This window comes from Paraburkholderia silviterrae (assembly GCF_004353915.1).
Classification (GTDB): Bacteria; Pseudomonadota; Gammaproteobacteria; order Burkholderiales; family Burkholderiaceae; genus Paraburkholderia; species Paraburkholderia silviterrae.
On record NZ_SMRP01000001.1, the window covers coordinates 592,781 to 636,645 of the forward strand.

A 43,865-nucleotide genomic window follows, 5' to 3' on the forward strand; every position below is an offset into this window, starting at 1 on the left:
CGTCGCGAAGTCGCCCTTGGCCGGCGAATTGCGAAAGTTCTCGACGATCTGCCAGCGCGCAAGACGCGGTCCTGCTTCGAGCAGAATCACCGATGCGCCGGCCTGGGCCATCTGGTACGCCACCAGACTGCCCGCCACGCCGGAGCCGACTACCACTACGTCGGCAGATTGCTTGATCGCCATTGTCGTCCCTCGTTGTTCTGGCTTGCTTGCGTATTGTGAGGACCTGGCGCGGCCTGCCAGAATCCGCTGCCGCCGCGCGCCGGGGTTTCGGCGGCACACGACGGCGGCGGTGCGAGAGGCGGCACGCGCAGGTCTTGCGGAAGCGTTCGCACGACGCCGTCGGCTGGCCGGTGGATGCGTGCACGAGGTTCGCACGCGAGCCCGGTCAGCCCGCGCCGCGCGCGAGCCGCCCCGCCAATTGCTTCACGGCCTGTTCACACCAATGACAGGCCCTGATTCCTGGCCGCGGACATCGCAGCCACCGTCGAGGCCGGCATGTCCGCAGGCTTCGTTGTCCAATAGAACGGCACGTCGCGGCAATACGACGGAATCGTCAGCACGTCGCTGACCGGATCGAACATCAGCGCTTTCTCGTAGGCCAGCACCTGCACGTTCGGCATCTCTCCTACGAGCCCGAGATACCACGCGCGCATGATGTCGCCGACGCTCGAGGCAAGCTCCGGCTGATCGGTCTTGAGCGCGGCCGTGACGGTGTCCGAAGGCACGCCGCCGTGCGCCGCTAGCCATGCGTTGAGCGCGCCCACGTTCTGCTCGAACTGGCTGCTCGCGCGCGCGAGCGCGGCGTAGATGCGCTGGCCGAGCACGGCGTCCAAACGCGTGCGGCCGGTCAGGTGCTGGGAGAGTGCGAGAAAGGCGGCGTAGCCGCTTTGCGCGGGCGCGGCGCTGGCGGCGGGGTCCGCGGCTGGGGTGGCGGCGAGCACATCGGCAATGCCCAAAGCGGACTGTGTGCCACGCCTGCCGGCCATCGCGAAGGCGAGCGTCGCGGCAGTGGCGCAAGCGAGCGTCACGAAACGGCGACGGCCCGGACGGTCGACCGGGCCATCGGGCGAATGAGCGGTCCCGTCCTGCTGCGTCACATCGGTCATGAATACTCCTGACGAAGGGGCTACCCCGCGCGAGCGGGGCTACACACTTGCCGCCGTGACCGGCGACGATGCATACGGGAAAAGTTTGCAATCTTGCTCAAACATGCGCGTGTCAAATCCCTTTCCGTATGAAAGGTGCGGATGACACGTCGCGCATGCAATATAGCGTCTCTGGACCCGATTCGACAAACCGTAAGCCGCGATGCCCGAAATAACGCCACATCGACGAGCCCGTTAAAATCGCTGCAACATTACGCCCCCAAACTCTCGATCGATAAGATGAACGTCCTCCCGCAAGTCCTGCGCAACCGCCCGCACATGACCATCGCCATTGTGGTGGGCGCGCTGTGCGGCGCCCTCGCGCCGGGCGCACTGCGCTCCGTGGCACGCGTGCTGGCCGGATGGGACGCCGCGATCTGGACCTACCTCGTGCTGATGTGGATACACATGGCGCGCACGAGCGAGGAGCGCGTGCGCCACAACGCGCAGCGCGAAGACCAGAGCGCAGGCACGGTGCTCTTTCTGATCTGCACGGCGACGGTTTTGAGCATCGTCGCCATCGTGCTGGAGCTCGGCACAACCAAAGATCTGAGCACGGCGTCGAAAGTGCTGCATGCGGTGCTCACCGGCCTCACGCTGATCGGCGCGTGGTTCCTCATTCCCACCATCTTCACGCTGCACTATGCACGCGTGTACTACGGCTCCGATCCCGCCGAGCCCGCGCTCGCCTTCCCCGACCGCAAGCTCGAGCCGAACTACTGGGACTTCCTGTACTTTTCCTTCACGATCGCGTGCGCGTCGCAAACCGCCGACGTCGGCCTGCGCGGGCGCAGCGCGCGGCGCGGCGTGCTGGCGCAATCGATTCTCTCGTTCTATTTCAACGTTGCCGTGCTCGGCCTGTGCGTGAACATCGCCGCGAGCATGGTGGGCAACTGAGCGCCTGCGCGCGCCGATCCACGCGAACCCGCGTCAACACGCGCGAACAGCCGCTACCAGGCGCCATCGTGCGCCACGCCGGGCAACCCGGCACGCCCGGACGCAACCGGACGCAACCGGACGCAACCAGGCGCCCTCGTGCGCCGGCCTCGGGCACATGCCTTGCTGACCCTCTCCATGCCTGGACGCCACGTGTCGCCTGCGCGGCTTCCGGTTTGGTTCCGGCCGGCTATTGCACTACTCTGAACAGGGCGCGCCGCTCGTATTGCTTGCGCGGCCCGCTTGGGCAGCCCACGGGCAACGTGATCGCATCCGGTGTTACATCGGCCCTGCATCCACGTCGCCCGACGAATCTGGAATACGACCGATGCAAGCTCCCAACGCCTATGCGCCGCGGATCTATTTCGTTCATTCCGTACTCGTCGGATCGCTCGACGCGTGGCCCGCGCATTTCGCGCATGCGGCGTCGCTCGGCTTCGACCATGTCCTGATCGGCGGCTTGTTCGCGCCAGGCGCCACGACGCCCGGCGCTTCGGGCGACGACCGCATCGTCGCCGATCACACCCGCTTGCATCCCGCCTTCGGCACGCAGGAAAGCGTGGACGAGGCGTTGCGCCTGCTCGTGGCCGCCGCGCGCACGCGCGGCGTCACGCTGCTCGCGGACCTCACGCTCGACCGCACCGCCGCGCACGGCTTGCTCCACGCCGGGCATCCCGAATGGTTCCATCCGTTCGAGCCCGAGGATGCGCGGCTCGATCCGCGTCACGGCCATCGCGACGCGAACGTCGCCTATGCCGACTTCGCGCGCGCGGGCGCGCCACTCGCGGTGTGGTGGACACAGCTCGCAAGCCGTCTTGCCGATGCGGGCATCGGCGGCTTTCGCATCGACTCGCCGCATCGCGTGCCGGCGAACGTGCTGCGCGCGATCTTCGACGCGGTGCGTGCGAGCCATCCGCAAACGCGCTGGCTCGCGGCCACGCCAGGCCTCGCGCGCGAGGACCTCGCACAACTCGAGGACGCAGGCTTCGACGCCGCCTTCACGTCCTTGCGCTGGTGGGACTTTTCGTCGAGCTGGCTCATCGACGAGCACGCCGTCATGCGCCGCGTGGGCTCGCCCATTGCGTTTCCCGAGGCGCCCTATGGTCCGCGCCTCGCCCACGACCTGGAGAGCGCCGGCACGATGGTTGACATGCGCGCCGTCGAGCGCGCCTATCGGCGCATGCTGCGCGCGGCGACGGCGCTCGGCACCGGCTGGCTCGTGCCGATGGGTTTCGAATACGGCATGGACGAAGCGATCCACCATGCCGCGCCGGGCTGCGGCCAGTATGGCGAGCGCCATGGCGGACAAACGCCTGGCGCGCATACGTGGGAAGCCGCGAAAGCCCGCGCGCCGTTCGACCTCTCCTCCGATATCGCGCACGCCAACGCCTTGCAGCGCGAGACGTGGACGCTGCAGACCAACGGCGAGCTGCGCGCGCTCAACGGCCCCGGCGCGCCCATAGCCGCGCTGCTGCGCGGCGATAGCGCCGACCTGCGCGAGTCCGGCGAAGCGCTGCTCACGCTCGTCAACCCCTCGCTCGCCGCGCCTGTGCGCGTGAACATGGCGCGTCTGCTCGATGGCGTGCCGGGCGGCTTCACGCGCTTCGCGCCGCTCGACGCGCAGACGCTGCGCGGCGCGCGCGACCCAGCCGCCCCCGCGCCTCACGACGCGAGCGCCGTGCCCGAGACCTTCACGCTGCCTGCGGGCGCGTGCTGGATCTTCAGCGCGCTCGCGAGTCCGATGGTCACGCTCGCGCCGCCCGAGGACCTCGCGAAGTCGCCCACGAGCGGCCACAAGAGCGTGCTCGAAGCCATCGCCGCGCCGCGCATCGCCATCGAAAGCGTGTCGCCCTCGGTCGATCATGGGCGCTTCGTCGTGAAGCGCGTGGTGGGCGAGCGCTGCGAAGTGCGCGCCGCGATCTTCGCCGATGGTCACGACCGCATCGACGCCGCCTTCCTCTGGCGCGCCAGCGACGAGACCGCATGGCACGAAGCGCCGATGACGCCGATGCAGCCCGCCGGCACCGACCTGTGGAGCGGCCACTTTCCGCTCGAGCGCGTGGGCCGCCACGAGTTCATCGTGATCGCCTGGCGCGACGACTTCGCCTCGCTCGTCGATCACCTGCAGAAGAAGCGCGCGGCGCATCAGCCGGTCGATCTCGAGCTCGAAGAAGCGAGCCGCCTGCTCGCGCTCGTGCTCGCCACGGCCGAAACGTCGGACGCGGACGAATACGAGAACCCATCCGGTGGGCATGCGCGCACGCGCGGCGCGCACGAGGGGCTCGATGCGCTCGTGAAGCGCTTCGTGACGGCCGACACCGAAACGCGTTGCGCGCTGCTCGCCGCCCCCGCCACGGCCGCCGCCGTGCGCGCCGCGCGTCATCGCCCGTTTCTCGCGCGCGACAACCGGGTGCAGCGCGTGGACGCCGAGCGCAGCGCCGCGCGCTTCGCGAGCTGGTACGAGATCTTCCCGCGCTCGATGGGCGATGACGAATCGCGCCACGGCACCTTCGACGACGTGATCGCCAAGATGCCGCGCATCCGCGACATGGGCTTCGACGTGCTGTACTTCCCGCCCATTCATCCGATCGGGCTTGCCAACCGCAAGGGTCGCAACAATGCGCTCAACGCGCAGCCCGGCGATGTGGGCAGCCCCTACGCGATCGGCGGGGCCGAAGGCGGCCATACCGCCGTGCATCCGCAGCTCGGCACGCTCGACGACTTTCGCCGCATGGTGGTGGCCGCGCACGAAAACGGCCTCGAAATTGCGCTCGATTTCGCGATCCAATGCTCGCCCGATCATCCGTGGCTCAAGGCGCATCCGGGCTGGTTCGCGTGGCGGCCCGACGGCACGCTGCGCTACGCGGAGAATCCGCCCAAGAAGTACCAGGACATCGTCAACCCCGAGTTCTACGCGCACGATTCGAAGCCCGGCCTGTGGCTCGCGCTGCGCGACGCGATCCTGTTCTGGGTGGGCCACGGCGTGCGCATCTTCCGCGTCGACAATCCGCACACGAAGCCGCTGCCGTTCTGGGAGTGGATGATCGGCGACGTGCGTGCGCGGCACCCCGACGTGATCTTCCTCTCCGAGGCCTTCACGCGCCCGCGCCTGATGTACCGGCTCGCCAAGCTCGGCTTCTCGCAGTCGTATACGTATTTCACCTGGCGCGAGTCCAAGCGCGACTTCATCGACTACCTCACCGAGCTCACGCAGACTGCGGTGCGCGACTTCTATCGGCCCAACTTCTTCGTCAATACGCCCGATATCAATCCGCGCTATCTGCAAGGCGGCGCGCGTTCGAGCCACCTGATCCGCGCGGCGCTCGCGGCGCTGCTCTCCGGTCTGTGGGGCGTCTACAGCGGCTTCGAACTGTGTGAAGCGCGCGCCCTGCCCAACAGCGAAGAATATCTGGACTCCGAAAAGTATCAACTGCGCGCCTGGGACTGGGAACGACCCGGCAACATCGTGCCGGAAATCGCGGCGCTCAACCGCATCCGCCGCGCGAATCCCGCGCTGCAGACGCATCTGGGCATCACCTTCCTGCCCGCGCACAGCGAAGCCATCCTGTGCTTCGAGAAGGCCACGCCCGCGCGTGACAACGTCGTGGTCGTGGCGATCAATCTCGACCCGTTCGCCGAGCAAGGCGCCGACTTCGAGCTTTCGTGGGCGACCTTCCAGCACTGGCAGATCGATGACCACGCGCGCCTTGCCGTAGTCGACGAAATGACCGGCGAGCGCTTCGAATGGCAAGGCCGCTGGCAGCACGTGCGGCTCGATCCGCACGCGCGGCCGTTCGCAATCTGGCGCATCGCGCCCATCGACGGCCTGCCGCGCGAGGCCCCACCACCCGAAACGGCCGACGAGCTGCATGTCGAAGGCCACCCCGAACTGGACGAGGACTTCCCGCCCGGAGGAGCGACATGAAACGCGATCCCGCCTCCCATGAGACGCCGCCGCAGGCCGAAGCACCCGTCACGCACGACCCGACCGCGGAGGACACCGACGCCCTTGCGGAGCACGAACGGCATGGCACGCAAAGGCGCGGCAAACCCTCGCTGCTTTCCGACGATCCGCTCTGGTACAAGGACGCGGTCATCTATCAGGTGCACGTGAAGTCGTTCTACGACTCGAACAACGACGGCGTGGGCGACTTCCCGGGCCTGCTCGCGAAACTCGACTACATCGCCGCACTCGGCGTGACAGCGGTCTGGCTGCTGCCGTTCTATCCCTCGCCGCGCCGCGACGACGGCTACGACATCGCCGATTACCGCAACGTGCACCCCGACTACGGTCAGCTCGCCGACGTGCGCCGCTTCATCCAGGAAGCGCACGCCCGCGGCATCCGCGTGATTACCGAGCTCGTCATCAATCACACGTCGGACCAGCACCCCTGGTTCCAGCGCGCGCGGCGTGCGAAGCCCGGCTCCAACCACCGCAACTACTACGTGTGGTCGGAAACCGATCAGAAGTACCAGGGAACGCGCATCATCTTCATCGACACCGAGCCGTCGAACTGGACGCACGACCCCGTCGCGGGCGCCTACTACTGGCACCGCTTCTATTCGCACCAGCCCGACCTCAATTTCGACAACCCCGCCGTGCTGCGCGAAGTGCTGCACGTGATGCGCTTCTGGCTCGACATGGGCATCGACGGGCTGCGCCTGGACGCGGTGCCCTACCTCGTCGAGCGAGAAGGCACCAATAACGAGAACCTGCCCGAGACGCATGCGATCCTCAAGCAGATCCGCGCGACCATCGACGAGCATTATCCGAACCGCATGCTGCTGGCCGAAGCGAACCAGTGGCCCGAGGACGTGCAGGAGTACTTCGGTCAGGAAGACGAGTGTCACATGGCGTTCCACTTTCCGCTGATGCCGCGCCTCTACATGGCGATCGCGAGCGAGGACCGTTTCCCGATCATCGACATCATGAAGCAGACGCCGGATCTGCTGCCAAGCTGCCAATGGGCGGTCTTCCTGCGCAATCATGACGAGCTCACGCTCGAAATGGTTACGGACTCCGAACGGGATTATCTCTGGAACACCTATGCGAGCGACCGGCGCGCGCGCCTGAATCTCGGCATCCGCAGGCGCCTCGCGCCCCTCATGGAACGCGACCGCCGCCGCATCGAGCTCATCAATTCGCTGCTGCTCTCGATGCCGGGCACGCCCGTGATCTATTACGGCGACGAGCTCGGCATGGGCGACAACATCCACCTGGGCGACCGCGACGGCGTGCGCACGCCGATGCAATGGTCGTCCGACCGCAACGGCGGCTTCTCGCGCGCCGACCCCGAGCAGCTGGTGCTGCCGCCGCTGATGGGCTCGCTCTACGGCTACGACGCCATCAACGTGGAAGCACAGACGCGCGACCCGCATTCGCTGCTCAACTGGACGCGCCGCATGCTCGCCACGCGCCGCGCAAAGCAGGCCTTCGGGCGCGGCTCGATCCGCTTTTTGCGGCCCGCCAATCGCAAGATCCTTGCGTATCTGCGCGAGATGCCGGGCGAGCCCGCGATCCTGTGCGTGGCGAATCTCTCGCGCGCGCCGCAGGCCGTCGAGCTCGATCTCTCCGAATTCGTGGGCACGGCGCCCGTGGAGATGACCGCCGACTCGGTGTTCCCGCCCATTGGCCAGTTGCCTTATCTGCTCACCTTCCCGCCGTACGGCTTTCTGTGGTTCCTGCTGTGCCCGGGCAACGAGCGCCCCTCGTGGAGCCAGCCGACCTCCGAGCAACTGCCCGAATTCGTGACCGTCGTGATCCGCGAAGGCCAGACCGGCGCCACGCCCGAGAACGTGCGCCTGCTCGAATCCGAAGTGCTGCCCTCGTGGCTCTCGCGGCGGCGCTGGTTCGCCTCGAAGGACAAGGCATTGCGCAGCGTGAAGCTCGCCGCGCTCACGACCATTCACGGCGCGGGCTTCGCGTTCACCGAGCTCGAGGCCGAGCTCGCCGACGGCACCAGCGAGCGCTATGTGCTGCCCATCGCCATCACCTGGGGCGCGGACACCACCACGCCGCTGCACATCCAGCTCGCGCTCTCGCGCGTGCGGCGCGGGCGCACGATCGGCTACCTCACCGACGCGTTCTCGCTGCCGTGGTTCGCCTACGGCATGCTGCGCAAGCTGCGCGAGCGTGCGGCCGTGCCCACGGTGCAAGGCAGCACGATCCGCTTCGAGCCCACCGAGCGCCTCGCCGGGATCGAACTGGGCGATGAGCCCGAGGTCCGCTGGCTCGCCGCGGAGCAGAGCAACAGCTCGCTCATCGTGGCGGAGACGATCGTGCTCAAGCTGGTGCGCCGCCTGATTGCGGGCGTGCATCCCGAGGCGGAAATGAGCCGCTACCTGACGAAGCTCGGCTACGCGAACACCGCGCCGCTCTATGGCGAAGTGGTGCGCGTGGATCCGCAGGGCGTGCCGCATACGCTCGCGATCCTGCAAGGCTATATCGACAATCAGGGCAACGCGTGGGACTGGGCGCTCGACTATCTGCGCCGCACGGTCGACGAACTGGCGCTCGCCGCCGACGACGGCGACACCGGCGACCAGGCGCACGAAGAAGAAGTCATGCAGAACTACGCGTCGGTGATCGGCGCGATCGGCAAACGTCTGGGCGAGCTGCATGCCGCACTCTCCACACCGACCGACGACCCGGCCTTCGCGCCCGAACCCGCGACGCGTGACGATGTCGGCCAATGGATCGTCGATACGAAGACGATGCTGGCCGAAGCACTCGACATCGTGGCGCAGCACGCGGGCGAGAACGCTCACACGCTCGACGACGACGCACGCGAGCTCGCACGCAGCCTGGTCGAGCGTCGCGACTTGCTGATGGCGAAGGTCGACGAACTCGTGCCGCTCGACGCATCGACGTTGCGCATCCGCATTCACGGCGATTTTCATCTGGGCCAGGTGCTCGTTGCCAACGGCGACGCCTGGCTGATCGACTTCGAAGGCGAGCCCGCACGATCGCTCGAATATCGGCGTGCGAAGCAATGCTCGCTGCGCGACGTTGCGGGCCTGCTGCGCTCGCTCTCCTATGCGGGCGCAGCGGCGCAATCGAGCACGGAAAGCGCGCCGCAGCAGATCACCGAGCGCAAGCATGCGCTGTTCGAACGTTTTCGCGGCCATGCCGCCGAGACCTTCCTGAGCCAGTATCGTGCGGCCGTCTCCCAAGCTCCGCTCTCGCTCGTGAGCGCCACCCACGAGCAGGCGCTGCTCGACCTGTTCCTGGTCGAGAAGGCGGCCTACGAAATCCGTTATGAGGCCGCCAACCGGCCCAGCTGGCTCCACCTGCCGATCCGCGGACTGGCCGCGCTTGCGAGCCGCATGCTCGGTCTCACCCCCACGCAAACGCACGCGCATCCGCATACGGGAGGAAGCGGACATGGCTGAACGCTCCCCCGACGCCGCCCTGCATCAAGACGATATCGATGCGCTCCTCCATGGGCGGCACGCCGATCCGTTCGCGGTGCTCGGGCTGCACTGGGTCGACGGCGCACCGTACGTGCGCGCGTGGCTGCCGAACGCCACGCAGGTCCGCGTGCTCGCGCGCGACCGCGCACATACGCTCGCCGAGCTCACGCTCGTGCATCCCGCGGGGCTCTTCGCCGGGCCGCTCGCGGAAGGTGTGCCGTACCGGCTCGACATCGACTGGCACGGCGTCACGCAGGAAATAGAGGATCCCTACGCATTCGGCCCGCAGCTTTCCCCGGACGCGCTGCACCGGCTCGCCGACGGCGACCCCTACGCCGTGCTCGAATGCCTCGGCGCGCGGCCGCTTACCTGCGAAGGCGTGCCCGGCGTGCTGTTTGCGCTGTGGGCGCCGAATGCACGGCGCGTCTCGGTGGTGGGCGACTTCAATTCATGGGACGGCCGCCGCCATCCCATGCGGCTGCGCCACGAGGCGGGTGTTTGGGAGCTCTTCATTCCGCGCGTGGCCGCAGGCGCGCGCTACAAGTACGAGATTCTCGGCGCACGAGGCGAAGTGCTGCCCCTGAAGGCCGATCCGTGCGCGTTCCAGACCGAAGCGCCGCCCGCCACCGCTTCGGTGGTCGCGCCTGTGGAGGCGCTCGATGACTTCGCCTGGCACGACGGCGAATGGCTGCAGTCGCGCGCGCAAAAGCAGAATGCGCGCGCGGCCATGTCGATCTATGAAGTGCACGCGCCTTCGTGGCTCCCCACGCACGGCGCGGACGCCCCCGCGCCCGACTGGCAGGCGCTTGCCGAGCGCCTGATCCCCTACGCGCAGGGCATGGGCTTCACGCACCTCGAGCTGTTGCCCATATCCGAGCACCCGTTCGGCGGCTCGTGGGGCTATCAGCCGCTTTCGCAATTCGCGCCCACGGCGCGTCTGGGCTCCCCGCTCGATTTCGCGGCCTTCGTGGACCGCGCGCACGAGGCTGGACTCGGCGTGATCCTCGACTGGGTGCCTGCACATTTCCCGAACGACGCGCACGGCCTCATCGACTTCGACGGCACCGCGCTCTACGAGCACACGGACCCGCGCGAGGGCTATCACCCCGACTGGAACACGATGATCTACAACCTCGGGCGCCGCGAGGTGAGCGCGTTCCTGATCGCCTCGGGGCTCGCATGGCTGATGCGCTATCACGTCGACGGCCTGCGCGTGGACGCCGTGGCCTCGATGCTCTATCGCGACTACTCGCGCGCGCAAGGCGAATGGGTGCCGAACATCTACGGCGGACGCGAGAATCTCGAATCGATCGCGTTCCTCAAGCGCCTCAATCACGAAGCGCAATACGTGCCGCAGCGCCCCGGCGTGATCACCATCGCCGAGGAATCGACGGCCTGGCCCGGCGTCACCGCGCGCCCCGAGGACGGCGGCCTCGGCTTCCAGTTCAAGTGGAACATGGGCTGGATGCACGACACGCTGCGCTTCATGCAAGAAGACCCCATCCACCGCCGCTATCACCATCACGAGATGACCTTCGCGATGGTCTACGCGTGGTCCGAGCGCTTCGTGCTGCCGCTCTCGCACGACGAAGTCGTGCACGGCAAGGGGTCGCTGCTCGGCAAGATGCCGGGCGACCGCTGGCAGCGCTTTGCGAACCTGCGCGCGTACTTCGGCTTCATGTGGGCGCATCCGGGCAAGAAGCTGCTCTTCATGGGCGGCGAGTTCGGGCAGATGGCGGAGTTCGACCACGACGGCACGCCGCACTGGGACCTGCTCGACGACCCGCTGCATCGCGGCGTGCAAACGCTGGTGCGCGACCTGAACCGGCTCTACGCGGGCGAGAGCGCGCTCTACACGCTCGACACGGAGCCGGGCGGCTTCGAATGGCTCATCTCCGACGACGCCGAAAACAGCGTGCTCGCGTGGCGGCGCGTGGACGGCTCGGGCCGCGAGATCGTGGTGGTGTGCAATTTCACGCCGGTGCCGCGCCAAGGCTACCGGATCGGCATGCCGCAACCGGGCCAGTGGGAGGAAGCGCTGAACACCGACGCCGAGATCTACGGCGGCTCGAACATGGGCAACGGGGGCCTCGTGTGCACGGAACCCGTGCAAAGCCATGGCAAGCCGCAATCGGCGGCGTTCGTGCTGCCGCCGCTCGGCACGCTGATACTGCGCCTGCGCCGCTGATGAAATGATTGCGCCAGCAAACCATCAGGAATCCGATGCAATACAAGAATCACGAAAAGGAGCATCGACATGGCTAACGGCCAGCACGAGCGGCTGCTGCCCGGCACGCCCTACCCGCTTGGCGCGACGTGGGACGGGCTCGGCACGAACTTCGCGGTGTTCTCGGCGCACGCCTGGCGCATCGAGCTTTGCCTGTTCGACCCGACCGGGCGCAAGGAACGCACACGCTACACGCTGCCCGAATGCACCGACGAAGTCTGGCACGGCTATTTGCCGGGCGCGCACCCCGGCACGGTCTACGGGCTGCGCGCCCACGGCCCCTACCAGCCGCATCACGGCCATCGCTTCAACCCGCACAAGCTGCTGCTCGACCCCTACGCGAAGCGGCTCATCGGGCAGTTCCGCTGGTCCGAGACGCTCTACGGCTACCGCGTGCATTCGAGCCGCGGCGACCTCTCGCTGGACCGCCGCGACTCGGCGCCCGCCATGCCCAAGGCCGTGGTCAGCCACGACGCCTTCGACTGGTCGCGCGACGTGCGTCCCAACACGCCGTGGGGCAAGACCGTCATCTACGAAACGCATCTGCGTGGCATCTCGATGATGCGCCACGACCTGCGCTCGCACACGCGCGGCACCTTCGCGGCGCTCGCCGCGCCGCGCTTCATCGACCATCTGCACAAGCTGGGCGTGAGCGCCGTGGAGCTGCTGCCCATGCAGGCCCTGCTCACGGAACGCTTTCTCTTCGAGCGCGGCCTGCGCAACTACTGGGGCTACAACCCGGCAGCCTACTTCGCGCCCGAGCCGTCGTATCTCTCGGGCCACGACCCCGACGAAATGCGCATCGCCGTGCGCCAGCTTCACGCGGCCGGCATCGAGGTGTTCCTCGACGTGGTCTACAACCACACCTGCGAAGGCGGCGAAGTCGGGCCAACAGTCTCGTGGCGCGGGCTCGACAACGCGAGCTACTACCGCTGCGTGCCCGGCGACGAGCGCTACCTGATCAACGACACCGGCTGCGGCAACACGCTCAATCTCGCGCATCCGCGCGTGCTGCAGATGGTGGCCGACTCGCTGCGCTACTGGGTCACCTCGTACGGCATCGACGGCTTTCGCTTCGATCTCGGCGTCACGCTCGGCCGCGAGGCGCATGGCTTCGATTCGGCGAGCGGCTTTTTCGACGTGCTGCGCCAGGACCCCGTGCTCTCGCAGGTCAAGCTGATCTCCGAGCCGTGGGACGTGGGGCCGGGCGGCTATCAGCTCGGCAATCATCCGCCGGGCTTCGCCGAATGGAACGACCGCTTTCGCGACAGCGTGCGGCGCTACTGGCGCGGCGACCCGGGCCAGCGCGCCGATCTCGCCGCGCGCCTCACGGGCTCCGCCGATCTCTTCGACAAGCGCACGCGCCGCCCCTGGGCCTCGCTGAATTTCGTGACCTCGCACGACGGTTTCACGCTCGCCGATCTGGTTTCGTACGACCATAAGCATAACGAAGCGAATGGCGAAGACAACCACGACGGCCATAACGAGAACTGGAGCGCGAACTGGGGCGTGGAAGGTCAGACCGACGATCCGTCGATTCTCGACACACGCGCGCGCGTCGCGCGCTCGATGCTCGCCACGCTGTTCGTCGCGCTCGGCACGCCCATGCTGCTCGCCGGCGACGAAGCCGGCCGCACGCAGCTCGGCAACAACAACGCCTACTGCCAGGACAACGAGATTTCGTGGCTCGACTGGACGCTTGCCGCAACGCCGCAAGGCGAGGCGATGACCGCATTCGTCGCGCGCGCGATCGCGCTGCGCCGGGACCACCCCGTGCTGCGGCAGACGCATTTTCTGTTCGGCGACCGCGACGTGCTGCCGGGCGTACACGACATCGACTGGTTCGACGAGCAAGGCGAGCCGCTATCGCCCGAAGCGTGGCAGGACCCCGAGGCGCGCGCGTTCGCGGTGCGGCGCGCGGGGCCGGGACTCGACGGCGAAATCGAAGTATTGTTGATGATGCTGAACGCTTCCGCGCACGCGGTGGCGTTCACCGCTGCCGCGCCGCACCTCGCGTGGTCCGTGCTGCTCGACAGCGCGCATCCCGAGGAACCGCCGCACGCATTGCCCGACGTGAAGCTGGAAGTCGCCGCGCACGCGCTCGTGGTATTGGGCGCGAAGCCCGCGCGCCACGGCGAGCCTGCCGCCGCGCACGTACCGCCTCCCGGCGCGGCAAGCAATGAGGCGAATGACGCGCCGCAAGGCGGCGAGACGCCGCCGCCCGACCCTCGCCAGCCGGGCGCAGCGCAAGCAAACGCCGACAAAGGCGCAGAAAACGACCGCTGAACAGGACTCCAGGAACCGGCCATGGCCACGCTTACGCATGATCCGCACGTCCGCCACTACATGCATTGCCTTCCTTTCGGCGCGCAGTTGACGGGCGCCGCGCACGCGCAGCCGCACACGCGCTTTCGATTCTGGGCGCCCTCGTGCGACGCCGTGCAAGTGGTGTTCGAAAACGACGCCTGCGCGCCGCTGGACATGACGCCCACGGGCAACGGCTGGTATGAGGCCCAGGCGCCATGCAGCTCGGGCACGCTGTACCGCTATCGCATCGACAACGGGCAACTCGTTCCCGACCCCGCTTCGCGTTTTCAACCCCAGGGCGTGCACGGGCCGAGCGAGGTGCTCGACGCGCGCGGCTACGCCTGGCAGCATGCGCACTGGCAGGGGCGCCCGTGGGAAAACACGGTGCTCTACGAGTTGCACGTGGGCGCGCTGGGCGGCTATCGCGGCGTCATGAAGCGCCTGCCCGCGCTCGCCGACATCGGCATCACTGCCATCGAGCTGATGCCCCTGAACGACTACCCGGGCGAGCGCGGCTGGGGTTACGACGTGGTGCTGCCCTATGCGCCGCACGCGGCCTACGGCACGCCCGACGAGCTCAAGGCGCTCGTCGATGCGGCGCATGGCCTGGGCCTGCAGATGTTTCTCGACGTGGTCTACAACCACTTCGGCCCGGACGGCAACTGGCTCGGCCACTACGCGAAGCCGTTCTTCAAGGCGGGCAAGCGCACGCCCTGGGGCGACGCGCTCGATTTCGCGCGCCCCGAGGTGCGCGACTTCTACAGCGACAATGCGCTCTACTGGCTCACCGAATACCGCTTCGACGGCCTGCGCATCGACGCCGCGCATGCAATCGACAATCCCGAGTGGCTGCGCGAACTTGCCGATCATGTGCATGCGCGCGTGGAGCCGGACCGCCACGTGCATCTCGTGCTGGAAAACGAGCACAACGAAGCGAATCTGCTGGAGACGCACTTCGACGCGCAATGGAACGACGACGCGCATCATGCGCTGCACGTCATGCTGACCGGCGAATCGGAGGGTTATTACCGCGCCTTCGCCGAAGCGCCCATCCACCAGCTCGCGCGCGTGCTCGGCGAAGGCTTCGCGTACCAGGGCGACCCCTCGCCCGTGCATGCGGGCGAGCCGCGCGGCGAGCCGAGCGCGCATCTGCCGCCCACCTCGTTCGTGATGTTTCTGCAGAACCACGACCAGATCGGCAACCGCGCGCTAGGCGAGCGCCTGCGCGCCTTGAGCGACGACGGCGCCTTGCGCGCGGCCACGGCGCTGCTGTTGCTCTCGCCGCAGATTCCGCTGCTGTTCATGGAGGAGGAATACGGCTCGACGCAGCCATTCCAGTTCTTCACCGCCTTCGAAAGCGAGTTGGCCGAAGCGGTGCGTGAAGGCCGCCGCAAAGAATTCGCGGCCTTCAGCGCGTTTCACGAACCCGCCAAGCGCGCGCAGATTCCCGATCCGAACGACTTGCAGACGTTCGTGAATTCGTCGCCGCCGGCGGACGCACCGCTCGACGAAGAACGGCGCGCATGGATGCACTTCTACAAGTCCGCGCTCACGGTGCGCGCGCGTCTGCTGATGCCGCGCTTGCGCGATGCGCGGCCGCTCGGCGCGACCGTGCTCGCCGACGACGCCGGCAACAGCGTGAATGCGCTCGTCGCGCGCTGGCGCCTCGCCGACGGCGAGACCTGGACGATCGCGCTGAACCTGGGCCCCGATGGCGTGCGGCTCGATGCGCAACCCAAAGGCATGGTTGTCTTCGAAACGCCCGAGCGCGCACGCGATTACACCGACAACGGCGTGCTGCCCGAAAGCGCCTGCGTGGCGTGGCTCACCGGCGCGGTGCCCGAGTACGCGCTGCATCACGACGCACGCGTGATGCAGCGCGAGGAGCCGCTCGCATGAGCACCGCGCGCCGCAGCGAGACGCTCGCGGGCCTCGCGCAACGCGCCGGCTTCGAAGTCGAGTGGACCGATGCGCGCGGCGCCGTGCAGCGCGTGCCCGACCACACGCTCGCCGCGTTGCTCGAATGCGCGGGCCTGCCCTGCGCGAACGCGACCCAGTTGCGGCACAGCGCCTCGACACTGAACGCGGAGCAGTCCTCGCGCCGGCTGCCGCCGCTCATCACCGCCGAATACGAGAGCGCGATCGAGCTGCCGTCTTCGGCGGTGCGCACGGGCAGCCACTATCGCATCGATCTCGAGAACGGCGAGCACATCGAGGGCCGCTTCACCGCGCCGCGCGACGCTCCCGCGCTGCTCGCGCCGCTCTCCGAGCCCGGCTATCACACGCTCACCGTCCACGATCACCGCCTGACGATCGCCGTCGCGCCACCGCGCTGCCACACCCTCGAGGACGCATGGCGCGCCCGGCACGGCAACGCATCCGGCCCGGGCGGCTCAGGTTCCCGCGTGCCGCCGCTCTGGGGCAGCGCCGCCCAATTGTATGGACTCCGACGCAATGGAGACGGCGGCATTGGCGACTACAGCGCGCTGGCCACGCTTGCCACTCAGAGCGCGCGGCACGGCGCACAAGCGCTCGCGGTCAGCCCCACGCATGCGATGTTCAGCGCCGAGCCGGGCCACTTCAGTCCGTACTCGCCCTCTTCGCGGCTCTGGCTCAACGTCGCGCACATCGATCCGGCCGCCGTGTTCGGCGCGCAGGCCGCGCACGAGGCCTGCGTCGCGGCGCAGGCCGTCGACACGTCGCGCGAGCTCGAAGCGTTGCCGCTCATCGACTGGCCGCGCGCGGTGCGGCTCAAGCTCGCGGTGCTGCGCGTGCTCTTCGATCGCTTCGACAGCACCGAGCGCACGAGCCACTCGCCGCGCGCCGCGGCGTTCGACGCGTTCTGCGCGCGCGGCGGCGAGGCGCTCGAAGACCACGCGCGCTTCGAGGCGCTCCAGGCGGCCATGCTCCAGGCGCCCGGCGGCGCGCGCCACTGGCAGGACTGGCCCGCGCCCTTGCGCGACCCGCGCAGCGCGGACGTCGCGAGCTTCGCCAGCGCGCACCGGCGCGAAGTGGACTTCCACCGCTTCCTGCAATGGCTCGCGGCCGAGGGCCTCTCGCGCGCGCAACGCGAGGCGCGCGAGGCCGGCATGACAGTCGGCCTCGTCGCGGATCTCGCCGTGGGCTGTGACGGCGCGGGCTCGCAGGCATGGGCGCAGCCCGACGACATGCTGCAACGCGTCTCGGTGGGCGCGCCGCCCGACCTCTTCAACCAGGCCGGACAAAGCTGGGGCCTCACCACCTTTTCGCCGCGCGCGATGCACAACACCGGGTTTCGCGCGTTCATCGACATGCTGCGCGCCGCGTTCGCGCATGCGGGCGGCGTGCGCATCGACCACATCCTCGGCCTGCGGCGCCTGTGGCTCGTGCCCGAAGGCGAAAGCGCGAAACACGGCGCGTATCTGCGCTACCCGTTCGACGATCTCGTGCGCCTCATCGCGCTCGAATCGTGGCGGCACCGCGCCATCGTGATCGGCGAGGACCTCGGCACCGTGCCGCCGGGCTTGCGCGAGCGGCTTGCCGCACACGGCCTCTACGGCATCCGCGTGCTGTGGTTCGAGCGCAAGGAAGGCGCGTTCCTCGCGCCTGCGCACTACGACCGGAACTGTGTGGCCACCACCACGACGCACGATCTGCCGACCGTCGCGGGCTGGTGGCGCGGCTCCGACATCGACTGGCGCAACCGCATCGGGCAGACGCTGGCGCGCGCGGACGGGCGCGACCCCGTCGCGCTCGAGCACACCCAGCGCGCCGCCGACCGCGCAGCGCTCTGGCTCGCGCTGCAGGACACCGGCTTCGCGCCGCGCGATGCCGCCGAGCCGCCGCCCGAAAACGCGCCGGTGGAAGGCGCGCTCGGCTACGTGGCCGCGAGTGCGAGCCCGCTCGTGACCTGCCCGCTCGAAGACCTGCTCGGCCTCGCCGATCAACCGAACCTGCCGGGCTCGATCGACGAGCACCCGAACTGGCGCCAGCGCCTGCCGCTGCCCGTCGACGCCCTGTTCGCCGATCCCGCCTTCGCCGCGCGCATCGGGACCGTCGTGCGGGCGCGCGCGATGGCCGGTGAAGCGGGCGATCAAACAGGAGCTCAAGCAGGGGGGCAAGCAGGCAGTGAAGCAGGCGGTGTTGCCGCCAGCCGCTCCGGTCACCCGGGTGGCGCCGGCGGCCCCGCGAGCCCTGGCGGCGCGCTGGCCGCGCCCGCCGCGTCCCCGCTTCGGTCCATGCCATGACCCTCCCGCGCGCCACGCTGCGTTTGCAGCTTCATCAGGGCTTCACGTTCGACGACGCGCTGGCGCAGCTCGACTATTTCGCCGCGCTCGGCGTGAGCCATCTCTACCTCTCGCCCATCACGACCGCGCAACCCGGCTCGATGCACGGCTACGACACGGTCGACTACGGCACGGTAAGCGAAGAGCGCGGCGGCGAAGCCGCGCTGCGGCGCCTCGCCGACGCGCTGCATGCGCGCGGCATGGGCCTCGTCGTGGATCTCGTGCCCAACCACATGGGCGTGGGCGGCGCACACAACGCGTGGTGGCTCGATATTCTCGAATGGGGGCGCCACAGCGCTTTCGCGCGCCACTTCGACGTGGACTGGCACTCGCCGGACCCGGTGCTGCGCGGCAAGGTGCTGATGCCGTTCCTCGGCGCGCAATACGGCGAGGAGCTCGCGGCGGGCCGCCTCGCGCTGAAGTTCGACGCGGCGCTCGCGCGCTTCTTCGTGCAGTACGGTCCGCACGTCTGCCCGATCTGCCCGACCGATTATGCGACGCTGCTGCAGTCGGCCAGCCATGCGGATCTCGACGCGCTCGCCGCGCCGTTCCAGGGCCTCACCACGCAGCCCGACGACCAGGCGCGCGCCGCCAGCGCACGCGATGCGCTGCGCGCCTTTGTGGAGCGCGAGGGCACCGGTGCGATCGAATCCGCCCTGCAGTCCTGGTCCGGCGCCAATCCCGACGCGCGCGAGCGCCTGCATCGTCTTCTTGATCGCCAGCACTTCCGCCTTGCGTGGTGGCGCACCGCCACGGACGAAGTGAACTGGCGGCGCTTCTTCGACGTGAGCGCGCTCGCGGGCGTGCGCGTGGAACGCCACGACGTATTCGAGGCGGTGCACAAGCTCGTGTTCCGCCTCTACGCCGAGGGCGTGATCGACGGTCTGCGCATCGATCACATCGACGGACTCGCCGACCCGCGCGAGTATTGCGAGCGACTGCGCCAGCGGCTCGTTTCGTTGCGCGCGCAACTACCATACATCGTCGTCGAGAAGATTCTCGCGCACGGCGAGCCGTTGCGCGAAGACTGGCCCGTGCAAGGCACGACCGGCTACGACTTCATGAACGACGTGGGCGCGCTGCTGCACGACCCCGCTGGCGCCGCGCCGCTCGCCGAGAGCTGGGCCGCGATCTCGGGGCAGGACCTGCCCTTCGCGCGCATGGCGCTCGACGCGCGCCGCGAGGTGCTGGCCGCGTATCTCGCGGCGGAGCTCGATCACGCGGCGCGCGCGCTGCACCGCATTGCCCGCGAGCAGCCCGTCACGCGCGATTTCACCTACGCGAGCGTGCACCGCGTGGTGGCGCAGTTGGCGATGCACTTTCCCGTGTATCGCATCTATCCGGTCAATGGTCTGCGTGGCCCAGAGGACAACCCCTGGTTCGATCGTGCGCTGCAAGCGGCTCGCCAGGCGCTGCCGCGCGCGAGCCTTGCCGCGCTCGATCAGGTCGATGCGTGGCTCGGCGCGCGTGCACCGGATGCCGACAACGGCAACGACGCGAAGCCCGCGCGCGCGCCACAGGCAAGCGCGAACGCCGGCGCACAACCCGGCACCGGGAATGGCACGAGCACGTCATCAAAGCCCGCCGTGCAAAATCCACCCGCCGTCGCCCTGAGCCACGCGCTCATCGCGCAGCGCACGGCACTCACGCTCTTCTCGCAGCTCACTGCGCCGCTCGCGGCGAAGGCGACCGAGGACACGGCGCTCTACCGTTACGGCCGGCTGCTTTCGCGCAACGAAGTGGGCGCGGACCCGGACGACTTCTCGCGCGGCGTCGACGAATTCCATGCGGGCAACGTGCTGCGCCAGCGCCGTTTCCCGTATGCCATGCTCGCCACGGCCACGCACGACCACAAACGCGGCGAAGACGTGCGGGCGCGGCTCGCGGTGCTCAGCGAAATCGCCCCCGAGTGGAGCGCAACGCTGCGCGCGTGGTCGACGCTGAACCAGCCGCACCGGCGCAACGACGCTACGCCGTCGTCGACATCGTCGGGGACCGTGGCAGGGGAATGGGCGCCCGGCCCGGCCGCCGAGGCGATGCTCTATCAAACGCTCGTGGGCTGCTGGCCGCCCGAGCTCGACGCCGGCGACCAGGCGCGCGTGCGCGAGCTTGCCGAGCGGATCGCGCAATGGCAATTGAAGGCGCTGCGCGAGGCAAAGCTGCGCACGAACTGGCTCGTGCCGAATGAAGCCTACGAATCGGACTGCCAGGCATTTGTCTTCGACATTCTCGCGCCGCAGAGACGCGACGGGTTTCTGCATGCACTCGCCACCTTTGTGGCGCGCATCGCGCCGGCCGGCGCCGTCAATACGCTGCTGCAGACCGTGCTGCGCCTCACCTCGCCCGGCGTGCCCGATCTCTATCAGGGCACGGAGCTCTGGGACTTCAGCCTCGTCGATCCCGACAACCGCAGGCCCGTGGATTTCGCCTTGCGCGCGGCGGCGCTCGATCAAGGCACGCCCGCCGCCAAGCTTGCACACTGGCGCGACGCGCACGTGAAGCAGGCCACCGTTGCGCGCCTGCTCGCGCTGCGCGCTCGCGCGCCGGAACTGCTGCGCGAGGGCGAGTACTGGCCGCTGGAAGTGCGCGGCGCGCAGGCCGTCCACGCGCTTGCTTTCGCGCGCCGCCACGGCGATACATGGGCTGTCGTGATTGGCACGCGGCATGCGATGGCGCTGCTGGAAGGCGATTTGCCGCTCGTCGAGCCCACGCGCTGGGACGATACGGCGGTCGTGTTGCCGAAGGGGTACCCGGCCGCGGATCTGCACGACTGGCTGAGCGATGCAAAGCGCGCCGCAACGCGGCACGATCAGGACAACGTGCTGTCTTTGCGTGACGTGCTGGGCGCGCTGCCTGTTGCAGTGCTGTCGAATCTCACGCCAGCCTGAAATGCGCCCACCGGAGCGCACCTGGGTCCGGTATCAAGCAAGATCAACCGATATCGTCTGATTTCAAGCGATTTCAGCGATCTCAAGCGATTTCAAGCGGCCTCAACCGTGGTCGTCATCCAGATCCTTCGGATACACGCGCACGAGCACGATGCGCGGTCCCTTCATCTTCTTCACGACGATGTCGAAACGGTCGAACTCGACGCGCTGCCCTTCCGCAGGCAGGTCGTTGAGCGCATGAATCACGAGGCCGCCCACCGACTCCGCGCGCCCTTCGTCGATATCGATGCCGAGCGCCTGCTCCAGCGACACCACCGGCAGGCTGCCACGCCCCATGAGCGTGCCGTCGTCCATGCGGGTCCAGTCGGTATCGGCCTGATGAAATTCGTCGTGGATCTGGCCCACCAGCGCACCGAGCAGATTGTCGAGCGTGAGGAAGCCGCCCGGCCGCAAGCCCTTGCGCCCGACCAGCGCGAAGTGCGGCGCCCCCTTGCGAAAGCGCCGGAACAGCGCGAGCGCGGGCGCCTCGGGCTTCACGTACTGCACGGGGCGCACGAACTTGCCGAGGTCGTCGAGCGCGTGGCCCGCCTCGCGCGCGAGCAGCAGATCCTTCAGGTGAATGAGACCCGCCACGCGCTCGCCCGAGGCGTCCTCGAACAGCGGATAGCGGCTGAAGCGATGCCGCGCGACGATCTGCATATTCTCGGCGAGCGACAGGTCGCGGCGCAGGCCCACCATCTCGTGCGCCGGGCGCATGAGGTCCGAGACGGTCAAGCGTGAGAAGTCCAGCGAATGCGCGAGTGCGTTCCATTCGTCGGGGCTATACGTGCTGCCAGGGCTTCCAGTGCCTGCGCTGCTTGCGGTACTCGCCGTGCGCCTGGCGCGCTTCGCCTTTGCCGCGGAGCTGGCCGAGCCGTTGGCGCGCGTCACGCCGCCCGCCGCCGCGTGGCCGTACGCGAGCGCGCGCGCGTCGGCTTGCGCGCGTGCCTCGGCCTGCGCCTGGGCTTCGGCCGCGGCGCGGCGGCTGCGCAGGATCAGCTTGAGCTCGTCGGTCGAGTAATGCGCCTCGGTGCCGTGATCCGCCGAGAGGCCGGCCAGCCGCAGCACGGCATTCGCGCTCGAGTTGAGCGCCCAAATGAAGGGGTACATCGTCCAGTAGAAGCCGTACAGCGGCGCGGCGGCCCAGAGCGAGATCTTCTCGGCTTCGCGAATCGCGAGCGACTTGGGCGCGAGCTCCCCCACCACGATATGGAGGAACGAAATCGCGGTGAAGGCGAACACGAGCGAGATGCCGTGGATCAGCTCCGGCGAGCGCACGCCCGCGAGATCGAAGACCGGCTCGAGCAACTGTGCGAAGGCCGGCTCGCCGATCCAGCCGAGGCCGAGCGAAGCGAGCGTGATGCCGAGTTGGCACGCGGAAAGATAGGCGTCGAGCTGGCCATGGACCTTGCCGAGCAGACGCCCGCGCAAGCCGTGCTGCGTCGCCAGGCTTTGCACGCGCGTCGCGCGCAGCTTGACGAGACCGAACTCCGCGGCGACGAAGAAACCGTTGAGGGCAACGAGCAACAGCGCGCCGGCGAGAGCGATAACCTGAATCAAGAGAGGGGGCTCCGGAGAAAACGAAGCGCTCAGTATAAGGGTGAAAGAATCTCGTAAGACGTGGATGGGCCGGAGCGGTTGCCGCCACGCAGGGGCTGCGCGCGTTGCGCGCGCGGCCCGCTTGCGTTACGAGGCCGATGCTGGGGCCGATGCTCACACACGGCCCCCAACGCGCGCACGCCGCCGATGCTGCTCGGGCGCCGCGCAGACGCCATCCAAGTGCCGCTGAGGTGCCGCTCAGGTGCCGCGCCCAAGTACCGCTCAGGTGCCGCTCGGATGCCGCTCAGATCCCGCCAATCGGCACGCTAAGCATGAGCGAAGCGGCCTCGCCCTCCACGAGCGGCCGCGCCTCGAAGCGCCCGCCGTGCGCCTCGGCCACGCGTTGGCACAACGCGAGCACCCACGCGCAGCGGCCCGCCTCCTGCGGCTCGCACGCCTGTGCACGGGCGAACGGTTCGAGCAGGTGCGCCAGCGCCTCGTCGGCGAGCGCTTCGCGGCTCGCCTGCCAATGCACTTCGAATTGAGCGGCCGTGGCCGTGGTGCTCACGTCGAGCGAGACCATCGTGCCCGCAGCGCTAGCCTCCGTCGCGAATGCCAGCATGAGCCAGAGCGCCTGCCCGATACGCTCGCGTGCAGCATCGAGCGTCGCGCCGGTGGGGGTGCCCTGCACGCCGACGCTCACACCGCGCGCGTCGGCGAGCGCGCGGCGCGCTTCGTCCACGGTCTCGTCGATGAGCGCATCGAGCGCGAACGGCGCGCGCTCGATGTGCAGCTTGCGCGTCTCGGCGCGCGTCGTATCGACGAGCGTTTCGAGCAGATGCACCTGCTGCTCGACGCCCGTGCGGATGCCCGCGAGCGCGCGCTGCGCGGCGGCGTCGGCGCTATCGATCTTGCGCTCGAGCACGTAGGCCCAGCTATGAATTGCGTTCAGTGGACTGCGCAAGTCGTGCGACACGCGCGAGAGCACATGGTCGCGCATGAACAGCGCGGTTTCGGCACACAGGCGTGCCGTGCGCTCGGTCGGGGTGGGTGATGTGGACGCCATCGAATTCCTCTTCTTTCGCCCGCCTGGGGCGGGCCGGCCCCATTATAGGCAGCGGCGCGAATAGCGGCGAAGTTGCAGCGACGTTGCGGCGGCCGCAATGCGCGCCGCGCGCCAGTTCGCCCCGGCTCGCGCCGCCGGACGCCGATGCGCGCGCATGCGCCGTGCCCGCGCGGTACCGGTGCATGTGAGCACACGGCGGGCACGAGGCAGGCCCACTTCGGGACGCCGTACCGGCAGAAACGCACACCGCCTGCGCGCCTCGCGCGGCCTGCAAAGCGCCTACAATAGCGCTTTTCCCTTTTCCGATTCAGGAGTGTTCCATGTCTATCGTGACCACCGCATCCGGCCTCAAGTACGAGGACCTGACCGAAGGCACCGGCGCCGAGGCGAAGGCCGGCCAGACCGTCAGCGTGCACTACACCGGCTGGCTGACGGACGGCCAGAAGTTCGATTCGAGCAAGGACCGCAACGATCCGTTCGCCTTCGTGCTAGGCGGCGGCATGGTCATCAAGGGCTGGGACGAAGGCGTGCAGGGCATGAAGGTCGGCGGCGTGCGCAAGCTCACGATCCCGCCGCAACTCGGCTATGGCGTGCGCGGCGCGGGCGGCGTGATTCCGCCGAACGCCACGCTCGTGTTCGAAGTGGAACTGCTCGACGTCTAAGCATCGCTGCGCTCGCGCGCTGCATCGCGCCGCTTCGTCTCGCAGGCATCGTTCGCCATGAATTCCCCGCACTCCTCTCCCGTCAACGCGCCCGGCGTCGCATTGCGCTGCTATGGCGCAATCGAGGAAACCGATCTGCACGATTTTCACCAGATCGTGCTCGGGCTCGACGGCGAGATGGTGATGACGGTGGACGGTGTCGGCGAGCGCATCGACCAGCGTTCCGCCTGGCTGATTCCGGCCGGCGCGCGGCACGACTATGCGGGCATCGGCGAGAACCGCCAGCTCGTGCTGGACTTGCCCGCCGCCGCGCTCGCGGTGCCCGAGCGGCTCTTCGACACGGCGCGCGCCGTGCGCATCGACCCTGCGCTCACGCAACTTGTGCGCGAGATCGCACAGCGCGCCGCACAGTCCGCCAGCGCGAACGAAAGCACCGGCTCGATGCGCGCGCGGCGCTTTCATTGGGACGCCTCGACACAACTGTGCGCGGCCGTGCTCGCGCAAGCGGGCCTCGCCGGCGATAGCGCATTCGAGGCCGCGGCGGGCCTCGACTTCGCCCGCATCGACCGCTGGCTGCGCGCGCATCTGGCAGAGCCGCTGCGCATCGCCGATCTGGCCGCGCATTGCGGCTTCGGCATGCGGCGCTTTCATCAGCTCTTTATCGAAGCGTTCGGCGAGACGCCGCATCGCTATCTGCAGCGCCTGCGCCTCGACACCTCGCTCACGCTGCTCGCGGACCCGCGTCTCTCGCTCACGCAGATCGCCCTCGATGTGGGCTTCGGCGACCAGAGCGCTTTCACGCACGCTTTCACGCGGCGTTTCGGGCTCGCGCCTGGGCAGTGGCGCGCGCTGCCAGCGCACTAGGGGCCCGCCCAGGCCAATAACAGGCCCTGGGAAGCCCCCTCTATCGCGCGGGCAAGCGCCGCGCCCTCACTCCTCGAAGCGGTATTCCCACTGGGCCTGTGCGCCCACCGCGAGACGCTCGCCCGCGCCCGCCACGACCATCGCGTTCTGGCCGAACGTGAGCCCCCCGTCCACGCGTGGATCGGCACGGAACACCGCGAGCGTGTCGAGCGGCTCGTCGGGCCACTCACCATCGCGCTCGCCCGTGAGCTGATCGATCGTCGTGATCGGGCAGCGCGCGCAAGGCTTGGCGAATCGCAGCACCACCTCGTGCGAGCCGGCTTCGCCGGCAATCGAAAGCGTGTCGATGAAGTCTTCGTCGAACGCATCCGCGCCGTCCACGACGATGTTGGGGCGAAAGCGGCTCATCGGCACGGGCGGCGCGCCCTTCGCCGCCAGGCGCGCGTTCAGGTCTGCCAGCGACGACTCGCTCGTGACGAGCAGCGGAAAGCCATCGGCGAATTGCGTGGGCACGTCCTCGTCGTTCGTCCACGTCTTGCTCGCGAGACGCGTGACGTCCTGCGCGAAACGCACGAGCCGCACGGGCACGCCGAGCGCCCGGGAAAACCACTGCGCGGCTTCATCGCCTTCGTCGAGTGCTTCGAACGTGTCCTTCCAGACCGTGGCCTGCACGCGGGCTTCATTGCCACGCGGCGTGAACGGCAAGAACAGCGGCGAATCGACCGGCGCGTCGGGACCCGTCATCGTGAGGCGCACGCCGCCCTCGACGAACGCGGGCACGATGCGCGCCATCGCCGCGATTTCGCGCTGCGAGACAAAGCGGCCCGATGCGTCGACCACCATCCAGTGGCGGTCCCATGGCAGCCCCGTCGTCTCGATCTGCGCGCGCTCGAGCGCGATGGCGCCGCAGGACTTCACCGGATAAACAAACAATGCGCGAATGACGGCCATGGCGACCTCACTGCGCCGCATCGAGACCGCGCGCCAGATCGGCGCGCACGTCGCGCGGGTCTTCGAGACCCACCGCAAGGCGGATCAGCCCTTCGGTGATGCCGGCCGCCGCGCGCGCCTCGGGCGTGATGCGGCCATGCGTCGTCGTGGCCGGATGCGTGATGGTCGTGCGCGTGTCGCCGAGATTGCCGGTGATCGAGCACACCTTCGTGCCGTCGATCACGCGCCAGGCGTTCGCGCGCTGCGCTTCCGGTGTGTCGCCCTCGAGCTCGAACGAGACGATCGCGCCGCCCGACTTCTGCTGTCGCTTCGCGAGCGCGTGCTGCGGATGCGATTCGAGCCCCGGGTAAAACACGCGCTTCACCGCAGGATGCGCTTCGAGCCAGCGCGCGATTTCGAGCGCATTGGCCGACTGCTTCTCCACGCGCAGCGAAAGCGTTTCCATGCCCTTGAGCAGCACCCATGCGTTGAACGCGGAGAGCGTCGGGCCCGCGCTGCGCACGAACGGAAACACCTTCTCCATGATGAACTGCTTCGAGCCCACGAGCGCGCCGCCGAGCACGCGGCCCTGGCCGTCGAGGAACTTGGTGGCCGAGTGCATCACCACGTCGGCGCCGAACTTGAGCGGCTGCTGCAGCGCGGGGCTGCAGAAGCAGTTGTCGACGACGAACAGCGCGCCCGCCGCCTTCGCGATCTTGCCCACCGCCTCGATGTCGGCCACTTCGGTGAGCGGGTTCGACGGCGTCTCGAGGAAGAACATCTTCGTCTCGGGGCGCACGGCGTTCTTCCACGCGTCGAGGTCGGACGGATCGACGAAGGTGGTCGTGATGCCGAACCTGGGGAAGATCTGCGAGAACATGCCGAGCGTCGAGCCGAAGAGGCTCTGCGAGCTGACGATGTGGTCGCCCGCCTGCAGCGCGGCCATCACCACCGACATGATCGCGGCCATGCCCGAGGCCGTGGCCATGCACGCCTCGCCGCCTTCGAGCGCCGCGAGCCGGTCCTGGAACATGGTGACGGTCGGGTTCGTGAAACGCGCGTACGTGTAGCCCGTTTCCGAATTCTTGAAACGCTCGGCCGCTTCGGCGGCGCTGCCGAAACAAAAGCTCGATGTGAGGTAGAGCGCTTCCGAGTGTTCGTTGAACTCACTGCGCAGCGTGCCCGAGCGGACCGCCAGCGTGTCGAAGTTGAGGTTCTCGTCCATGTTCGTGTTTTCCGTTTCCTGAGCCGTCATACCCGGCCCGCACGACGTACCAGCGCGTACGCACGGCGCACAGGCGCAAAAAAGCCCGCTTTGCGTCGGCAGAAGCGGGCTCTCTGAAAATGCGTGGAATCCGGGGGCGTTGCAGCCAATGAGCGGCGGCGCGGCCAGCGCCGTTCGCTTTAGCTGTTTTGGGTTGCCCCGCGTCCGCAAGCTGAGATCAAATCGACGCAAGCCCTCATGCTAGCACGGAGAGCACGCAACGCACGCGCTCCCCGCCCGCCGCTCACTCCACCGAGAGCTGCAGGTGCAGCTGCGAGCGCGTGCCGCCGTCCATCGCGTCGCTCGCGGCGTCGCGGTCCGACTGCGCCTGGGGCGCGAGGCGTGCCAGCTCGATGCTGTCGAGATACGTGCTCGTGATGTCGCCGGTGATGTAGTCGCCGTCGAAGCACGATGCCTCGAACTCCTTCAACTCCGGATTGATGTCGCGCACTGCCTGCTTGAGCGCATCCACGTCCTGATACACGAGGTGGTCCGCGCCGATGATGCGCGCCACTTCCTCATCCGTGCGGCCGTGCGCCACGAGCTCGCCGCGCGTGGGCATGTCGATGCCGTAGACGTTCGGATATTTCACCGGCGGCGCCGCCGAAGCGAAGATCACCTTGGTCGCGCCTGCGTCGCGCGCCATCTGCACGATCTCCTGCGAGGTGGTGCCGCGCACGATCGAGTCGTCGATGATCAGCACGTTCTTGCCCTTGAACTCGATGCCCATGGCGTTGAGCTTCTGGCGCACCGACTTCTTGCGCATGGCCTGGCCCGGCATGATGAAGGTGCGGCCCACGTAGCGGTTCTTGAAGAAGCCCTCGCGGTATTCCACGCCGAGCTTCTTCGCGACCTGCATCGCCGCGGGGCGCGACGAGTCGGGAATCGGCATCACGACGTCGATCTTCACGTCGGGCAGCTCGCGCCGGATCTTCTCGGCGAGGTAGTCGCCCATGCGCAGACGCACGTTGTACACGGGCACGCCGTCGAGCACTGAGTCCGGACGCGCGAGATAGACGAGCTCGAAAATGCAGGGGTTGAGCGTCGGCGCCGCGGCGCATTGCTGCGCGTAGAAGTTGCCCTCGGCGTCGATGAACACCGCCTCGCCCGGCTCCACGTCGCGCACGAACTCGAAGCCGATGCCTTCGAGCGCCACCGATTCCGAGGCCACCATCCACTCGGTGCCTTCCGGCGTTTCCATTTTGCCGATGCACAGCGGGCGGATGCCGAACGGGTCGCGGAACGCGAGCAGCCCGTAGCCGGAGATCAGCGAGACGATGGCGTACGAGCCGCGCAGGCGGCGGTGCACGCCCGAAACCGCCTTGAAGAGCGCTGCCGGATCGAGCTCTAGGCCCGAGCTCGCGAGCTGCACTTCGTGCGCGAGCACGTTGAGCAGCACTTCGGTGTCGGAATGGGTGTTGATGTGGCGGCGGTCCACACGGAACATCTCTTCCTTGAGCTGTTGCCAGTTCGTGAGATTGCCGTTGTGCGCGAGGACGATGCCGAACGGCGCGTTCACGTAGAACGGCTGGGCCTCTTCTTCGCTCGACGCCGAGCCGGCCGTCGGGTAGCGCACCTGGCCGATGCCGCTGGTGCCGGGCAGGCTGCGCATGTTGCGCGTGCGGAACACGTCGCGCACCATGCCGTTGGCCTTGTGCATGTGGAAGGTGCTGCCGTTCGCGGTGGCGATGCCGGCCGCGTCCTGACCACGGTGCTGCAGGAGCAGCAGCGCGTCATAGAGGAGCTGATTGACGGGAGAGCGGGAAACTACGCCTACGATGCCGCACATGGCAGGTCCTTCAAAAAAGCGAAATCAGCAGTGACGGCACGCTCGCGTCGGCCAGCCGGGCCGGCGGAATGCGCCGCATGATCGGGGAGTACCCAGGGCCTGTTCAGGCTAATGACAGGCCCCATGCAGTACTGCCGGTCGGCTGCGCCTGCCCTCACGCGATCAGCTTCTGATCAGACGTGAACGTAGGCCGCGAGCGTCTCGGGCAAAAACGGTTTCAGTTCGAGCACGCCCTGCACGGCATACGGCCGCAGCAGCGCCTTGCGCCAGAAGTCCTGCTGGGGCAGCTCGGTCAGTCCCGCGAGGACGACGAGAATCAGCACCAGCACGACGCCTCGCACGAGGCCGAACATCATGCCGAGCGAGCGGTCCACACCGGACAAGCCGCTCACCTGCACCAGCCGGCCGATCAGCGCGTTCGCCACCCCGGCCACGAGCACCACGCCAATCACGATCAGCGCGAAGGCGATCAGCCATTGGGTCAGCGCCCCGCCCGGCCAGTTCGCCGGGATGAAGGGCACCACGCGGTCCACATAGCGGCACGCCACGATGAGCGCCGCGATCCAGCCGATCAGCCCGAAAATTTCGCCGATGAGTCCGCGCCACGCGCCGCGCAGCGCGGACAAACCGATCACCGCCATTACAGCGTAGTCGAATGCCGTGAACATCGGCGGCTTATTGGGCGTTTGCGTTCGAGCCGGCCGTCAGGCCCGCGCCGCGCACCTTCGCGATCGCCTCCGTGGCCGACGCGCGGTCCGGGAACGGGCCTGCGCGCAGCAGCGTGTGCGTCGTGCCGTCGGCATCCTTGCCTTGCTCGGTATATGCGGGTACGCCCGCGGCTTTCAACTTCGCGACCCATTTGTTCGCGGCGGCGTCGCTGTTGAACGCGCCTAGCTGCACCGCGAAGCGCGCGCCCGGCGGCGCGGCGGGTGCGCTGGAGTCGTCATTGGCATTGGCACTGGCCGTCGCCGCGTCGGCGGCCTTGCCGCGCGACGCGAGTGCCGTCTCCGCGGACGGCGCGGCCGGCGCGGTCGGCTTCGAGGCCGTGCTACGCGGCGCCTGCGCGACCTGGGTCGATTGATTCGCTTGAGCTTGAGCTTGTGTTTGAGCGGCCGGCGCGGCGTTGGCCGGCGCCGCCTGTTTGGCTTGAGCCGATTGCGTCGATTGCGCGGTCCGCGCCGGCGCGGCGCCCGAGGTTGCCGCCGCGAGACTGGAGACGCCCGTTGCAGCATCCGTCGCAGCAGGATTATCCGGGGCGACGCCCGCCTGAGTGTCCTCGTCGCTGCGCGCGGCGGTCTTCGGCGCCGGGCGGCTCGGAATATCGATGGAGATGTCGTCGGTGACGGGTTTAGGGTGCGAGTCGAGCACCATCGGCAGGATCACGATGGCGGCCAGCACCAGCGCAATCGCGCCAACGAGGCGCCGGCGCGCGCGCTGCTTTTCCGGCAGGGTGGGATCGAGCAGCATCGCCTCGGCGTCGCCGGAGCGGGACGGCCGGCGGCTGCGACGCTCCACGCGCGTGTTCTGACTGCTCCGGCGGCGGGAGCCGGCTTCGGCGTCGCGTCGGCTGGGCGCGTCGTCTTTCTTGCCGAACGAGAAAATTCCCATGTATGGCTGCTTTTGGCCTGTGCGTAGTGGCTGTAGAGGGCCGCGCGATCAGTGCTGCTGCGACTTTCGCCAGGCCATGACGCCGGCAACCGTCAAAAAACTTCCGAAAACGATAATTCTATCATTTTCAGTCGCCCGTTTTAGCGCATCTTGAAACGCCGCGGCGGGCGTTGCATGGCGCGTAATGCTGCTGTCGGGGCCGTCTTCCACACCGGCCTCGCGCAGCACGTCTTCAAGCTGTTGCGCCGAAGCCGCACGCGGCAACGGCAGGTCGGTCACGCACCAATGGTCGATTTCGCCCTTCAGGTGTGCGACCACGCCCGCGATGTCCTTGTCGCGCATGGCGCCAAACACCGCGTACGTGTACGGAAAATACCCCATGCTGGAGAGATTTTGCCCGAGCACGGCTGCGGCGTGCGGATTGTGGCCAACGTCGAGGATGATCGACGGCTTGCCCGGCAAGACCTGGAAGCGGCCCGGCAGCTCGACATTGGCGAGGCCGAGGCGAATGTCCTGCGCCGATACCGGCACGCGATCGCGCATCGATTCGAGCGCGGCGAGCGCAGCCGAGGTATTGATCAGCTGATTCGCGCCGCGCAACGCCGGATACGCGAGCGACGAACGGCGCTGCGAGCGGCCCACGTAGTTCCACTGCTGACGCTCGCTGCCGGCCTGGCCTTCATAGCGGAAATCGCGGCCGAAGAGCCACAGATCGGCGCCGATGGCCTGCGCATGGTCGATGAGCGACTGCGGCGGCAGCGGGTCCGCGCAAATCGCTGGCCGGCCGGCACGGAAGATCCCGGCCTTTTCGAAGCCGATCTTCTCGCGCGTGTCGCCGAGATACTCGGTGTGGTCGAGGTCGATGCTCGTGATGACCGCGCAGTCGGTGTCGAGCACGTTCACGGCGTCCAGGCGACCGCCGAGACCGACTTCGAAGATCACGGCGTCGAGCCCGCGCGAGGCGAACAGATGCATGATCGCGAGCGTGGTGAACTCGAAGTAGGTGAGCGAGACGGGCGTGGCGAGCGCGTTGCGCGCGGCTTCCACGGCTTCGAAGTGCGGCAGCAGCTCAGTGTCGCTGGCCTCTTTGCCATCGATACGCGCGCGCTCGTTGAACGACAGCAGGTGCGGCGAGGTATGGCAGCCGACGTGATAGCCCGCCTTCAGCAGGATGGTTTCGAGAATCGCGCAGGTGGAGCCCTTCCCGTTCGTGCCGCCGACGGTGAACATCGGGCATTCGAACTTCAGGTTCAGCGCCTCCTTGACCAGGCGGATGCGCTCGAGGCCCATGTCGATGCCGACCGGATGCGCAGTTTCGAGATGCGTGAGCCACGCGTCGAGGGTAGGAAAAGTACTCATCGGGACGATTCAGGAAATCCGTGCACTGCGTGCGTTCGTGCAATGGCGCGCGGGTTCGGCGCGCCGTTCACGCTCGCGAGCCGCTGCGAAAGAACGGCATTATCGCGGAAATGACAACGCGCCGCTTGCTTTCGCTTGCGGCGCGTCTGACAAGGCGCGGAAGCTGCGAGTTCCGCGCCCTTGCAATTATCTTTGCTGCTTCGCCTTTACGACGACCCCAACGGGGGCTTGCGAGTACTCAGGCCACCGCATCGGCGGGCTGGCGCTGCAGCAACGCCATCAATTGGGCGATTTCTTCGCGCAGCTTGCGGCGGTCGACGATCATGTCGATCGCGCCCTTTTGCAGCAGGAATTCCGAGCGCTGGAAGCCTTCGGGCAGCTTCTCGCGCACCGTTTGCTCGATCACGCGCGGGCCGGCGAAGCCGATCAGCGCCTTCGGTTCCGCGATCACGACGTCGCCGAGGAACGCGAAGCTGGCCGAGACGCCGCCCATGGTCGGGTCGGTCAGCACGGAGATGAACGGCAGCTTGGCGTCCGAGAGCTTCGTGAGCATGGCCGTGGTCTTGGCCATCTGCATGAGCGAGAGCAGGCTTTCCTGCATGCGCGCGCCGCCCGAGGCCGTGAAGCAGATGAACGGCACTTGCTGCTCGAGCGCGTTCTGCGCGCCGCGTGCGAAGCGCTCGCCCACCACCGAGCCCATCGAGCCGCCCATGAACGAGAACTCGAAGCAGGCGACCACGCACGGCAGCGTGTGGATCGCGCCGCCCATGACGACCATGGCGTCGGTTTCGCCGGTGTCGTCCATCGCTTCCTTGATGCGGTCGGGGTACTTGCGGCTGTCCTTGAACTTCAGTGCGTCGACCGGCACGATTTCCTGGCCGATTTCATAGCGGCCTTCCGGATCGAGCAGACCGTCGAGGCGCTCGCGCGCGTTGATCCGCATGTGGTGGTCGCACTTCGGGCAGACGTGCAGGTTGGCCTCCACGTCGTTGCGGTACAGGACCGCTTCGCACGACGGGCACTTGATCCACAGACCTTCCGGAATGCTCTTGCGACTTTTCGGATCGGTTTGCTTGATCTTGGGCGGCAGCAGTTTATCGAGCCAGCTCATGAATGTTGATTCCTTGTTCGTGATGCGCGGGCGCGGACGGCCTGCCTGGTCGACCGGCACACCCGGCCGGTCCCACTGAGGCAGCATTTCGACCGGGTTCCGACCCCGACCGCGCATGGCGAAAAAGCGATTTTACAGCAGTCTCATTTCGCGTTGTCCGATACCGCATCGAGCGCGGTCCGAATGCCGCTCACAAACTGCGTGAGCGCCTCGGCGGCGGTCTCGGGCGGCGCCTGTTCGAGCAACTGCACGATACGGCTGCCGATCACGACCGCATCGGATACCTGGGCCACGGCGGCGGCGGTTTGCGCGTCGCGAATGCCGAAGCCGACGCCGACCGGCAACGGCACGCGCGCCTTGATCGCCGGGATTTTACTCGCGATGCTCGGGACGTCGAGGTTCGCGGCGCCGGTCACGCCCTTGAGCGAGACGTAATAGACATAGCCGCTCGCGGCGCGGCCCACTTCGGCGATGCGCTCGTCGGTGGAGGTGGGCGCGAGCAGGAAGATCGGGTCGATGTCGGCGGCTTTCATCTTCGCGGCGAATTCCACCGACTCCTCGGGCGGATAGTCGACCACCAGCACGCCGTCCACGCCCGCGGCCTTCGCGGCGGTGGCGAACGCGTCGGCACCCATGCGCTCGATCGGGTTGGCGTAGCCCATCAGCACGACGGGCGTCTGGTCATCGGTTTCGCGGAAACGCTTGACGTCGGCGAGCACGCTCTTGAGCGTCACGCCCTTCTCGAGCGCGCGCTCGGACGACTGCTGGATCACCGGGCCGTCGGCCATCGGGTCCGAGAACGGCACGCCGAGCTCGATCACGTCGGCGCCGCCAGCGGCGAGCGCATGCATGAATTCGACCGTACGCGCCGGATCGGGGTCGCCGGCGGTCATGAACGGGATCAGGCCTTTCTTGCTGGAGGCGGCGAGCGCCTCGAACGTGGTTTTGATGCGGGACATAACAAGGGTCCTCAGATTCGGTCGTTACCGCGCGGCGCGAGCCGGCGGCGGGGGCGCGTCATGCGCCCGCAGCATCGATAGCGGCAGCGTGCGCGGAGGCGGCCATGGCGGCCGCGCTCACGCGTTCGCGCGCGATCGCGCAGTAACTTTCGTTGATTTCATAGCCGACGAATTCGCGCTTGTGACGCGCGCAAGCGACTGCCGTGGTGCCGCTGCCCATGAACGGGTCCAGCACGCGGCCGCCCGGCGGGCAGCTCGCGAGCACCATGCGCTCGACGATCTCAAGAGGCTTCTGGGTGGGATGATCCACGCGCTCGGCGTGCTGCCGGTGCAGCCGCGAGACGGACCAGATGTCCTTGGGGTTGTAGCCGAGCTCCAGCCACTTGCTGCCTTCGAACAATTTGCGCGAACGCGCCTTCTTCGTGACGGCATCGTACGGGATGCGGACGGGATCGAGATCGAAGTAATAATCCTTCGAGACCGCGAAGAAACCGATGTTGTCATGCACCGAGGTGAAGCGGCGGGTCGTGCCGCCCATGCTGGGCACGCGACGATCCCAGACGATCTCGTTAATCATCGTCATCTTCGACTTCAGATAAACGAAGATCTCGGGCGCGTATTGCCAGGTGCAGAACACATAGAGCGAGCCGCTCGCCTTGAGCTTTGGAATCGCCAGGTCGAGCCACTCGTACGTCCAGGCGAGGAAGTCCTCGCCCGAGCGCATGTCGGAGTCGTTGCCGTAGTCCTTGCCGAGCCCGTAAGGCGGGTCGGCGACGATCAAATCGATCGAGGCGTCGGGCAGGTTCGCCGCATCGGTCAGGAAATCGCGGTTCAGGAGCCGGATGCCATCGGGTACGGCAGGCACAGCCGGCACCGGGGGCACCACGGCTGGCGCTTCGGCGGCCGCTACGGGAGCAGTCGCCTCGGCACCGGCCTCGCCCATGGGCGCCGGCATCTGCGGCTCGTCGAACTCGTCACGCATCGCTTGTGTCGCTCCGGGCGCTCAGAACTGGATGCCCGATCGCTCGGCGACCGTGTGCATGTCCTTGTCGCCGCGGCCCGACAGGTTCACCAGCAGAACCTTGTCCTTGGGCAGCGTGGGCGCGAGCTTCGCCGCGTACGCGAGCGCGTGGCTCGATTCGAGCGCCGGAATGATGCCTTCGATGCGGCAGCAGTCGTGGAACGCCTTGAGCGCTTCCTCGTCGTCGATGGTCACGTACTGCGCGCGGCCGCTGTCCTTGAGCCACGCGTGCTCGGGACCGACGCCGGGATAGTCGAGGCCCGCCGAGACCGAGTGCGTCTCGATGATCTGGCCGTTCTCGTCCTGCAGCAGATAGGTGCGGTTGCCGTGCAGCACGCCTGGCGTGCCGGCCGCGAGCGAGGCCGCGTGACGGCCCGTCTCCATGCCATCACCGGCAGGCTCGACGCCGATCAACTGCACCGAACTATCCTCGATATACGGGTAAAAGATACCCATCGCGTTCGATCCGCCGCCCACGCACGCGATCACGGCGTCGGGCTGGCGACCCGTCATTTCCGGCATCTGCACGCGGCATTCGTCGCCGATCACGCGCTGGAAGTCGCGCACCATCATCGGATACGGGTGCGGGCCCGCCACGGTGCCGATGATGTAGAAGGTGTTTTCGACGTTGGTGACCCAGTCGCGCATGGCTTCGTTGAGCGCGTCCTTGAGCGTGCGCGAGCCCGATTCCACGGGCACCACGGTCGCGCCGAGCAGCTTCATGCGGTAGACGTTGGCGGCCTGGCGGCGCACGTCTTCAGCGCCCATGTAGACCACGCACTCCATGCCGAAGCGCGCCGCGATGGTCGCGGTGGCCACGCCGTGCTGGCCCGCGCCGGTTTCCGCGATCACGCGCGGCTTGCCCATGCGCTTGGCGAGCAGCGCCTGGCCGATCACGTTGTTCACCTTGTGCGCGCCGGTGTGATTCAGGTCTTCGCGCTTGAGATAGACCTGCGCACCGCCCAGCAGCTCGCTCCAGCGCTGCGCGTGATAAATCGGCGACGGACGGCCGACAAAATGCTTCAACTCGCGCTGATATTCGGCGACGAAGTCGGGATCGTCCTTGAATTTCGCGTAGGCATCGCGCAGCTCGTCGATCGCCTGCATGAGGGTTTCGGCAGCGAACACGCCGCCATAGGGGCCGAAATGGCCACGTTCATCTGGCAAATTGTACATAAGTCACTCGCTCGGCCGGCCGGGGCACTCTGCGTTGCGCAAAGGCTGGCTGGCCCAAGAAATTATCCCGCGTCCGCTTCGCGCACTGCGCGCACGAACGCCGCCATACGGGCGTGATCCTTCACGCCCTTGGCGCCCGGCACCTCGATGCCACTGGAGACATCGACGGCGAACGGACGCACCTGGCGAATCGCATCACTGACGTTTTGCGCGTTCAAGCCACCACTTAAAACGGCCCGACGCGCGAGCCCTGCGGGGATAAGTGACCAATCGAAGACCTTCCCGCCGCCGCCGTAGCCTTCGACATGGGTGTCGAAAAGCAGGCCGCTGGCTGATGAATAACGATTTGCCGATTCTATCAAATCGGCCTCGCGAGTATCGGCCGCCACACGCAACGCGCGCAACCAGGGCAAACCGGCAACCGATGCCAGCGACTCGCACTGCTCGGGCGTTTCATCGCCGTGGAACTGCAACAGCGTGAGCGAAACGTTGCTCGCCACCTCGCCGACCCATTGCGGCGTGGCATTCACGAAGAGACCCACGACCGAGACGAACGGCGGAATGTCGTGAGTGAGCTCGACGGCCTGGGCCACGCTCACCGAGCGCGCGCTCGGCGGATAGAACACGAGCCCGATGGCATCGGCACCAAGATCAATGGCGTGCGCGACCGCCTCGGGCGTCGAAAGCCCGCACAGCTTGATGCGCGTGCGGTGCGTGGCGGCGGTGGCGGATTGCTCGGCTGGCGTCATGGGTTGAGGCTCGATGGCTTGTTTTGCTGTTTCAGGTTTTGCGCGGCGCGCTTTTGCAGACGCTTTTTGCACGGCGCTTTTTGCACGATCTTCGCGCCGCTTTATGGCGCAATTGCGCATTTTCAGAACCGGATGCGGGCGAACCTAAGGTGCGTCGGTCCAGACCGTGCTCCACGGCACACTCGCCGTATGCGCAGCGGGTACCGCGAACTCATCAGGATAGCCTACTTGCGCGAGATACAGGCCATCCGGCATGAAGGTCGGCGCGGCCTTCGTGCGGTCGAGCCCGGCCAGCACCTCGGCCATCCACGCGGCAGGATAGCGGCCCCGCCCCACCGCCACGAGGCCGCCCATCAGGTTGCGCACCATGTGGTGGAGAAAGGCATTCGCACGGAAGCGAAAGTGGATGAAGTCGCCGAGCGGCCGGATGTCGATCTGATACAGGTGCTTCACAGGCGTCTTCGACTGGCACTCGGACGAGCGGAACGCCGAAAAATCGTGCTCGCCGATCAGGCAGGCGGCCGCTTCGCGCATCGCGTCGACGTCGAGCGGCGTGTGGATCCATCCCGCGCGGCCCGCCAGCATCGGCGAGCGCACGGCGTTCACGTAGAGCGCGTAGTAGTACGTGCGCTCGAACGCCGAAAAGCGTGCGTGGAACGCCTCGGGCATCGGCTGCGCCCACTGCACAGCTACCGTCGATGGCAGGAACGCGTTGGTGCCACGCACCCACGAAAATGGCGTGCGGTCGAGATCGGTGTCGAAGTGCACGACCTGGCCGAGGCCGTGCACACCCGTGTCGGTGCGGCCCGCAACGACCGTGGGTAGCGGCACGGTCGCGAACTCGCGCAGCGCGCGCTCGAGCGTGTCCTGCACCGTCTTGCCGTGCGGCTGCGATTGCCAGCCGCAGAACGCGGCGCCGTCGTACTGGATTCCTAGCGCGATACGCATATGACGGGCGTCGGCGTCAGGATAGCGGCGAGAGCGTCGACAGCAGCGCCTGCGCGTCGGCGCGCGTGGCGTGGTCGTTCGACTCGATCACTTCGTTGATCAGCGCGCGGGCGCCCGACAGGTCGCCGAGCGCGATGTATTCGTGCGCGAGGTCGAGCTTGTTGCGGGCGATGCGCGAAAGTTGCTCGTGCGTGAAGACCGGCAGCGGCTCGGCGGAATCGGCCGGCAGATTCAGGTCGAAATCGAGCGTGAGCGCACCGAAGCGCGGCGCGCCCAGGCCCGCGATCGCGCCGGCGCCCGCGGTGCCTGCTTCGATGGCCTCGCCAACCGGCGGCTCGGGCGGCTGGACAAACGGCAGCGATTGACGCGCGATCGTCTCGGGCGTCGCGACCGGCTCCGTCGAGATCGGGACGCCCGGCATGGGCGCGGGCGTTTCGATGCGCGGCGGCAACGGCATGTCGAGGCCGCCGAGGGCATCGGCGGCGGACTTCGGAAACTCCTGCGGGACTTCCAGCTTCGGTACTTCCTGATGGGGCATTTCTACTTTTTGTTCTAGTGGGACAGCGGATGCTGCAAACGCTTCTGGCGGCGCTTCGGACGCGGCCTCGTCGCCCGGCATCGCGGGCGTGTGCAGATGCGGCGCTGCTGCCTCAGCAGGCGCCTCAGGTTCAGTCGACGCCTCGGGCGCCGACGCTTCGTTGGCGGCGGGTGCGTGCTGGTCGGCCGAAGCGCCCGGGATCGTCAGCTCGATCGGGCGCGGCTCGGCACTGCGCGCCTCGTGCGCGGCATCGGCCTCGGCCTCGGGCTGATCCTGGGCTTCGGCCTGGCGTGCCAGTTCCTCCATTTCGCCCACCGTGCGCAGCCCCACCAGCCCTTCGGGCGGCAATGCGGACGCGCCCAGTTCCGCTGCGGCGGCAAGGCTTGCGGCATCGGTTGCGCGATCGAGCGCGGCGTCATGCTGCGGCGCCTCGGCTTGTACCTTGGCCGCTTCAGCGGCCTTGGCGGCCTCCATTGCGGCTGCGGTGGCTGCAACCGCACCGGCCGACAACGGCGCAGCCGGCTGTGCAAGCGATTCGGGCGGAACCGGTGCATCCTCGCGCGCCGGCTGGGGCGCGGAAGTTGGCGTGGCGCTCGAGACGGCGGACGACGGCGGCACGTCCAGCGCATTGGCCGCATTGGCCGCATTGGCCGCAGGCGCCGGCTTGCGGCGCTTGCGCATGAGCAAGCGCACGATCAGCGCGACGAAAGCCAGCACGAGCGCGGCCACAACGCCCAGCGTCACGGGCGAGACCTCGGGCTGCGCGCCATGTGCGCCCAGCACCGCGCCGCCTCCGGCGGCACCGCCCTGCGCACCCGCCGTCCCGGCCGGAGCGCCGGCTACTTGCGCCTGCTTGCCGATGCCGTGCTGCTGCAACGCCATCAGCACGCGATTCTTGAGTGCAAGCAACTGCTGCAGGCTCGACACCGTGACGGGCGCCGATGCCGCCGCGCCCGGCGTGGCGGACGCACCCGATGCCGCGCCTGCGGCCGGTGCGGCCTGGATCGCGCCGCTCCACGAATGGGCATCGCTGGCCGATGCGGGCTCCGCGCTCGCGTTCGCTGCGGCCGAAGCGCCGGACGCCGCCGCATTCGCTGCGCTCGCACCGGCCTCCATTGATGCCGACGCGCCAGCCGCACCGCTCGCCGCGGCCGTGCCGGCATTCGCGACCGTGCCGGCGCTTGCGCCTGTTGCGGCGCTGGCGGAAGCGGCCACAGTGGTCGCCGCATGGGTTGCGGCACTGGCGCCCGTGGCACCAGAAGCCAGGGCAGCGCCAGGCGCCGCAGCCGGCGCGCTCGCCGCAGCGGCAGGCGCCACTGCCGAAGCCCCCGCCGCAGGCGCCGAAGCAGCGGCTGCGGCGCTGGCCATATCGGGCGTGCCCGGCACGTTCAGCACGGCGCCCACTCTGAGGCGGCTCGGATCGTGCTTCATGAACGCTGCGGGATTCGCGTCGAACAGCGCCTGGCTCGCGCGCGCGAGCACCGTCTTGTCGTGCGACTGCGTGACATCGACTGCCACATCGTGCAGCGACTGCCCCGCGCGGACGGTGTACTGGCCGACCACGGGCAGCGCCGCCGCAGCGGCGGAAGCGCCCGACGCGGCAGCAGCCGAACCGCTCGCCGCTGCTTGTGCCGTTGCTTGCGCCGCTGTCGGTGCCGCTGCTCGTGCCGCTGTCGGTGCCGCCTTGGCGCCGCCTTGCGCGTGAGCCACGCCGCAGGTACCGGCCATGGCGGCCATCGCCGCCGCAGAAACGGCAACGGCGATACGCCGCGCTTTCATGTTCAGGTTGGTAACGGATTCAAATCGAACGATCATCAGATGCCCTGGCACACCGCTCGCGCGGCAGTCGATGAAACGGGAATTCGTTGCGTACGGGCGCACTGGCCATGTGCCAGTTTCCGGAAATCATCCGGAAATAAAAAAGCGCCGCGACAGGCGCGGCGCTTTTATCACCCTGTCTACGCGTCATCAGGCGCGTAGTTTAATTCATTCACTTGTCGAGCAGAATGCGCAGCATGCGACGCAGCGGCTCGGCGGCGCCCCACAGCAACTGGTCGCCCACCGTGAAGGCGGACAGATACTCGCCGCCCATCGCCAGCTTGCGCAGGCGGCCGACCGGCACCGAGAGCGTGCCCGTGACGACTGCCGGCGACAGCTCGCGCATCGAGACTTCGCGCTGGTTCGGCACGACCTTGACCCAGTCGTTGGCCGAGGCGAGGATGCCGTCGATCTCGTCGAGCGGCACGTCCTTCTTGAGCTTGATGGTGAGTGCCTGCGAGTGGCAGCGCATCGCACCGATGCGCACGCACAGGCCGTCCACCGGAATCGAGCCCGGCTGGCCCATGGCCGGCTTGCCGAGGATCTTGTTGGTTTCGGCGCCGCCCTTCCACTCTTCCTTCGACATGCCGTTGCCGAGGTCCTTGTCGATCCAGGGGATCAGCGAGCCCGCGAGCGGGACGCCGAAGTTCGCGGTCGGCATGGCGTCGCTGTTCATGGTGGCGAGCACCTTGCGGTCGATGTCGAGAATCGCCGACGACGGGTTCGCCAGATCGGTCGCGACGGCCGCATTGAGCGCGCCCATTTGCGCGAGCAGCTCGCGCATGTTCTGCGCGCCCGCGCCCGACGCAGCCTGGTAGGTCATGGCCGTCATCCAGTCGACGAGGTTCTCGCGGAACAGGCCGCCGAGCGCCATCAGCATCAGGCTGACCGTGCAGTTGCCGCCGATAAAATCCTTCTGGCCCTTGACGAGCGCGTCCTTGATGACGTCGAGGTTGACCGGGTCGAGGATGATGACCGCGTCGTCCTTCATGCGCAGCGACGAGGCCGCGTCGATCCAGTAGCCGTTCCAGCCCGCCGCGCGCAGCTTCGGATACACCTCGTTGGTGTAGTCGCCGCCCTGGCAAGTGATGATGATGTCGCACTTCTTGAGCTCGTCGACGCTGTTCGCGTCCTTGAGCTTCGTCTCGTTTTTGGCGAACGACGGCGCTGCGCCGCCTGCGTTACTGGTGCTGAAAAACACCGGTTCGATCAGGTCGAAATCGCGTTCTTCCTGCATGCGCTGCATCAGCACGCTGCCGACCATGCCGCGCCAACCTACGAGACCTACGTTCATGATTAACCCTTGAAATGGACACTTCCCCGCTTCGCTCGCCCGGCGTGGCCGCGCGGGGAAGATGAGCGGGCACGACGAGCGATCAACGAGTGGTGATCGTTTTGGTAATAATCGTTTTCGTGGTGATGGCGAGCGTAATCACACGGGCCGTGCCGTGGATGTTCGAAACAGAAGTGATCTGGGGGATCGTCGCCATCGAAACAATATACACGAAAACCGTAATTTCGCGCGGGGCCTACCCGCACTTTCCGCTATTTGCGACGGGCCTTGGCCGCGCCGCCGCCGCGCGTTTTGCGTACGCGCGCTTCTCAAGACATTGCGCGATACATCTGAAAAAAGGGCACGCCTGAATGCTGATCAGGCATACCCTTTTACGACTGCTTTACAGCGCCGCGACCACCGCGTCGCCCATCGCCGCCGTGCCGACCTGCTTGCAGTCCGGCGTGATGATGTCGCCCGTGCGATAGCCCTGTTCGAGCACCTTCTTCACTGCATTCTCGATGCGCTCCGCCTGCTCGGCGCGGCCGAGCGAATAGCGCAGCATCATGGCGGCCGAGAGGATCGTCGCGAGCGGATTGGCGATGCCCTTGCCCGCGATATCCGGCGCCGAGCCGTGCGAGGGCTCGTACAGGCCCTTGTTGTTCTTGTCGAGCGAGGCCGAGGGCAGCATGCCGATCGAGCCCGTGAGCATGGCCGCTTCGTCCGAGAGGATGTCGCCGAACATGTTGCCGGTGACCACCACGTCGAACGCCTTGGGCGCCTTCACGAGCTGCATGGCCGCGTTATCGACGTACATGTGCGAGAGCTCGACGTCCGGATATTCCTTCGAGACATCGATCATGATGTCCTTCCAGAACTGCGAGGTTTCGAGCACGTTGGCCTTGTCGACCGAAGTGAGCTTCTTCTGGCGCTTTTGCGCGGCCTGGAACGCCACGTGCGCGATGCGGCGCACTTCGGGCTCCGCATAGCGCATCGTGTCGAAGCCTTCGCGCGCGCCCTTGAAGTTGCCGTCCGGCGCCTCGCGCGTGCCGCGCGGCTGGCCGAAGTAGATGTCGCCGTTCAGTTCGCGCACGATCAGGATGTCGAGGCCCGAGACGATTTCCGGTTTCAGCGACGAAGCACCCGTCAGTTGCGGATAGCAGATCGCCGGGCGGAAGTTCGCGAACAGCTCCAGATGCTTGCGCAGGCCCAGAATGGCTTGTTCCGGACGCAGCGCGCGTTCGAGCTTGTCGTACTTCCAGTCGCCCACGGCGCCGAAGAGGATCGCGTCGGCGGCCTTCGCCAGAGCGAGCGTGGCCTCGGGCAGCGGATGGCCGCTTGCCTCGTAGCCCGCGCCGCCAACGGGCGCTTCTTCCAGCTCGAACTTCTCGCCGAGCGCGTTGAGAACCTTGACGGCTTCCTTGATGATCTCGGGACCGATGCCGTCGCCCGGCAACACTGCAATCTTCATCTTTTGATTCCTCGATACGGTTTGTGTTGGGTGCGCTGTGCGCGCCGATGGTCGATTTAGGTTGTTTGAACAGGCTGGTGCCTGGGGTCTTGCGCTCGGGCCTTCGGTGCTATTGCCCTTTGGCCTTAACTTGTATTCGCGGCGGGCCGCATGCGTTGCCCCTGTGCGGGGCGGCACCTACTTTTCTTTGCAGCCGCAAAGAAAAGTAGGCAAAAGAAAGCGGCTCACACCGCCAGTGTGACGCCGTCCCCCACTGCCCTGTCCTTCGGAGCGGCTCCGGAGCATCCGTCTCCTCGCACACTCCGCCTTAGTGACAAAGGACTCATGCTTCCCGCCACGTGCTACGCGCGGGCGGAAGGGTCTGCATGGAAAACCAGGCGTGTGGCCAGGCCATACGCAGGAATCCTGCCAATACGCATGCACCCCACCGGTCTTGGGTTATGCCCCTCGGCGCGCGAAGCGCCGCCGGAGGTATGAGTCCTTAGTCACTCCGATAT

At 67.7% G+C, this 43,865-nt stretch carries 30 protein-coding genes (1 of these 30 cut by a window edge); 11 read left to right on the top strand and 19 right to left on the bottom strand.

The window, feature by feature from the left end; all coding sequences use genetic code 11:
• Both EYW47_RS02615 and EYW47_RS02620 read right to left on the bottom strand, forming a co-directional pair.
• A protein-coding gene (locus tag EYW47_RS02615) for a GMC family oxidoreductase (RefSeq protein WP_133193309.1) crosses the window boundary here: on the bottom strand, positions 1-183 show its 5' portion. The gene continues 1,422 nt to the left of window position 1, outside the view; only the first 183 of its 1,605 coding nucleotides appear in the window; the start codon lies at positions 181-183; the stop codon falls past the left edge of the window.
• Between the two features lie 254 nt (positions 184-437).
• Positions 438-1,109 carry a sugar dehydrogenase complex small subunit gene (locus EYW47_RS02620; protein ID WP_133193310.1) on the bottom strand — a complete coding sequence of 224 codons (672 nt, stop codon included), beginning with the start codon at positions 1,107-1,109 and terminating at the stop codon, positions 438-440.
• 279 nt (positions 1,110-1,388) lie between these two features.
• On the opposite strand from EYW47_RS02620, the gene EYW47_RS02625 reads away from it, so the two are divergent.
• The 8 genes from EYW47_RS02625 to treY all read left to right on the top strand — a co-directional run bounded on the left by EYW47_RS02625 (position 1,389) and on the right by treY (position 21,184).
• Positions 1,389-2,045, top strand: a complete 657-nt coding sequence (locus EYW47_RS02625; protein ID WP_133193311.1) for a DUF1345 domain-containing protein — start codon at positions 1,389-1,391, stop codon at positions 2,043-2,045.
• A 367-nt stretch (positions 2,046-2,412) separates the two neighbouring features.
• Positions 2,413-6,009, top strand: a complete 3,597-nt coding sequence (locus EYW47_RS02630) for a maltotransferase domain-containing protein (protein ID WP_133193312.1) — start codon at positions 2,413-2,415, stop codon at positions 6,007-6,009.
• Entirely contained in the window at positions 6,006-9,476 is a 3,471-nt protein-coding gene (treS, locus tag EYW47_RS02635) for a maltose alpha-D-glucosyltransferase (protein WP_133193313.1), read from the top strand. Before EYW47_RS02630 ends, treS begins: the two co-directional genes overlap by 4 nt.
• On the top strand, positions 9,469-11,685 hold the full coding sequence (glgB, locus tag EYW47_RS02640; protein ID WP_133193314.1) for a 1,4-alpha-glucan branching protein GlgB: 2,217 nt from the start codon (positions 9,469-9,471) through the stop codon (positions 11,683-11,685). Before treS ends, glgB begins: the two co-directional genes overlap by 8 nt.
• A 69-nt stretch (positions 11,686-11,754) precedes the next feature.
• Entirely contained in the window at positions 11,755-14,010 is a 2,256-nt protein-coding gene (gene glgX / locus EYW47_RS02645; protein ID WP_133193315.1) for a glycogen debranching protein GlgX, read from the top strand.
• Positions 14,011-14,031: 21 nt separating this feature from the next.
• Positions 14,032-15,930, top strand: coding sequence for a malto-oligosyltrehalose trehalohydrolase (treZ, locus tag EYW47_RS02650; protein WP_133193316.1), 1,899 nt, complete (start codon positions 14,032-14,034; stop codon positions 15,928-15,930).
• Entirely contained in the window at positions 15,927-18,257 is a 2,331-nt protein-coding gene (gene malQ / locus EYW47_RS02655) for a 4-alpha-glucanotransferase (protein ID WP_133193317.1), read from the top strand. The genes treZ and malQ overlap by 4 nt, the downstream gene beginning before the upstream one ends.
• A complete protein-coding gene (treY, locus tag EYW47_RS02660) occupies positions 18,254-21,184 on the top strand; it encodes a malto-oligosyltrehalose synthase (RefSeq protein ID WP_133193318.1) in 2,931 nt (976 codons plus the stop codon). Before malQ ends, treY begins: the two co-directional genes overlap by 4 nt.
• 102 nt (positions 21,185-21,286) lie before the next feature.
• On the opposite strand, the gene EYW47_RS02665 is transcribed toward treY, so the two are convergent.
• Both EYW47_RS02665 and EYW47_RS02670 read right to left on the bottom strand, forming a co-directional pair.
• Positions 21,287-22,783: a hemolysin family protein gene (locus EYW47_RS02665; protein ID WP_133193319.1), complete on the bottom strand. Its 1,497-nt coding sequence runs from the start codon at positions 22,781-22,783 to the stop codon at positions 21,287-21,289.
• A 283-nt stretch (positions 22,784-23,066) separates the two neighbouring features.
• Positions 23,067-23,828, bottom strand: a complete 762-nt coding sequence (locus tag EYW47_RS02670) for a sensor histidine kinase (protein ID WP_133193320.1) — start codon at positions 23,826-23,828, stop codon at positions 23,067-23,069.
• A 320-nt stretch (positions 23,829-24,148) separates the two neighbouring features.
• Here EYW47_RS02670 and EYW47_RS02675 point away from each other — a divergent pair, with 320 nt between their 5' ends.
• Together EYW47_RS02675 and EYW47_RS02680 are read left to right on the top strand one after the other, a co-directional pair.
• Complete coding sequence (locus tag EYW47_RS02675; protein WP_028219545.1) at positions 24,149-24,490, top strand: FKBP-type peptidyl-prolyl cis-trans isomerase; 342 nt, start codon at positions 24,149-24,151, stop codon at positions 24,488-24,490.
• Between the two features lie 57 nt (positions 24,491-24,547).
• On the top strand, positions 24,548-25,354 hold the full coding sequence (locus EYW47_RS02680; RefSeq protein ID WP_133193321.1) for an AraC family transcriptional regulator: 807 nt from the start codon (positions 24,548-24,550) through the stop codon (positions 25,352-25,354).
• Between the two features lie 66 nt (positions 25,355-25,420).
• Here the strand turns inward: EYW47_RS02680 and EYW47_RS02685 are convergent, their stop codons facing one another.
• The 14 genes from EYW47_RS02685 to asd form a co-directional block, all read right to left on the bottom strand.
• The gene (locus EYW47_RS02685; RefSeq protein WP_133193322.1) at positions 25,421-26,305 is read right to left on the bottom strand and encodes an MOSC domain-containing protein; all 885 of its coding nucleotides are present in this window, start codon (positions 26,303-26,305) and stop codon (positions 25,421-25,423) included.
• A gap of 7 nt (positions 26,306-26,312) precedes the next feature.
• Positions 26,313-27,509 carry an O-succinylhomoserine sulfhydrylase gene (locus EYW47_RS02690; protein WP_133193323.1) on the bottom strand — a complete coding sequence of 399 codons (1,197 nt, stop codon included), beginning with the start codon at positions 27,507-27,509 and terminating at the stop codon, positions 26,313-26,315.
• A gap of 283 nt (positions 27,510-27,792) precedes the next feature.
• Positions 27,793-29,337: an amidophosphoribosyltransferase gene (gene purF / locus EYW47_RS02695; RefSeq protein ID WP_133193324.1), complete on the bottom strand. Its 1,545-nt coding sequence runs from the start codon at positions 29,335-29,337 to the stop codon at positions 27,793-27,795.
• Positions 29,338-29,510: 173 nt separating this feature from the next.
• Positions 29,511-30,005 carry a CvpA family protein gene (locus EYW47_RS02700; protein ID WP_133193325.1) on the bottom strand — a complete coding sequence of 165 codons (495 nt, stop codon included), beginning with the start codon at positions 30,003-30,005 and terminating at the stop codon, positions 29,511-29,513.
• A 7-nt stretch (positions 30,006-30,012) separates the two neighbouring features.
• Positions 30,013-30,945, bottom strand: coding sequence for an SPOR domain-containing protein (locus EYW47_RS02705; protein WP_133193326.1), 933 nt, complete (start codon positions 30,943-30,945; stop codon positions 30,013-30,015).
• 48 nt (positions 30,946-30,993) lie between these two features.
• Entirely contained in the window at positions 30,994-32,304 is a 1,311-nt protein-coding gene (gene folC, locus EYW47_RS02710; protein ID WP_133193327.1) for a bifunctional tetrahydrofolate synthase/dihydrofolate synthase, read from the bottom strand.
• A gap of 238 nt (positions 32,305-32,542) precedes the next feature.
• A complete protein-coding gene (gene accD / locus EYW47_RS02715) occupies positions 32,543-33,415 on the bottom strand; it encodes an acetyl-CoA carboxylase, carboxyltransferase subunit beta (protein ID WP_133193328.1) in 873 nt (290 codons plus the stop codon).
• 143 nt (positions 33,416-33,558) lie between these two features.
• The gene (gene trpA, locus EYW47_RS02720; RefSeq protein WP_133193329.1) at positions 33,559-34,374 is read right to left on the bottom strand and encodes a tryptophan synthase subunit alpha; all 816 of its coding nucleotides are present in this window, start codon (positions 34,372-34,374) and stop codon (positions 33,559-33,561) included.
• Positions 34,375-34,432: 58 nt separating this feature from the next.
• Complete coding sequence (locus EYW47_RS02725; protein WP_133193330.1) at positions 34,433-35,356, bottom strand: DNA-methyltransferase; 924 nt, start codon at positions 35,354-35,356, stop codon at positions 34,433-34,435.
• A 21-nt stretch (positions 35,357-35,377) separates the two neighbouring features.
• Positions 35,378-36,571: a tryptophan synthase subunit beta gene (gene trpB / locus EYW47_RS02730; RefSeq protein ID WP_133193331.1), complete on the bottom strand. Its 1,194-nt coding sequence runs from the start codon at positions 36,569-36,571 to the stop codon at positions 35,378-35,380.
• A gap of 62 nt (positions 36,572-36,633) precedes the next feature.
• The gene (locus EYW47_RS02735) at positions 36,634-37,320 is read right to left on the bottom strand and encodes a phosphoribosylanthranilate isomerase (protein ID WP_133193332.1); all 687 of its coding nucleotides are present in this window, start codon (positions 37,318-37,320) and stop codon (positions 36,634-36,636) included.
• A gap of 144 nt (positions 37,321-37,464) precedes the next feature.
• Complete coding sequence (gene truA, locus EYW47_RS02740) at positions 37,465-38,268, bottom strand: tRNA pseudouridine(38-40) synthase TruA (RefSeq protein WP_133193333.1); 804 nt, start codon at positions 38,266-38,268, stop codon at positions 37,465-37,467.
• Between the two features lie 16 nt (positions 38,269-38,284).
• Positions 38,285-40,621 carry a FimV/HubP family polar landmark protein gene (locus tag EYW47_RS02745; protein WP_133193334.1) on the bottom strand — a complete coding sequence of 779 codons (2,337 nt, stop codon included), beginning with the start codon at positions 40,619-40,621 and terminating at the stop codon, positions 38,285-38,287.
• 175 nt (positions 40,622-40,796) lie between these two features.
• Positions 40,797-41,918 (bottom strand): aspartate-semialdehyde dehydrogenase, encoded by a 1,122-nt coding sequence (gene asd / locus EYW47_RS02750; protein ID WP_133193335.1) that lies wholly within the window; start codon positions 41,916-41,918, stop codon positions 40,797-40,799.
• A gap of 89 nt (positions 41,919-42,007) precedes the next feature.
• Here asd and EYW47_RS40730 point away from each other — a divergent pair, with 89 nt between their 5' ends.
• A complete protein-coding gene (locus EYW47_RS40730; protein WP_165976476.1) occupies positions 42,008-42,268 on the top strand; it encodes a hypothetical protein in 261 nt (86 codons plus the stop codon).
• Positions 42,269-42,300: 32 nt separating this feature from the next.
• Here EYW47_RS40730 and leuB read toward each other — a convergent pair whose 3' ends face one another.
• Positions 42,301-43,368 (bottom strand): 3-isopropylmalate dehydrogenase, encoded by a 1,068-nt coding sequence (gene leuB / locus EYW47_RS02755; protein ID WP_028219529.1) that lies wholly within the window; start codon positions 43,366-43,368, stop codon positions 42,301-42,303.
• Between the last annotated feature and the right edge of the window lie 497 nt (positions 43,369-43,865).

Excerpts from the sequence above, each read along its gene's own strand:
- treY (WP_133193318.1), top strand. The coding sequence starts at position 18,254 with ATGACCCTCCCGCGCGCCACGCTGCGTTTGCAGCTTCATCAGGGCTTC.
- EYW47_RS02725 (WP_133193330.1), bottom strand. The coding sequence starts at position 35,356 with ATGCGTGACGAGTTCGACGAGCCGCAGATGCCGGCGCCCATGGGCGAG.
- treZ (WP_133193316.1), top strand. The coding sequence starts at position 14,032 with ATGGCCACGCTTACGCATGATCCGCACGTCCGCCACTACATGCATTGC.
- EYW47_RS02625 (WP_133193311.1), top strand. The coding sequence starts at position 1,389 with ATGAACGTCCTCCCGCAAGTCCTGCGCAACCGCCCGCACATGACCATC.
- accD (WP_133193328.1), bottom strand. The coding sequence starts at position 33,415 with ATGAGCTGGCTCGATAAACTGCTGCCGCCCAAGATCAAGCAAACCGAT.
- folC (WP_133193327.1), bottom strand. The coding sequence starts at position 32,304 with ATGAGTACTTTTCCTACCCTCGACGCGTGGCTCACGCATCTCGAAACT.
- glgX (WP_133193315.1), top strand. The coding sequence starts at position 11,755 with ATGGCTAACGGCCAGCACGAGCGGCTGCTGCCCGGCACGCCCTACCCG.
- EYW47_RS02705 (WP_133193326.1), bottom strand. The coding sequence starts at position 30,945 with ATGGGAATTTTCTCGTTCGGCAAGAAAGACGACGCGCCCAGCCGACGC.
- truA (WP_133193333.1), bottom strand. The coding sequence starts at position 38,268 with ATGCGTATCGCGCTAGGAATCCAGTACGACGGCGCCGCGTTCTGCGGC.
- trpB (WP_133193331.1), bottom strand. The coding sequence starts at position 36,571 with ATGTACAATTTGCCAGATGAACGTGGCCATTTCGGCCCCTATGGCGGC.
- EYW47_RS02675 (WP_028219545.1), top strand. The coding sequence starts at position 24,149 with ATGTCTATCGTGACCACCGCATCCGGCCTCAAGTACGAGGACCTGACC.
- trpA (WP_133193329.1), bottom strand. The coding sequence starts at position 34,374 with ATGTCCCGCATCAAAACCACGTTCGAGGCGCTCGCCGCCTCCAGCAAG.
- EYW47_RS02685 (WP_133193322.1), bottom strand. The coding sequence starts at position 26,305 with ATGGCCGTCATTCGCGCATTGTTTGTTTATCCGGTGAAGTCCTGCGGC.
- EYW47_RS02745 (WP_133193334.1), bottom strand. The coding sequence starts at position 40,621 with ATGATCGTTCGATTTGAATCCGTTACCAACCTGAACATGAAAGCGCGG.
- asd (WP_133193335.1), bottom strand. The coding sequence starts at position 41,918 with ATGAACGTAGGTCTCGTAGGTTGGCGCGGCATGGTCGGCAGCGTGCTG.
- glgB (WP_133193314.1), top strand. The coding sequence starts at position 9,469 with ATGGCTGAACGCTCCCCCGACGCCGCCCTGCATCAAGACGATATCGAT.
- EYW47_RS02620 (WP_133193310.1), bottom strand. The coding sequence starts at position 1,109 with ATGACCGATGTGACGCAGCAGGACGGGACCGCTCATTCGCCCGATGGC.
- EYW47_RS02690 (WP_133193323.1), bottom strand. The coding sequence starts at position 27,509 with ATGGACGAGAACCTCAACTTCGACACGCTGGCGGTCCGCTCGGGCACG.
- EYW47_RS02735 (WP_133193332.1), bottom strand. The coding sequence starts at position 37,320 with ATGACGCCAGCCGAGCAATCCGCCACCGCCGCCACGCACCGCACGCGC.
- malQ (WP_133193317.1), top strand. The coding sequence starts at position 15,927 with ATGAGCACCGCGCGCCGCAGCGAGACGCTCGCGGGCCTCGCGCAACGC.
- treS (WP_133193313.1), top strand. The coding sequence starts at position 6,006 with ATGAAACGCGATCCCGCCTCCCATGAGACGCCGCCGCAGGCCGAAGCA.
- EYW47_RS02700 (WP_133193325.1), bottom strand. The coding sequence starts at position 30,005 with ATGTTCACGGCATTCGACTACGCTGTAATGGCGGTGATCGGTTTGTCC.
- EYW47_RS02680 (WP_133193321.1), top strand. The coding sequence starts at position 24,548 with ATGAATTCCCCGCACTCCTCTCCCGTCAACGCGCCCGGCGTCGCATTG.
- EYW47_RS02630 (WP_133193312.1), top strand. The coding sequence starts at position 2,413 with ATGCAAGCTCCCAACGCCTATGCGCCGCGGATCTATTTCGTTCATTCC.
- EYW47_RS02670 (WP_133193320.1), bottom strand. The coding sequence starts at position 23,828 with ATGGCGTCCACATCACCCACCCCGACCGAGCGCACGGCACGCCTGTGT.
- purF (WP_133193324.1), bottom strand. The coding sequence starts at position 29,337 with ATGTGCGGCATCGTAGGCGTAGTTTCCCGCTCTCCCGTCAATCAGCTC.
- leuB (WP_028219529.1), bottom strand. The coding sequence starts at position 43,368 with ATGAAGATTGCAGTGTTGCCGGGCGACGGCATCGGTCCCGAGATCATC.